Raw genomic sequence first — 56,011 nt, 5'->3', positions numbered from 1 at the left:
CCAAGGCGAAGGAGTCGTCGATCGCCAACTTCCCCGTCTTCGAGGCGGCGCTGAGCACCTACACGGGGCTGCGCTTCCTCGACCCGCGCTGACCTGGGTCGAGCCCGTGCCTAGTGCGCGGCCTCGTGCCAGCTGCGGCCGGTCCCGACGGAGACGTCGAGCGGGACCGTGAGGTCGGCGGCGCCGGCCATCTGCTCGCGCACCAGCGCGTCCAGCGCCTCGGTCTCACCCTCGGCGACCTCGAACACGAGCTCGTCGTGGACCTGGAGCAGCATCCGCGAGGACAGGCCGGAGTCCTCCAGCGCGCTCTGGGTGCGCAGCATCGCGACCTTGATCATGTCGGCGGCCGAGCCCTGGATCGGGGCGTTGAGCGCCATCCGCTCGGCGGCCTCCCGGCGCATCCGGTTGTCGCTGGTGAGGTCGGGCAGGTAGCGCCGGCGACCCATGATCGTCTCGGTGTAGCCGGTCCCACGGGCCTCGCCGACGATGCCGGTGAGGTAGTCGCGGATGCCACCGAAGGTCTCGAAGTACTCTGCCATCAGCCCGCTCGCCTCCCCCGGCTCGATGCCGAGCTGCTGGGACAGGCCGAAGGCGGACAGCCCGTAGGCCAGGCCGTAGTTCATCGCCTTGATCTTGGCCCGCATCTCCGGGGTGACGTCCTCGGGCGCGACGTCGAAGACCCGCGAGGCGGTCTCGGCGTGGAAGTCGCGTCCGGAGCGGAAGGCCTCGATGAGCAGCTCGTCCTCGGACAGGTGCGCCATGATCCGCATCTCGATCTGGCTGTAGTCGGCCGTCATCAGCGAGGCGTAGCCCGGGCCGACCACGAAGGCCTCCCGGATCCGGCGCCCCTCCTCGGTGCGGACCGGGATGTTCTGCAGGTTCGGCTCCGTCGACGACAGCCGGCCGGTCGCCGCGATCGTCTGGTGGAAGGTGGTGTGGATCCGGCCGTCGGGCTGCACGGTCTTGAGCAGCCCCTCGATGGTCTGGCGCAGCCGGATCACCTCGCGGTGGCGCAGCAGGTGGGCGAGGAACGGGTGGTCGGTAGTCGCGTAGAGCTTCTGCAGCGCGTCGGCGTCGGTCGTGTAGCCGGTCTTGGTGCGCTTGGTCTTCGGCATCCCCAGCTCCTCGAAGAGCACCACCTGGAGCTGCTTCGGCGAGCCGAGGTTGATCTCCCGGCCGATGACGGCGTAGGCCTCCTCCGCCTCCTTGCGCACCTCCTCGCCGAAGTGCGCCTCCAGGCCCTCGAGGTGCTCGACGTCGACCGCGATGCCGGTCTGCTCCATGCGCGCGAGCACCGACACCAGCGGCATCTCCACCTCGGTCAGCAGGCGGTGGCCCCCGGCACGCTCGACCTCGTCGGCCAGCTCCACGGACAGGTCCAGCGCCGCGCGGGCCTGGACCATCGCGTTGCGGGCCTGCCCGGACTCCGCCTCGTCCTCGGCGAAGAGCATCCCCTGGTCGTCGTCCTCGGCCGGGGCGAGCTCGCGGTGGAGGTAGCGCAGGCTCAGGTCGGCCAGGTCGTAGGAGCGCTGGTCGGGCGCCACGAGGTAGGCGGCCAGCGCCGAGTCCTCCCGCACCCCGGCCAGCGGCCAGCCCTGCGCCGCCAGCGCGAGCACCGGGCCCTTCGCGTCGTGCAGCACCTTGGGCTTCCCCGGGTCACCCAGCCAGGCGGCGAGCGCCGTGTCGTCGGCCGGGCTCAACGTCTCCACGTCGACGTACGCCGCCCGGCCGTCCGCGTGCGCCAGGCCGAGCCCGCTCACCCGGCCGGTGCCGCTGCCCCAGGTGCCGCGCACGCTCACCCCGAGCGGGTCGGTGCCGATCGCGTCGAGCCAGCCGGCGACCGCGTCGGCCGCGAGGACCGTGCCGTCGAGCTCGACACCCGGCTCGACCGCGACCTCCTCGCCCGAGGCGACGACGTCCATGATCCGGGTGCGCAGCTCGCCGCGGAACTCCAGCTCGTCGAGCAGCTCCAGCGCGGAGGTGCGGTCCCACTCGCGCAGCACCAGGTCATCGATCTTCTTCTCCAGCGGCAGGTCGCGCACCAGCGCGTTGAGCCGCCGGTTGCGGATCACGTCGCCGAGGTGCTCGCGCAGCGACTCGCCCTTCTTGCCGGTGATCTTGTCGGCGTGGGTGATCACGTTGTCCAGGCCGTCGTAGGTGTTGATCCACTTGGCGGCGAAGCCGGCCCCGACCCCGGGCACGCCCGGCAGGTTGTCGGAGACCTCGCCGACGATGGCGGCGAGCTCGGGATAGCGGTGCGGCGGCACGCCGTACTTGTCCTCCACGGCGGCGGGGGTCATCCGGGCCAGGTCGGAGACCCCGCGCATCGGGTAGAGCACCGTCGAGCGCTCGGTCACCAGCTGCAGCGAGTCGCGGTCGCCGGTGAGGATGAGCACCTCCAGGCCGCTGGTCTCGTCGGCGAGCGCGTCGGTGACCAGGGTCGCGATGATGTCGTCGGCCTCGAAGCCCGGCGCCTTGAGGAACTCGATGCCGAAGCTGGTCAGCATCCGCTCGATGAGCGGCAGCTGGCTGCTGAACTCCCCCGGCGTCTTGTTGCGCTTGGCCTTGTAGTCGGCGTACTCCTCGGTGCGGAAGGTCTGCCGGGAGACGTCGAAGGCGACCGCGACGTGGGTCGGCTGCTCGTCGCGCAGCACGTTGACGAGCATCGAGGTGAAGCCGTAGACGGCGTTGGTGTGCTGCCCGGTGGCGGTCGAGAAGTTCTCCACCGGCAGCGCGAAGAAGGCGCGGTAGGCCAACGAGTGGCCGTCGAGGAGCAGCAGGCGCGGTCGCGTGGTCTCGGGCACCCGGCGACTCTACCGAGGTCGTCCGACAGCCCGGCCGACCGCGGGGTGGGCCGCGGGCGTCGCTACCCTCGGCCCATGACGTCGAACGAGGAGATCGCGGAGTTCCTGCGCGCGAACATGGGCGCCCTGAACGAGCGGATGGGCATCGAGCTGGTCGAGGTCGACCCCGACCGCGTGGTCGCCACGATGCCGGTCGAGGGCAACACCCAGCCCTACGGCCTCCTGCACGGCGGCGCCTCCGTCGTCCTCGCCGAGACCCTCGGCTCGGTCGCCGCGGCCCTGCACGCCGGCCCGGACCGGTTCGCCGTCGGCACCGACATCAACGCCACCCACCACCGCTCGGCGCGCTCGGGCCTGGTCACCGGGGTCGCCACGCCGCTGCACCGCGGCCGGACGATGGCGAGCTTCGAGATCGTCGTCAGCGACGAGGACGGCCGCCGCGTGTGCACCTCGCGGATCACCTGCGCGCTGCTGGAGCGCGACCCGGGCCAGCGGGGCTGAGACCCTCAGGCCTGCTCGGGCAGGCCGAGCCGCTCGGCCCGCGCCCGGCGCAGGGAGCGCCGCGCGGCGATCACCTTGCTCCGGCCGCCGTCGGCACCGACCGGCACCCGCTGCGGAGAGACCCGGCTGCGCAGCACCGCGGTCGGGGCGACCCGGTACATCACCACCGGGGCGAGGCCGAGGCGGGCCATGAAGCGGTTGGCGTCGCGCGAGGCGTGCGGCACCGCCGTCACCACGTGCAGGATCCCGTTCTCCTCCGCGAACGCGGTGGCGGCCTCCATCAGGGCGTGGCCCACGCCGTGGCGGCGGAACTGGACGAGCACGCGGGGGTGGATCGACTGCACGCACGGCTCCAGGTTGAGCGGCGAGAGCGTCGTGATCCGGAGGTGGACGGCGCCGGCCACCTGACCGTCGTACTCGACGACGACGACGCGCTGCTCCGGCGAGGCCGCCGCACCCTTGACGATCAGCTCCAGGTCGGCGAGCTGCTCCGAGCGGTCGGCGCGGCGCAGGGCGTCGCTCCACAGCTCGGCCAGGATCGGCGCGTCGTCGCGCGTCGCGACCCGGGTCGTCAGCGAGTATCGACTCATCGGTCCCTGCCTTCCTCACCCAAGACGGGAACCGCGCGGTTCGTGCGGTCCGGGCGACCACACTACGCCCCGCCGCGGGGGCCCGACAGGGGTATCCCCGAGTTCCCGTGCAACATCGAGACGTCGCCCGGGTCACGATCGTGGAACATCCACACACCGTGATCGGCGGGTCCTCGTGCAGGGCTCGGTAAAGGCCTACAGTGCCGCCATGCGCAAGTCTCGACTCTCTGCCTTCGCCCTGACCGCCGCGGTCGCCGTCGCCCTCACCTCGTGCGGGTCCGACGACAGCGGGAAGACCGCGACCGGTGCCGCCGTCGTCAAGGAGGGCACCCTGACGGTCTGCTCGGACGTCCCCTACCCGCCCTTCGAGGACTTCGACAAGGGCAGCGAGCTGGGCTTCAAGGGCTTCGACGTCGACATCGTCAACGAGGTCGCCAAGCGCCTCGACCTGAAGCTCGCCTACCAGGACTCCTCCTTCGACGCCCTGCAGAGCGGCCAGGCCCTCAACGCCGGCCAGTGCGACCTGGCCGCATCGGCGATGACGATCACCGACGACCGCAAGAAGAACATCGACTTCTCCGAGGGCTACTACGACTCCAAGCAGTCGCTCCTGGTCCCCGCCGACAGCAAGATCGCGGCGATCGGCGACCTCGACGGCGTCAAGGTGGGCGTCCAGCAGGGCACGACCGGCAAGGCCTACACCGAGGAGAACGCCAAGGGCGCCAAGGTCGTCACCCTGCCGAGCGACGCGGAGATGTTCCAGGCGATCAAGGCCGGCCAGGTCGAGGCGCTGCTGCAGGACCTCCCGGTCAACCTCGACCACACCAAGGACGGCAAGTTCAAGGTCGTGGAGACCTACGACACCGACGAGCAGTACGGCCTGGCCATCAAGAAGGGCAACAGCCAGCTCGTCGAGGACGTCAACGGCGCGCTCGCCGAGATGCGCAAGGACGGCACCTACGAGACCCTCTACAACAAGTACTTCGAGGTCGAGTGAAGCGCACGACACGACGGCGCCTCGTCGTCTGGGGGGTCAACCTCGCCGTCGTCGCGGTGGTCCTCGGCTTCCTGCTGGCGGCCGACTGGAAGACCATCCACGCGAACTTCTGGGCACCCGGCGGCGTCTCCGGCCCGGACAGCAACTGGGGCGACCTGATCACGATCGGCGCCGTCAACACGGTCAAGTACACCGCGATCGCCTTCGCCGGCGGTCTCGCGTTCGCCCTGGTGCTCTCGCTGATGCGGCTCTCCCCCATCGCGACGCTGCGCTGGATCGCGACGGCGTACGTCGAGTTCTTCCGGGGCCTGCCGGCCCTGATCGTGATCATCTTCATGGGCTTCGGCCTGCCGATCGCGATCCAGTGGACCCCGCCCGGCGGGGTCGTGGGGGCCGGCCTGATCGCGCTGATCATGGTCGCCGCCGCCTACATGTCCGAGACCCTGCGTGCCGGCATCCAGGCCGTGCCGAAGGGTCAGACCGAGGCGGCCCGCTCACTCGGCATGGGCGGCACGAGCACGACCTTCCGGGTGGTGCTCCCCCAGGCCTTCCGGATCGTCATCCCGCCGCTGACCAACGAGTTCGTGCTGCTGATCAAGGACACCGCGCTGCTCTCGGTCATCGGCTCGACCTTCGACGGCCGTGAGCTGACGACGATCGCCCGCGACTTCCAGACCACCGGCGGGTCGGCCCAGACCGTGACCAGCCTCGTCCAGGCGGCGCTGCTCTACCTGGTCATCACCATCCCGCTCACCCAGCTCGTGGCCTGGCAGGAGCGCCGGCAGAGGAAGGCGACCCGATGAACGCCGTCGTCCCCGCGATCGCCGTCCGCGGTCTGCACAAGTCCTTCGGCCACAACGAGGTCCTCAAGGGCATCGACTTCTTCGTCGACCCCGGCCAGGTCGTCTGCGTGATCGGCCCGTCCGGCTCGGGCAAGTCGACGCTGCTGCGCTGCGTCAACCGGCTCGAGGAGCCGACCTCGGGCGAGGTCCTGGTCGAGGGCATCGACATCACCGACCCCGAGACCGACCTCGACGAGGTGCGCTCGCGCATCGGCATGGTGTTCCAGCAGTTCAACCTGTTCCCGCACCTGTCGGTGCTGAAGAACCTCACCCTGGCCCAGCGGACCGTGCGTGGCCGGGGCAAGGAGGAGGCGATCGAGGTCGCCCGGCGCAACCTGGAGCGGGTCGGGCTCGCCGAGAAGGAGGCGGCCTACCCGGCCCACCTCTCCGGTGGCCAGCAGCAGCGGGTCGCGATCGCGCGGGCGCTGTCGATGGACCCCGACATGATGCTCTTCGACGAGCCGACCAGCGCCCTGGACCCCGAGCTGGTCGGTGACGTCCTCGGCGTCATGAAGGACCTCGCTGCCGAGGGCATGACCATGATGGTGGTGACCCACGAGATGGGCTTCGCCCGCGAGGTCGGCGACAAGCTGGTCTTCATGGACGGCGGCGTCGTCGTCGAGGAGGGCCTGCCCGGCGAGGTGCTGTCGAACCCGCAGCACGAGCGGACCCAGGCGTTCTTGTCGAAGGTTCTCTGATCTTTCGCTTCCACCGCGACAGGAAAGACCGCGCAGCAGGAGATCCCTGGAAAGATCTTCGGCCTGGGTACTTACCCTGACCCCGGGTCGGGTGGTTGGCTGAGCGCCACCACCCGACTCGAAAGGTAACGTCGCATGCGCAGCAATTCTCGGGCAGCACTCGCAGCACTCGGGGCGGCGGCCCTCGCCGCCACCGTCTCCACGATCACCCCCGCCGGCGCCAGCCCCACCCCGGTCTCCTCCCCCACGGCGTCCGCGGCCAGCACGCCGGTGCCCACCGACGTGCGCCTGGTGCAGACCCGCACCAGCCTGCTCGGCACGCACACGACGTACGCGCAGACCTACGGCGGCGTCCCCGTGCTCGGCGGTTGGTACGTCGTGCACACCGGCAGGCTCGCGAGGGTCGACGACGGCCGCCTCTCGGTGAGCGGCCTCCCGGACCTCAAGGCCGGGCGCACCAAGGCCTCCGCCCTCAGCGCCGCGAAGTCGCACGGCAAGGCCCGCGGCGCGCGCCTGGCGATCCTCCCGGCGAGCGCCGGCGCCCCCGCCACGCTGGTGTGGGAGGTGCGCACCGAGGACGACAAGCAGGTCCTCGTCAGCGCCGACCAGGGCAAGGTCGTCAAGGTGGTCGACGAGCGCCAGCACGCCGACGGCACCGGCAAGGTCTTCGACCCCAACCCCGTCGTCAGCCAGCAGAACCAGGCGCTCAAGGACAGCAACGACGCGGCGAGCGCGGTGCCCGCGGCGGCGTACAAGACCGTGACGCTGGCCAACCTCGACACCTCCGGCTACCTGCGCGGCACCTGGGCGAAGGTCGTCAACAAGACCTCGGGCAAGCAGCCCGCTGCCTACTCCGCCACCCGCGCCTTCGGCTACACCCGCGACGACGACCGCTTCGAGCAGGTCAACTCCTACTACGCCGCCGACCGGCTGCAGACCTACATCCGCGGCCTGGGCTTCACCGACGTCAACGCCGAGGCGCAGGACCTCAGCGTCGACACCACCACCCAGGACAACTCCTGGTACACCCCGTCCACCGACGTCATCACCATCGGCACGGGCGGCGTCGACGACGGCGAGGACCAGGAGGTCGTGTGGCACGAGTACGGCCACGCCGTGCAGGACGACCAGGTGCCCGGCTTCGGCTCCTCCAGCGACGCGGGCGCGATCGGCGAGGGCTTCGGCGACTACCTGGCCGCCACCATGTCGCAGGCCGGCTCCCCCGACTCCGCCACGACGCCGTGGGCGTGCGTGATGGACTGGGACTCCACGGCGTACACCTCGACGACGCCGCACTGCATCCGGCGCCTCGACACCGCCAAGACCGTCGCCAACCGCACCGGCGAGGTGCACGACGACGGTGAGATCTGGAGCCACGCGCTGTGGGACGTCAACAAGTCCCTCGGGCGTGACAAGGCCACCAAGATCATCCTCGAGGCGCAGTTCTCCTACGCCGCGAACACCTCCTGGGCCGCCGCCGCCAACACGACCGTCGCCACTGCGAACGCGCTCTACGGCGCCACCGACGCGGCCACGGTGAAGGCCGCCTTCCAGGCGCGTGGGATCCTCTAGCCGCCGTACGACGACGAAGGGGCCCGGGCATCGCGCCCGGGCCCCTTCGCGTTGCCGGTGACTAGACGTCGCCGCCGAGGTAGGCCGCCTTGACGGCCGGGTCGACGGCGAGGTCCTCGCCCTTGCCGGAGCGGACGATCTCGCCCGTCTCCAGGATGTGCGCGTCGTGGGAGCGCTTGAGCGCCTGTGCGGCGTTCTGCTCCACGAGGAGCACGGTGGTGCCCTGCTGGTTGATCTCGGTGATGATCGTGAAGATCTGCTGGATCAGCTTGGGCGCCAGACCCATCGACGGCTCGTCGAGCAGCAGCAGTCGCGGTCGCGACATGAGTGCCCGGCCGATCGCGAGCATCTGCTGCTCCCCGCCCGACATGGTGCCGGCGAACTGGCCGATCCGCTCCTCCAGCCGCGGGAAGAGCGAGAGCACGCGCTCCAGGTCCTCGCGGTAGGCGGCGGTCTTGCGGTCCTTGCGGGTGAACGCCCCCATCTCGAGGTTCTCCCGCACCGTCATGCCGACGAAGCATCGCCGGCCCTCGGGCGACTGTCCGATCCCGAGCTTGACCCGGTCGTAGGGCTCGACGTTGGTGATGTCCTGACCCTCGAACCGGACCGATCCCGCCCGGACCTTGCGCAGGCCCGAGATCGTCTTCAGCGTGGTCGTCTTCCCCGCACCGTTGGCACCGATCAGCGTGGTGACCGTGCCCTCGGGGACGTTGAAGCTGATGTCACGGATGGCCTCGATGTGCCCGTAGTTCACACACAGGCCCTCGACCTCAAGAAGCATCTTCTTCGTCCACTCCCAGGTAGGCGGCGATGACCGCCGGGTTGTCTCGGATCTCCGCAGGACTGCCCTCCGCGATCTTGCGGCCGAACTCCAGCACCACGATCCGGTCGGTGACGCCCATGACGAGCTTCATGTCGTGCTCGATCAGGAGCACGGTGTAGCCCTGGTCGCGCACCTTGCGGATGAGCTCCATGAGCTCGACCTTCTCGGCCGGGTTGAAGCCGGCCGCGGGCTCGTCGAGGCAGATCAGCTTGGGCCCCGTCGCCATCGCCCGCGCGATCTCCAGACGACGCTGGTCGCCGTAGGACATGTTCGCGGCCAGCTCGTCGGCCTTGCGGTGGATGCCCATGAACCGGAGCAGCTCCATCGCCCGCTCATGGCCCTGGCTCTCTTCTCGCCGGTGCTTGGGCAGCCGGAAGAGCGCGCTGAACATGCCGGTGCTGTGCTGGGCGTCGGCGCCGACCAGGACGTTCTCCAGCGCCGTCATCGTCGGGAACAGCCGGATGTTCTGGAACGTCCGGGCGATCCCCTGCTGGGTGATCTTGTGCTTCTTGAGTCCCACGATCGAGCGGCCCTGGAACAGGATGTCGCCGCTGGTGGGGCGGTAGACGCCGGTGACCGCGTTGAAGCACGTCGTCTTGCCGGCACCGTTCGGCCCGATCAGGCCGAGGATCTCGCCCTGCTCGATGTGGAACGAGACCTCGTCCAACGCGGTCAGTCCACCGAACCTCAGCGTGAGGTTCTCGACACTGAGGATGCGCTCAGACACGGGCTTCCTCCTCTCCGTCGCTGCCTTCTTCCAGCTCGTCCAGCTCGTGCTCCAGCTGTCTGGCCCGGACCGTACGACGCGGCGGCAGGACGCCCTCCGGGCGCAGTGTCGCGAGCAGCACCAACGCGAGCCCGAAGGCGAGCACGCGGAAGTCCTCGAACCCACGGAACCGCTCGGGCAGGTAGGCCACGAGCCCGGCCCCCAGGAGCACGCCCCATCGGTTGCCCTGACCACCGACGACCACGGCCGCGAGGTAGAGGATCGAGAACAGCAGCAGGAACGACTGCGGGTTGATGAAGCTCTGCCGGCTGGCGAAGAGCGCCCCGGCGAGACCGCCCACGAAGGCGCCCGTCGAGAAGGCCAGCAGCTTGAACTTGAACGTGGGGACGCCCATCAGCTCGGCGGCGTCCTCGTCCTCGCGAGTGGCCTCCCAGGCGCGTCCGACCCGGCTGTTCTTGATCAGCACGTCGGCGATGAGCACCACGATGACGGCGGTGAGCCCCATCCAGTAGTACGGCACCGCGTCGGCGTAGCCGAAGATCAGGAAGTGGGTCGTGTCCTTGGTGTCGACCAACACGGTCCCGTCGCCCCAGAACAGGTGCGGGACCTGGAACAGCCCGTCCTTGTCCGGATCGCCGAGGTTCGGCGGCCGGCCGATGTTGTTGATGCCCTTGCTGCCACCCAGCCACTCGGTGTTGACCGCGACCAGGCGGATGATCTCACCGAAGCCGAGCGTCACGATCGCGAGGTAGTCGCCCCGCACGCGCAGTGTCGGCGCGCCCAGGATGACCCCGGAGATCATGGCCACGACCACCGCGACCGGGATCGCGAGGAGCAGCGGCCAGCTGGCGTGGAACGAGGTGAGGATCGCCACCGTGTAGGCGCCGATCGCGTAGAAGCCGACGTACCCGAGGTCGAGCAGTCCGGCGTAGCCCACCACGATGTTCAGGCCGAGTGCCACCAGGCAGTAGATGCTGACGGTGAAGAGCACACTCGCGAAGTCGGAGTCGGGAGTCGAGATGATCGGCAGCTCGAGCAGGGGCAGGATGTAGGCGAATGCCGCCACCAGCACCCAGACGAGGACCTTGACCGGCGTCGGGAGGCCGGCGACCTTTGACTTGAAGCTCATGCCCGCGCCTTTCCGAGCGACTCACCGAGCAGACCGGTAGGTCGGACCAGCAGGATCAGGACGAGGAGCACGAACGCGATCACGTCGCGCCACTCGCTGCCGAGGATGGCCTGACCCCAGTTCTCCGCGACACCGAGCACCAGGCCGCCCAGGAGGGCGCCGCGCAGGTTGCCGATGCCGCCCAGGACCGCCGCCGTGAACGCCTTGACGCCCAGCAGGAAGCCGACCTGGTAGTTGGTCGCGTCCAGCTTGAGCATGTAGAGGAAGCCCGCGACACCCGCCATGAGTCCACCGATGAGGAAGGTCATCTGGATCGTGCGGGTGGGGTTGACGCCCATCAGCGAGGCGGTCTCGGGGTCCTGCGCCGTCGCCCGGATGCCCTTGCCCAGGCGAGAGCGGCGGACGAACTGGTCGAGCAGCACCATCATCGCGACCGCCGCGACGATCACGATGATGTCGATCAGCGAGATGGAGACGCCGAAGACGTCGTAGCGGGGCTTCTCCAGCACGCCCGCCATGCTGTTGTTGATCTTCGCCTTGCGGACGTAGTCCGACAGGTTGTCGTCCAGGTGCACCCACGAGGCGACCCGGTCGCGCAGGCCCATCAGCTCAGCCAGCACGAAGGACGCACCGATCGCGGAGATGAGGGCGATGAGTCGAGGCGCCTTGCGCTTGATGAGAGGGCGGTAGGCCACCCGCTCGAGGATCAGCGCGATCGCGGCCGACATCGCCATGGACGCGATCAGCGCGGCGATGAGGATCAGGACCAGCTGGATCCCGTTCGCGTCGGCGGCGTTGAACGCCATGACCACCCACAGCGTGGCGAAGGTGCCGTACATGAACACCTCGCTGTGGGCGAAGTTGATGAGCTGCAGAACGCCGTAGACCATCGTGTAGCCCAGCGCGATCAGCGCGTAGATGGCTCCGAACGCGAGCCCGGTGATGGTGAGCTCGGGCAGGTTGTTGAAGAAGAATTCGAAGTTCAGGTTCACCCAGGCCTCCTGGCCAGCGGATCCGGACACGAGCGCGGCCGGGGACGGAGAGTCCCCGGCCGCACCCCTGTCATGCCGATCAGATCAGTCGTGGATCACTTGATCTCGCCGACGGGAACGATCGCGCCGTCCTTGACGGTGTAGGCGTAGACGTGCACGTCGGCCGGCTCGCCCTTGTCGTCGAACTTGAGCTGCTTGGTGATGCCCTTCTCGTCGTAGTCGTTGACGAACTCGAGCATGTCCTTGCGGTCGTCGATCCCGTCCTTGATGCCGGCCAGGAAGACGTTCGCGGCGTCGTACGACTCAGCGGCGTACGTGCCCGGAGCCTCACCGAACTCCGCCTCGTAGGCCTTCGCGAAGTCGGCCACGGCCGGGTCGGTGTCGGGGATGCAGGGGCAGGTGATGATGGTGCCCTCAGCGGCCTTCTTGGCGTCGAGGAAGGCCGGGTCCTTCACACCGTCCGCCACCACGAAGGTGCCCTTGAAGCCACCGTCGCGCAGCTGGCCGATGAGCAGCGTCGCCTCGGCGTAGTAGCCGCCGAAGAAGACCGCGTCCGGGTTCTTGTCGGTCACCTTGGTGACGGTCGCCGAGAAGTCGGTCTGCTTCTGCTGGATGGTGTCGGTGCCGGACACGGCGCCGCCGAGGTCCTTCTTGACGATGCCGGCCAGGCCCGCGCCGTACTCGGAAGCGTCGTCGATCACGTAGACCGTCTTGGCCTTGATCGTGTCCTTGATGTACTTCGCGGCCGCCGGCCCCTGGGTGGCGTCGTTGCCGAGCGCCCGGTGGAACGTCGCCCAGCCGTTGTCGGCGAGCGTCGGGTTCGTGGCCGACGGGGTGATCGTCGGGACGCCCTCCTCGGCAAAGATCGGGCCGGCCGCGGCCGACTCACCGGAGAACGCCGGGCCGACGACGCCGATGATCGACTCGTCGCTCACGACGTCGGTCGCCAGCGCCGGAGCAGCGTCCGGGCTGCCCTGCGAGTCCTTCTTCTCCAGGCCGACCTTGCACTTGGCGTCCTTGTTGTACTGGTCGACCGCGAGCTGCGCACCCTGGATGATCGGCTTGCCCAGACCCGCGGCGTCGCCGGTCTCCGGCCCGAAGAAGGCCAGCTTGAGGTCACAGGCAGCGTCGCTGCCGCCGCCGTCGCCGTCCTCGGTCGTGCCGCACGCCGTCAGGGACAGACCCAGGGCCAGCACCGCGGCGCTGATCCCCACTACCTTGTTTCGCCTCAAGACAATCCCACTTCCTGTGTCGTTACGGCAGGCAGACCTCGCCGCCCACCGAGATGTCCTGCCGCGGGAACCTACACCGGGTCAGGGCCTCGTGGAAGCAACTCGGTGGTTCAGGTCACAAATCCTGACGAATCTGTTACCTAGGCGCCACAGAGCCCGGAGAATCTCCACCGCGAGCACACCGCACAGTGGCAGCGTCCGCCCGCGGTGGCGTCGACCCCCGGGAGACCAAGACGATCGTCACCAAGCCCGGGTCGTGCCGTTCCAGGTCGGGCAGATCTTGATCTTCTTGGTCGTCTTCGTGTCGACGGCGGTGCCCGTCTTCGGCGTCAGGTCTGCCGCGACACCGAGACATCCCCACGTCAGGTTGGAGCGCTTGGTCGGCGACCAGTTGGTCTCCTGGGACCCGGTGAACTTCACGACGTCATTGGTCTTGCTCATCTTGAAGTAGTGGCCACCGTTCTCGTCTTTCGCCGACCAACCCGCGAGCTCGCGGTTGCCGCAGTCCGGCCAGAACGAGTAGCTCGCCTGCCAAGGGACACCGACGCTGATGCTCTGGCTCCACTTGCAGCTGTAGCCGCGCGCCTTGAGCTTGGCCGAGAGCCGCAGGTAGTTCTTCGGCGTGCTCGTGCAGCTCGAACCGTTCGGCTTGAAGGTCGTGACGGTGAGGGTGTTGTTGCTGAGCCGGGCCTGGTCGATCCAGTACAGGTAGAGCGTGTCGTTCTCGATGGACCGCTTCCAGGTCCGCACGTTGGCGCGGAAGCTGATGACGCCCAGGAACTTCGTCCGTACGCAGATGTTCGGTGAGTAGAAACGGGTCGTGACGGTCGAGACATATCCCTGGCGGTAGATGTTGGACTTCGTCGTCTGTGTGTCGGCGTGAGCCGGTGGTGCAGTGAGCGACAGCGCGACCAGTGAGGTCGCTCCCACGACCAGCGCTGCGAGCACGACGGCGAGACGGTTCTTCCTGGACATGTGGCCTCCTCGAGATAAGGCCGCCATCATGCCGCAGCCCCAGGGCTCGAGCCGGGCTCATTTGCCAGATCTGGTCACGCCCCCGGGACGCCGTGGGTGACGACCCCCTCGGCGACCTCGCGCATCGACATCCGCAGGTCCATCGCGGTCTTCTGGATCCACCGGAAGGCGTCCGGCTCGCTCAGCGAGAGCTGCTCCTGGAGCACGCCCTTGGCCCGGTCGACCGCCTTGCGGGTCTCCAGGCGGTCGGTCAGGTCGGCCACCTCGGTCTCGAGCTGGCGGATCTCGGCGAACCGGCTCACCGCCATCTCGATGGCGGGCACGAGGTCGCTCTGCGAGAACGGCTTGACGAGGTACGACATCGCGCCGGCCTCGCGGGCCCGCTCCACCAGCTCGCGCTGGGAGAAGGCCGTCAGCATCACCACAGGAGCGATCCGCTGCCCCGCGATCGCCTCCGCCGCCGCGATCCCGTCGAGCACGGGCATCTTGACGTCGAGGATCACCAGGTCGGGTCGCAGCTGCTCGGCGAGCTCGATGGCCTTCTGCCCGTCGGCGGCCTGGCCCACGACGTCGTACCCCTCCTCGGCGAGCATCTCGGCGAGGTCCATCCGGATGAGGGTCTCGTCCTCGGCGATCACCACGGTGCGCGGCGCCGGCGGGGTGGTCGGGGCGGTCTCGGTCACGGGTCAAGGTTATCGGTCCGGGGCCGTGCGCCGGGCGGGTGCGCGGGCCCGGGCGGATCTGGGCTAACGTTCTGGCGCTGTCGCCCCGGTATCCCAACGGCAGAGGAAGCGGTCTCAAACACCGTCCAGTGTGGGTTCGAATCCCACCCGGGGCACCCACCCACGACCCCCGCGGCTCGCCGGTTTGAGCCGCTCCGGCAGGGGGCATGACCCGCCCGGTAGCCCGAGGGGGGGGTCATGTACGGAGACACCGGCGTCATCCGCCGGCTCGCCACGAAGATGGACGAGCGGGCCACCGACCTGCGCTCGACCGCAGACAAGCTGGTCGGCTCGGCGGACACGGCCCACTGGTGGTCGGTCAGCGGCGAGCGGATGCGCGCCCAGGTCCGGGAACGGGCCACCCGCCTGCGCGGGGTCGCCAAGGACTACGAGGACGCCGCCGACAAGCTGCGCGACCACGCCGACAAGGTCGACGAGATCAAGGCGCTGATCGACCGGATCGAGCGGATGGTCGGCAACCTCGTCGAGGGCGCGCTCGACCGGCTGAAGGAGGCCGGCCACGCGATCGTCGAGGGCGTCAAGGACGGTGTCCGCGCGATCGGCGGGCTCGTCGGCCTCGGCGGTGGCGACGAGCCCGACCCGCGCGACGTCCAGCTGGCGCAGTACAAGCCACCGCCGCCGGGCGACAAGAGCTGGCTCGACGCGCCCGACCAGCTCGGGATCGAGGTCTGATGCCCACCGTCAACCTGGGACCCACCCCCGGGACGGAGCCCGCTGTCGTCGTCCCCGGACGGGTGCGGATGGAGCTGGCCCGGCTCGTGGCGCTCGCACAGGCCGGCTCGGTGCGGCTGCCGTTCGACGTGACCGCGGTCGAGGCGGCCCTCGCGACCGACGCGACCGGCACCGCGGCCGACGAGGCACGCCGCGCCTGGTACGCCCGGCTCTCCTCGGAGACGCCCTCACCGGAGGACGCGCTCGCCGGTCTGCTCGCCCAGCAGGTCGGGCGGGTGCACGCCGCGGCAGCGGACGAGCCCGGACCCGACGCGGAGGCGGCCCGCGCCGCGCAGCAGGAGGCACTCGCCGTCCTCGGCCGGCCGGAGGCGCTGCTGGAGGTCGAGCTCGGGCTCCGGCTCGGCCCCGGGGCGCCGGAGCAGGTCCGCGCCTGGGTCGCGGTGCGCGGCCAGGCAGCGGTCTCGCTCGGCACGGTGAGCGGCGCGGACTTCGAGCTCTCCTGGGGCGCGGTCGCGGCCCTGCCGGAGATGCTCGCCCACCTGGTGCGCCTGCCCGAGGCTCCGTACGACGAGGACGCGGGCCCCGTCGCCGACCTACCCCCGCGCTTCACGCTGCCGGTCGAGCTGATGGCCGCCGTCGACGCCAGCGCGCAGCGCCACCGCGAGGAGCTGCTGCCGGCGCTCGTCGAGCGCTTCCCGCTCGCGACGACGGGCGCCGACGGCGAGGCCTACGACGCCGCCGCGACGCAGGGCCTGCTCAACGCCGTCCACGACCGGCTCACCGCCCGGTTGCGCGTCCTGGTGCCCGGCGTGCAGGACGACGGCGCGCGGCTGAGCGGCGCCGGGGTCGTGGTCTGGATGCGGGTGGGCGAGCAGTGGTTCGCGCTCGACCCGGACCTCGTCGCGGGCATCCCGGTGGCGCGGGCCACCGCGGTCGAGCCCCGCGACCTCGCGCGCTGGGTGGGCCCGGTCATCGCCCGGGTCCGCGGCAAGGAAGGTGACGGCGATGGGTGACGAGGACGGCGGCATCGTCTCGGTCACCGGCGGCGCCGGCGGGATCGAGGCGCGCTACGAGGACATCGAGACCCTCGCCCGCCTCTTCGACGACACCGGCGACGACATGCGGACCTATGCCTGGGACGACAAGGGCATCGCCGCGAACGGTGACCTGGTGGAGTCCTCGATCCTCTCCCCCGGCACCTTCGCGAGTGCCGAGGCGGCCGTCCTGGGGGCGACCATCGGCCCCGGGGGCGTGGCGTTCGAGGCCGTCGACCTCGAGGTCGACGCGCTCGCGATGCGCGCCAACGTGACCATCCTGCGGGGCGTCGACGACCTCCAGCGCCAGGCCTTCGAGGCCCTCGACTACCTGGGCGGCCGGTTGCTGGGCACGGTGCTGCCGAGCCTGCTGCTGATCGGCGGGGTCGGTGCCCTGCTCACGGCGGCGCACAACCCGCTGCTCGCGCTGCTCGCCTACCAGCACCGCGACCAGCTGGGGAAGATGACCCAGGAGCAGCTGATCGCGTTCCTGCAGGAGCACCCCGAGGTCGTCCAGCACCTGATCAACGGCGGTGGCGGGCTGGCGGACGGGCTGATCAGCAACCTGCCGCCCGGCGTACGGGAGGCACTGCTCGCCCAGCTCGGCCTCGACCCGGCCCACCTGAGCACCAACGACATCGCCGGCGACATCGCCGGGCTGTTCGAGGACACCGACGCCACCGTCACCGAGGGCGGCAAGGACCCGCGCGACCTGGCGGCACCCGGGTCCATCGAGGACCTGATCCTCAACCTCAGCCAGACCAACGACGGCGCCAACGGCGAGATCGACATCATCAAGATCGGCGAGGGCGACGACGCGCGCTACATCGTCAACCTGCCCGGCACCGACACCTTCCCGCCGGGCGGCCCGGACGCGCGCGACGGCCTGGCCAACCTGCAGCTGATCGGCGGGCAGGAGACGGCCTACGCCCGCGGCATCCGCGAGGCGATGGAGCGCGCGGGCATCCCGCCCGGCGCACCCGTCGCGCTCGTCGGCCACTCGCAGGGCGGGATGACGGCCGTCCACCTGGCCAACGACAGCTCCTTCACCGACCGCTTCAACGTCAAGGACGTCATCACGGCCGGTGCGCCCACCGCCCAGGTGCCGCACCTGCCCGACGGCATCCAGACGCTGTCGCTGGAGAACACCGGCGACCTGGTGCCCCTCACCGACGGCGAGGACAACCCGGACCAGCCCAACCGCACGACCGTCCGCTTCGACCACCCCACCGACAGCATCGGCGGCAACCACTCGCTCGACTCCTACGCCGCCGGGGGCCGGCTCGTCGACCAGTCCGGCGACCCCTCCCTGGTCGAGTCCAAGGACCAGCTGCGCGAGGATGGGTTCGTGGGCAACGACGGGCCGGTGACGACGACCACCTACACGATCACCAGGGATCGATGATGCGGCCCGTCCCACGACGGTCCTCGCTCGTGGTGTCCGTGGTCGGGCTGCTCGCCCTCACGGCGTGCAGCCCGTCGGAGACGTCGAGCCTCGGCTCGGAGCTCGGCGACCGCGAGGACGAGCTGCCCTCGTGCGCGGCCGACGCGTGCACCGAGGAGGTGGCGGTCCTCGTGGCGGCGCTCGCGGAGCTGCCCGGGGTGGTGCGGCTCGTGGAGCCCCGGTATCGCGAGGAGCAGTCCACGAACGGCGCCGGTCTCACCGGCACGGTCATCGTCGACAGCGGTGAGAGGTGCGAGACGCTGCGGGAGCCAGCCGCCGAGCTCGGCTGGACGTCCTCGGTGAGCCCCCTGTCGTCGATCCGGCTCCAGTGCGAGGCGGAGGAGCCGGGATCCGCGCAGGGCTCCCACCACCTGTTCACCGAGGTGCGCCCCACCTCGCGCGAGCAGCTGGAGCAGTGGGGCGACCGCGGGACGCTGCGGCCGCCGGGCTGACCCCGCTACCGGCGCCGGTACGCCGGGGCGACCTCGTTGATCGCATCGCCCATCCGGTGGATGCGCAGCGCGTTGGTCGAGCCCGGGATGCCCGGCGGGCTGCCGGCGACGATGACGACGAGGTCGCCCTCCTGCACCCGGCCGATCTTGAGCAGCTCCTCGTCGACCTGGCGGACCATCTCGTCGGTGTGCTCGACGGTGCCGGTCTGGAACGCCTCGACGCCCCAGCTGACGGCCAGCTGGGAGCGGGAGCGGGCCTCGGGGGTGAAGGCGAGGACCGGGATCGAGCTGCGCAGCCGGGACAGCCGCCGCGCGGAGTCCCCGGACTGGGTGAACGCCACGACGTACTTGGCGCCGACGCGCTGGGCGACCTCCTCGGCTGCCTTGGCGATCACCCCGGAGCGGGTGTGCGGGTCCCACTCGATGCGGCCGAAGCGGCTGAAGGTCTCGTCGACGAGGGCGTGCTCCTCGGTCGCGGTGACGATCCGGGCCATCGTCTCGACGGTGTGGATGGGGTGCTCCCCCACGCTCGTCTCGCCGGAGAGCATCACGGCGTCCGCGCCGTCGAGCACGGCGTTGGCGACGTCGCTGGCCTCGGCCCGCGTGGGCGCGGGGTTGGTGACCATCGACTCGAGCATCTGGGTGGCGACGATGACCGGCTTGGCGTTGCTGCGCGCCGCGACGATGATCTTCTTCTGCAAGAAGGGCACCTCCTCCAGCGGGCACTCCACGCCGAGGTCGCCGCGGGCGACCATGAAGGCGTCGAACGCGGCGACGACCTCGTCGAGGTTCTCGATCGCCTGCGGCTTCTCGATCTTCGCGATGACCGGGACGACGACGCCCTCCTCGCGCATGATCGCGCGCACGTCCTCGGCGTCCTTGGCGTTGCGCACGAAGCTCAGCGCGATGAAGTCGACACCCAGGCGCAGTGCGAAGCGCAGGTCGGCCTCGTCCTTGTCCGACAGCGCCGGCACGGAGACCGCCACGCCGGGCAGGTTGATGCCCTTGTTGTTGCTGACCTTGCCGCCGACGAGCACCTCGGTGACGACGTCGGTGCCGTCGACGACCTCGACCACCCGCAGGCGGACCTTGCCGTCGTCGATGAGCAGCGGGTCGCCAGGGGCGACGTCGCCGGGCAGCCCCTTGTACGTCGTCCCGCAGATCGTCGCGTCACCGACCACGTCGCGGGTGGTGATCGTCCAGCGCTGGCCGCGCTTGAGCGGCACCGGGCCGTCGGCGAAGCGCTCCAGCCGGATCTTGGGCCCCTGGAGGTCGGCGAGGATGCCGACCCCGTGGCCGCTGGCGTCGGAGGCCTCGCGGACCAGGCGGTAGACCTCGGCGTGGTCGGCATGGCTGCCGTGGCTCATGTTCAGCCGCGCGACGTCCATGCCGGCGTAGACCAGCTCGCGGATCCTCCGCTCCGAGCTGGTCGCCGGGCCGAGGGTGCACACGATCTTGGCTCTTCGCACGTTCCAAACCCTATCGGTGACCGGCGGGTAGAAAAAGTCGAGACGACGCAAACTCCGGATGAAGTCTGCGCCGTCCCGGCTGAAAGGTGTCTCAGACCACCAGCGGTCGCGCCGTCGGCGGGATCGGGGCCGGCAGCTGGGTGCTGCCGGTGAGGAAGGTGTCCACCCCGGCGGCGGCCGCGCGGCCCTCCGCGATCGCCCACACGATGAGCGACTGGCCACGGCCCGCGTCGCCGGCGACGAAGACGCCGGGGACGTTGGTCGCGTAGTCCTTGTCGCGCTTGACGTTGCCGCGCTCGTCGAGCTCGACGCCGAGCTGCTCGACCAGGCCGGGCTGCTCGGGGCCGACGAAGCCCATCGCGAAGAGCACCAGGTCCGCCGGGATCTCCCGCTCGGTGCCCGCGTGCTCCACGAGCTTACCGCCCTCGAAGGAGACCTCGACCAGGCGCAGCGCCCGGACGTTGCCGTCCTCGTCGCCGAGGAACTCCTGGGTGGAGACGGCGTAGACGCGCTCCCCGCCCTCCTCGTGCGCGGAGGAGACCCGGAACAGCATCGGGTACGTCGGCCACGGCTGGTTGCCCGGCCGGTCCTCCGTCGGCTGGGGCATGATCTCCAGCTGCGTGATGGAGGCGGCGCCCTGGCGGATCGAGGTGCCGAGGCAGTCGGCACCGGTGTCACCGCCACCGATGATGACGACGTGCTTGCCGTCGGCGCGGATCTGGCCCTCGACCTCCTCCCCCAGCGCGACGCGGTTGGCCTGCGGCAGGAACTCCATGGCCTGGTGGATGCCCTTGAGCTCGCGCCCGGGCACCGGCAGGTCGCGCGGGACGGTCGAGCCGACGGCGATGACGACGGCGTCGTAGCGGTCCTTCAGCGCCTGGCCGGTGAGCTTGCCCTCGCCGACGGTGACGCCGGAGCGGAACACCGTGCCCTCGCGCATCATCTGCTCGAGGCGCTTGTCGAGGTGCTTCTTCTCCATCTTGAACTCGGGGATGCCGTAGCGCAGCAGGCCACCGGGCTTGTCGGCCCGCTCGTAGACGGCCACGGTGTGGCCGGCCCGGGTGAGCTGCTGGGCGGCGGCGAGCCCCGCGGGGCCCGAGCCGATGACCGCGATCGTCTTGCCCGAGAGCCACTCCGGCGGCTGCGGCCGCACGTAGCCGGACTCGAAGGCCTTGTCGATGATCGAGACCTCGATGTTCTTGATCGTCACGGCCGGCTGGTTGATGCCGAGCACGCAGGCGGTCTCGCACGGGGCCGGGCAGAGGCGACCGGTGAACTCCGGGAAGTTGTTGGTCGCGTGCAGGCGCTCGATCGCGCCCTCCCAGTCGTCGCGCCAGACCAGGTCGTTCCACTCCGGGATGATGTTGCCCAGCGGGCAGCCCTGGTGGCAGAACGGGATGCCGCAGTCCATGCAGCGGCTGGCCTGGGTGTTGATGATCGGCAGCAGCGCGCGGCCGATCCCGCCCGGGTAGACCTCGTCCCAGTCGTTGACCCGCTCCTCGACCGGACGACGGGTCGCGACCTCGCGGGTGTTCTTGAGGAAACCCTTCGGGTCAGCCATACAGCACCTCCATGACTCGGTTGGCGGCGGCGTCGGCGTCGAGGCCCTCGGCCTCCGCCTCGGCCTGGACCGCCAGGACCTTCGCGTAGTCGCGCGGCATGACCTCGGTGAACCGCGGCAGTGCGGCCTCCCAGTCGTCCAGCAGCGCACCGGCAACCTCGGAGCCGGTCTCCTCGAAGTGCTTGCGCACGATGGCCTGCAGCTCGGCGGCGTACTCCTCGCTCACCGGACGCAGGTCGACGAGCTCGCCGTTGACCCGGAAGTCCTTGAGGTCGAGCACCCAGGCGATGCCGCCGGACATGCCGGCCGCGAAGTTGCGCCCGGTCTTGCCCAGCACGACCACCCGGCCGCCGGTCATGTACTCGCAGCCGTGGTCGCCCACGCCCTCGGTCACGATCGTGGCACCGGAGTTGCGCACGCAGCACCGCTCCCCCACGCCGCCGCGGATGAAGATCTCACCCGAGGTCGCGCCGTAGGCGATGGTGTTGCCGGCGATGATGTGCTCGTCGGCCCGGAACGTCGCCGCCCGGTCCGGCCGGATCGCGATCCGGCCGCCGGAGAGGCCCTTGCCGACGTAGTCGTTGGCGTCGCCCTCCAGGCGCAGCGTGATCCCCCGCGGCACGAAGGCGCCGAAGGACTGACCCGCCGAACCGAGGAACGTCAGGTCGATGGTGCCCTCGGGGAGCCCCTCGCCGCCGTACCTCTTGGTGACCTCGTGACCCAGGATCGTGCCGACGGTCCGGTTGACGTTGCGGATCGCGAGCTGGGCCCGCACCGGCTCGCCGTTCTCGAGCGCCGGGGCCGCCAGGGGCAGGATCTCGGTGACGTCGAGCGACTTGTCCAGGGCGTGGTCCTGGGTGCCGGTGTTGCGCAGGTCCTGCTCGGGGAAGTGCGTCGTGGCGATGTCGACCTTGTGCAGGATCGGCGCCAGGTCGAGACCCTGCGCCTTCCAGTGGCTGACGGCCTCGACGATGTCGAGCGCCTCGACCTGGCCGATGGCCTCCTCGATCGAGCGGAAGCCCAGCTCGGCGAGGAGCTCGCGGACCTCCTCGGCGATGAACTCGAAGAAGTTCACGACGTACTCGGCCTTGCCGCTGAACCGCGAGCGCAGCGTCGGGTTCTGCGTCGCCACGCCCACCGGGCAGGTGTCGAGGTGGCAGACCCGCATCAGGATGCAGCCCGAGACCACCAGCGGGGCGGTCGCGAAGCCGAACTCCTCCGCGCCGAGCAGCGCGGCGATGACCACGTCCCGGCCGGTCTTGAGCTGGCCGTCGGTCTGCACGACGATCCGGTCGCGCAGGCCGTTGAGCAGCAGGGTCTGCTGGGTCTCGGCGAGGCCGAGCTCCCAGGGACCGCCCGCGTGCTTGAGCGAGGTCAGCGGCGAGGCGCCGGTGCCCCCGTCGTGACCCGAGACCAGCACGACGTCCGCGTGCGCCTTGGACACACCGGCGGCCACCGTGCCGACACCCACCTCGGAGACCAGCTTCACGTGGACGCGGGCCGACGGGTTGGCGTTCTTCAGGTCGTGGATCAGCTGGGCGAGATCCTCGATGGAATAGATGTCGTGGTGCGGCGGCGGGCTGATCAGGCCCACGCCCGGCGTGGAGTGCCGGGTCTTCGCGACCCACGGGTACACCTTGTTGCCGGGCAGCTGGCCGCCCTCGCCGGGCTTCGCGCCCTGCGCCATCTTGATCTGGATGTCGTCGGCGTTGGTGAGGTACTCGCTGGTGACGCCGAAGCGACCGGACGCGACCTGCTTGATCGCGCTGCGCCGCTCGGGGTCGTGCAGCCGCTCGGAGTCCTCGCCGCCCTCGCCGGTGTTGGACTTCGCGCCCAGCCGGTTCATGGCGATGGCGAGGGTCTCGTGCGCCTCGCGGGAGATCGAGCCGTACGACATGGCGCCCGTCGAGAACCGCTTCACGATCTCGCTGACCGGCTCGACCTCGTCGATGGAGATCGGGGTGCGCCCGAAGGCACCGGCGTCCTTGAACTTGAACAGCCCACGCAGCGTCATCAGCCGCTCGGACTGCTCGTCCACGGCGGAGGTGTACTGCTTGAAGATGTCGTAGCGACCGGTCCGCGTGGCGTGCTGCAGGCGGAACACCGTCTCCGGGTTGAAGAGGTGCGGCTCGCCCTCGCGGCGCCACTGGTACTCGCCACCGATCTCGAGCTCGCGGTGCGCGGGCACGATGCCGGCCGGCGGGTACGCCTTGGCGTGGCGCGCGGCCACCTCCTCGGCGATGACGTCGAGCTCGACGCCACCCAGCTTGGACGTGGTGCCGGTGAAGTACTTGTCGACGACCGTCTGCGAGAGACCGATGCACTCGAAGATCTGCGCGCCCGTGTACGACGCCACGGTGCTCACGCCGATCTTGGACATCACCTTCACGACACCCTTGCCGAGCGCCTTGATGAGGTTCTTGACGGCCTGCTCGGGCTCGGCCTTGACGTAGTAGCCCTCGCGAGCGAGGTCCTCGACGGTCTCCATGGCGAGGTACGGGTTGACCGCGGCCGCGCCGTAGCCGACCAGCAGTGCCACGTGGTGCACCTCGCGGACGTCACCGGCCTCGACGAGGAGGCCCACCTGGGTGCGGGTCTTCTCGCGGACCAGGTGGTGGTGCACCGCGCCCGTCAGCAGCAGCGACGGGATCGGGGCCAGGTCGGCGGTGGAGTGCCGGTCGGAGAGCACGATGATCCGCGCGCCGCCGGCGATCGCCTCGGAGACCTCGGCACAGATCGCGTCGATCCGGGCCGCCATCGCCGCGCCACCACCGGTGACGTCGTACAGGCCGCGGGAGACGTGGGTGATGAAGCCCGGGTGGTCGCCCTCGCGGTTGATGTGCCGGATCTTGGCCAGGTCGTCGTTGGAGATGACCGGGAACGGCAGCACGATCTGCCGGCACGAGGCCGGGGTCGGGTGCAGCAGGTTGGACTCCGGGCCGATGGAGCCGTAGAGCGAGGTGACGAGCTCCTCGCGGATGGCGTCCAGCGGCGGGTTGGTGACCTGCGCGAAGAGCTGGCTGAAGTAGTCGAACAGCAGCCGCGGCTTCTCGCTGAGCGCGGCGATGGGCGTGTCGGTGCCCATCGACCCGAGCGGCTCCCCGGCGGTGTTGGCCATCGGGGTGAGCAGGATCCGCAGCTCCTCCTCGGTGTAGCCGAAGATCTGCTGGCGACGGGTCACCGAGGCGTGGGTGTGCACGATGTGCTCCCGCTCGGAGATGTCGTCGAGGTGGATCATCCCGGCGTGCAGCCACTCGCCGTAGGGGTTCTCGGCGGCGAGCTGGTCCTTGACCTCCTCGTCCTCGATGATCCGGTGCTCCTCGGTGTCGACGAGGAACATCCGGCCCGGCTGGAGACGGCCCTTGCGGACGATCGTGGCCGGGTCGAGGTCGAGCACGCCGACCTCGGAGGCAAGGACGACGAGGCCGTCGTCGGTGACCCAGAACCGCGAGGGGCGCAGGCCGTTGCGGTCGAGGACCGCGCCGATCTGGGTGCCGTCGGTGAAGACGACGCAGGCCGGACCGTCCCACGGCTCCATCATCGTGGAGTGGAAGCTGTAGAAGTCGCGCCGCTGCGCGTCCATCTCGGTGTGGTTCTCCCACGCCTCCGGGATCATCATCAGCACCGCGTGCGGCAGGCTGCGACCACCCATGTGGAGGAGCTCGAGGACCTCGTCGAAGGAGGCGGAGTCCGAGGCACCCGGGGTGCAGATCGGGAACAGCCGCTCCAGGTCGCCCGGGATCACCTCGGAGTCGAGCAGCGCCTCGCGCGCCCGCATCCAATTCCGGTTGCCCATGACCGTGTTGATCTCGCCGTTGTGCGCGATGAAGCGGAACGGGTGCGAGAGCGGCCAGCTCGGGAAGGTGTTCGTCGAGAACCGCGAGTGCACGACACCGATCGCCGAGGCCATCCGCTCGTCGCGCAGGTCCGGGAAGAAGTTGTCGAGCTGGTCGGTCGTCAGCATGCCCTTGTAGGCGAGCGTGCGCGAGGACAGCGAGGGGAAGTAGACCTCGGTCTCCCGCTCGGCGCGCTTGCGCAGGCAGAAGGCGAGCCGCTCCAGGTCCATGCCGTTCAGCGGGCCGCCGGCGGCCTGCACGAACAGCTGGGTGAAGGTCGGCATGACGCTGAGCGCCATCGTGCCGAGGATGTCCGGGTTGACCGGCACCTCGCGCCAGCCGAGGACCGTGAGGCCCTCCTCGACGGCGAGCTCCTCGATCCGGGCGCGGGTCTTGGCGACCTGGCCGTCGTCGCCGGGCAGGAAGGCCGTGCCCACGGCGTACGAGCCGGCGGCGGGGAGGGTGACCCCCGCGTCGGCGGCCACGGCGCGCAGGAACGCGTCCGGGACCTGCAGCAGGATGCCGGCACCGTCGCCGGAGTTGGCCTCGGCGCCGGCGGCGCCGCGGTGGTCCAGGTTGCGGAGGGCCGTCAGGGCCTTCACCACGATGTCGTGGCTGGCCTCACCGGTCAGCGTCGCGACGAAGGCGACGCCACAGGCGTCCTTCTCGTGACGCGGGTCGTAAAGACCCTCCGGCGGCGGGAACGCGTGCGAATAGGGCACCAGGGTTCTCCCGTCGACTACGTCCGTGTCACCCCGTCGCCTTGGGCGAGCGAGGACGTCCACGGAAGGTGGGGCGCAAGGGACAGCACTGGCCCACGCGGCGGAGCGCTCAGATTACCACTCTGTGACGTCATGTCTCGCCGAGGTGACGCGGTCCTGGACACCGCGGGACGGCTCAGCCGAAGCGTCCGTTGACGTAGTCCGCCGTCCGGGCGTCCTGCGGGTTGTCGAAGATCACGTCCGTGGGGCCCTGCTCGACGATCACGCCGGGCGTGCCGTGGGCGGCGAGGAAGAAGGCGCAGCGGTCCGAGACCCGGGCTGCCTGCTGCATGTTGTGGGTGACGATCACGATCGTCACCTGCGACCCGATCTCGCGGATCGTCTCCTCCACCACCCGGGTGGAGGTGGGGTCCAGCGCCGAGCACGGCTCGTCCATCAGCAGCACCCGCGGCCGTACGGCGAGCGAGCGGGCGATGCACAGCCGCTGCTGCTGCCCGCCGGACAGCGCCGAGCCGGGCTGGCGCAGCCGGTCGCGGACCTCGGCCCACAGCCCGGCCCGGGTCAGCGACTCCTCGACGAGGTCCTCGCGCTCGGACTTGCGGATCTTGGCGCCGACCAGGTGCAGCCCCGCGAGGACGTTGTCCTGGATGGACATCGCCGGGAACGGGTTCGGCTTCTGGAACACCATCCCGATCGCCCGGCGGGCGTCGGTGAGCCGGCGCTCGGGATCGTAGATGTCCGCCCCGTCCAGGCGCACCTCCCCCGCCAGCGCCGCGCCGGGCACCAGCTCGTGCATCCGGTTGAGGATGCGCAGGAAGGTGGACTTGCCGCAGCCCGAAGGACCGATCAGCGCAGTGACCTGCCCGGCCGGCACGTCGATCGAGACCCGGTCGAGCACCTTGCGCTCGCCGAACCAGGCGGACACCGCCTCGGCCTCCAGCCGGCCCGGCAGCGGACCCGCGGGCACGGGTGGACCGGGCGGCGCGGGCGGCTCCGGCACGACGGCGGGGATGACGAGGGTGTGGTCGGACACGGCGCTTCTCCTTGGTGGGTGGCCGGCTGCCGGGGTTCCCCCGGCAGCCGGCCGGATCCTGCGGGTGCTACTTGACGACCAGCGTCGAGTACGCGCTGGCACTGCGGCTGACGTAGCCGTTGCCGGAGTAGAGGACCCGGATCTTGTGGGTCCCCTTCGCCAGCCGTGGCAGGGTCACGGTGAGCTTGCCGGCGTTGGCAGCCCTGAGGGTGACCCGCTTGAGGACCTTGGCGCCGTCGTAGACGGTGAAGGTCCCGGTGAGGTAGGCCACCGGCACGCTCGTGGCGGCGACCCGCGCCGTCACCTTCGGGTACGTCGTGCGCTTGATCGTCGACGCGGCGAGCTTGCCGTAGGTGACCGACGGGGCCGCCACGATCTTGATCGCCCGCGTGGTCTGACTGGCCAGGGTCTGCGCCGTGCCGCCGTAGACGACCGTCAGGGTGTGCGGCCCCGGCGCCAGCCGGGTGCCGGCCACGGGCAGCGTGATCACGCCGTCCGCGTCGAGCGCCTTGGCCGCCAGCACGGTCGTGCCCTTCTTGACCACCACCGTGCCGCCGTTGCTCCCGGCGCCGGTGACGGTCACCGTCACGGAGTAGGCCCGCCCCCAGTACGAGCTGCCGGGCGCGACGGCCTTGGTCTGCGTCGCGGCCTTCGGCGGGGTGACCACCGGACCGCTGACGACGGACCACTGGTCGCCGGTGACCTTGACGAACGCCGAGGCGTAGCGGTCGGTCACGCCCTTGGTGGGCGAGCTGGTGCGCAGGCGCAGCTCGAAGACGCCGCCGTAGGTCCCCTGCCCGGAGGCGGGGAAGGTGGCGACGGCGTCGGCGAGCGTGGACCCCCCGGCGGTGCGGACGTACGGCTTTCCGGCCAGGGAGGCGGGGGCGCTGACGGCGCCCTCGCCACTGAACCTGTCGGTGCCGGTCGCCTGCACGCCCGGCCACGCGCCAGCCGCGCTGCCCGAGCGGGCAGCGTGGACGAACAGCGTGGCGAAGGTGTCGTCGGCGCGCACCGTGCCGCCGGCCGCCGCGAACGGCGGCAGGGTGCTCACCGAGCCGGTCGTGACCTCGACGCCGGCGGCGTCGTAGAGGTGCAGGCCGGCTGCGGTGCGGGCCGGGTCGTCGACGGAGGCGTTGTCGCCGACGTACCAGTCCAGGCTGTCGGGATCGCCGGTGAAGGACGGCGCCGCGACGGCGATGCCGCCGAGCGCCGAGGCGACGAGCGCGAGTCCGAGGACGGCGCTCCACCTCTTCTGGTTGGTCTTCATCTCTTGTCTCCTAGGTCTGTGCCGACCGCTGGGGTCAGGAACCGCTCACGGCCTTGCCGGCGTCCACGCACGACGCGTCCCCGCCACCGACCAGCTCCCACGAGTCACCGTCGACGCGGACGTCGGCGGTGTCGTAGTGGTCGGCGAGGGTCCCGCCGGCGGGGGTGCCGAGCACGAGCCGCAGCTGGACGTAGCCGTCGAGGTCCGCGGGGAAGGCGGTGACGAAGTCCTGCAGCGTCCACGCCTCCTTCGTCACCCGCGTCGCCGGCCGGGCCGGGTCGGCGAAGGCGACCGCGGCCGTGATCGGCGAGCCGCTGAACTCCTCGGGCCCGACGCCCTCGCGCGGCTGGTAGGCGAACAGCGTCGCCACCGCCCCGCTCGGGTCGGTGCCCTCGGGCAGCCCCGTCGATCCCAGCACCACGTCGGCGAACGGCCGCTCGTCGAGCTTGCCGCCGGTCACCCGCTCCCCTGCCAAGCACAGGGTGATCCGGCCCGAGGACCGCGCGTCGTCGTACGGCGCCACGGGGTCCTCGCCGAGGCGCCACACGAGCACGCCGGCGATGCCGACGGCCAGCACGAGCAGCACGGCGGCCACGCGGACCCGCGGACGGGTGAGGACGGAGGTCGTCATGTCGGTCCCTGGTTCCCCGGCGCGGTCAGTCGACGGCGATCTCGGCGTTGTCGGTGCCGTACACGTGGTAGTCCGGCGTCACGCCGGCCGCCTCGAGCAGGGCCTGGCCGGCGGGCGTGCGCACGAAGGGTGCGGGGCCGTCGGGGTTGTAGAAGAGCGCCTTGACCCAGTTGAGGGTGCTGCCCGGCTGCCACGGCGTGGTGGAGGTCAGGTCCGACTCCCGGATCAGCGCGTTGTAGGCGAAGTTGCCGCCGTAGGGCGCTGTGGGGGTGTTGTTGTCGGCCGTGCTGTCGCCGTCGAGGAGCTTGATCGCGTTGGCGTTCGCCGCGGTGCGGTGACCGTCCTCGGTGTTGTAGTTGTTCGTCTTCTGCCCGTCCGACGTGATCGTGTAGTAGCCCTTGTTGAGGGTGCGGTACCGGCCGCGCGGGAAGGGCACGATGGCGTTCTTGCGCTGCGCCTCGGGCAGGTTGGCGATCGCGGTCGGGTCGTTCTGCTGGACGTTGAACGAGTTGGCGTTGCCGCGACCGTTGAAGGTGCCGTTGCCCGGGTTCTGCCGCTTGACGTTGGCGAGGAAGGTATTCCACATGCCGGCGTCCGAGGGCAGCGTCAGCGGGATGATGGTCTCGTCGGGCGCCGGGCCGCTGTAGCCGGGGACCTGGCTCCATTTGGTGTAGTTGCCGGAGTAGATCTTGAGGATGTCGTCCGCGGTCAGCGTCGCTGGGGCGTTGGTGGTCGCGGCGGTCGCGATGAGCTGGCGGTCGGTGGCGATCTGGACCCGGTAGAGCTTGGTGTTCTGCTTGGACTGGATCGTGGTCTGGTTGTCCGGGGTCAGCGCGTCGGGGCTGCGGCCCACGTCGATCCAGCCCTGGTCGTCGTTGATGATCGCGTCGCGGCCGCCACCGCCGCCGCCGGAGGGCCGTACGACGAGGTCCTGGCCGGCACGCAGGCCGAGGGTCGGGTTGAGCAGCTTCACGTCGCCCTGCTTGACGTAGGGCACGCCGTCGACGAGCACGGTCGGCAGCTGGCGCGGGTCGGTGTAGGCGCTGCGGCCCTGGGCGTCGCCCGAGGAGTCGAAGTTGATGAAGCGCCACCGGTTGCCGGCGGTGTTGTAGCCGGGCAGCTCGTGATAGCCGTCGGCGAGGAAGTTGAAGGAGTTCTGGATGATGTCGGAGCCGGTGGCGACGACGTCGTTGGGCTGCGGGGCGGGGTCGGCCTGCGCGGGCGTCAGGCTGAGGGTGAGGCTGGCCGCGGTGGCCAGCCCCACGAAGGCGACGGAAGCAGACTTCCGGGAAATCAACATCGAATGACCTATCTTTAGTAATCCAGTAGAGATACTCCCGAGCGTGAGGAGGACGGTAGACGCGCGGTGCGCCTCCCGTGGTCCTCGGTCTCGCATCGCGAGACCTGCCCGGCTAGAGGAGGGCGGGCAGCAGGCGGGCTCCGATCGACGAGGCCAGCCAGAGCGCACCCAGGACGGCGGGGGCACCCGCGATCCAGGCGGCCCGGCGCGACCAGCGGCTCCAGGACCAGGCGAAGCCCGCGAGCACGAGCAGCAGCAGCTGCAGGGCCAGGGCGAGCTCGGCGAGCGTGCCGCTGTCCACGTGGGGCTCCAGCAGCTCCGGACGGGGGTCGGTGCCGGAGCGGGGGCCGGCGGCCACCGCCCCGGAGGAGAGCACCGCGTCGACGTACACCGTCTCCGAGGACTGGAGCCGGGAGACCTGTGAGCCCTTGCCGGCGGCCGTGACGAGGGTCAGCCGGCCGGCCCCCGCCGCGGGCGGTGCCGGCATCGGGTCCCCGTCGCGGCGGATGCCGGAGACGACGTAGGTGAACTCCCCCTGCGCCGTGGTCACCACGACCCGGGCACCGCGCTCGGCCTCGGGCAGCCGCGCGAACGGCCGGCCGTAGGACACCGAGCGGCCGGCGACGACGCTGACACCCTGCTGCCCCGGCAGCACCGTGCCCGGCCGGTGGCCGGGCCCGTCCTGGAGCTGGCGGGAGCGGGTCCCCTCGACGACGACCAGGTCGTCGACGTCCAGCGAGGGGATGGAGAGCAGCGCGACGGGCGCGCCGGGATCCACCGGCGCGCCCGTCGGTGCCGTGCCTTCGGCGAGCTGGGTGCGTAGCTCGCCGTACAGCACGTTCTGTGCGTGGTTCTGCTCGAAGTCGCTCAGAACCAGCAGGTACAGCAGGACCCAGCCCAGCAGCAACGAGACGCCGAGCAGCGCGCGGCCGCCGACGACCCGGACCTGGCGGTCCTCGTGGCCGGGCGGGGGCGAGGCGTCGATCTCACCGTGGTGGACCTCGGTCCGGGCGGGCCCGGTCGGGGCGAGGGTCATCGCGACCTCCGCGGCCGGCGCGCCCAGGCGGCGGCGAGGCCGGCCTGGAGCAGCTCCATCCAGCGCAGCACGGCGCCGACCAGGGCGCACGCCGCCGCCATGAGCAGCAGCGTGGGCAACCCGACCCGGCCCAGCGAGGAGCGCTCCCCCGCCGTCAGCGCGAGCTCGGCCTCGGTAACCGGTGCCGCCGGGACCGCAGCGGCCGGTCCCTCCTGCGCCGCCGGTACGACGGCCGCCGGTGCCGCCGGCACCTCGCCCGCGCCCGGCGCGGCCTGGCCGGTGTTCTTCGGCGGCGTCTTCACCGGGGGCGCCGCCTTCGAGAAGTCGCAGGCCTTGGCGAGCGTGGTGGCCGTCTTCGGGTCGGCGTCGACCGCCGGGACCACGCCCTTCTGGGTGCGCACCGCGACCACCGCGCTGGCGAGGTAGGTCTCCTCGGCGGCGAAGCCGTTCTCGGTGGTGATCGGCAGGTAGCCGGCCGGCAGCTCCCCGTTGGCCTGGCCCGGTCGCTGCCCGGGACCACCCGCGTAGCACAGGAAGCGGGCCAGCTTCGTCGCCGTCGCCGTGTCGAGCGCACTGGTCGGGAAGACCGCGGAGACCGGCAGCGCGCCCGGGTAGGCCTTGCTGCCCGCGGGCGTCGACAGCGCCGCGTAGTCCAGGGCCCAGGTGCCGTCCTCGACGTCCGGCTCCAGCAGCGGGGCCGCGGCGGCGAGCCCGGTGCTGTCGCCTGCGACGAAGGTGCGCCCGCTCGCGTCACCGAAGGTCGCCGCCGGCTTCACGGTCGTGGCGGTCTGCAGGTCGGCCGTGCGCAGGTTGTAGCGCCGGGCGGCCGACAGCGAGACCAGGCCGAGCACGAAGCGGTGGCCGACGGCCTGGCGCCCCTCGGTGCGCAGCGGCAGCGTGGTGGCGTCGTTGCCGTCGTAGCGGCACACGGTGGCGACGGCGGAGCTCGCGAACTGCATGTTCAGGCTGACCGGGCCGAGGCCGGAGAGCGGGTTCGCCACCAGCTGCAGGTACGGCGTGGGGCTGTTTTGGTAGCAGCGGTTCTGGTCGATGTACCACTGCGGGGCGAGGAACTCGTCGAGCAGCGGCCAGCTCTCGACCGGCAGGTCCAGCCCGCGGTAGGCGGTGTTGACCTTCATCCCCCAGGGGTCGGGCTTGCCGTCGAGCCAGGCTCGCGCCTCCGGGTCCGCGTCGATCCACTGCGAGAGCGCCCAGACCAGGTCGGAGTTGGAGGAGAACACCTGCAGCGCCGCGGCGGACTCCAGCGTCGTGCTCTCCGCGATGCCCGGGTTGAGGGCCTTGAACTCCGGGTCGACGGTGAGGTTGTAGGGGTTCTCCCCGAGCCCGGCGTGCCCGCTGCGGACGAAGGACGTCGCCGGGTACGACGCGCTGAGCAGCTTGGCGACCAGGCGGGCGTTGAGCCGAAGGTTCTCGCGCCGGCGATGGTCGGCGTCGTCGATGGCGAAGGCGATCGCGAAGCCGCCGAGGGCCACGGGTGCCTGCACGACCGGGCGCTCGAAGCCACCCGGCTGGGGCGCGGAGCTGAACGCGCCGGTGATCTCCCCGCGCTCGAGCAGACCGCGGGCCAGGGACTCGGCCTGCTGGACGTGGGTGAAGGCGAACAGCGTGTCGGTGGTGCAGAACTTCGGGCGCCACGACGCGGTGAGCTCGTTGAGCACCACCGAGCCCATCAGCTCCAGCGGCTTCTCCTCCGTCTCCGCGCCGCAGACCTCGGCCGTCGGTGCGAAGGTCAGCGGCACCGTGATCCGGTTGCGCCAGTTGGACGCGCTCCACCACAGGTTGCCGCGCACAGCCTGGTCGGAGCTGCGGGTGGTGGCCGGCTCCCCCGGCTCGTAGCTGCCGGTACGACGGCAGGTGGCGTCCGCGCTCGTCTTCTGGGCCTCGGTCAGCGGCACGCCGGCCTTGTTGGTCTGCGGCTGGCCGGCCGGCAGCTCGAAGCCGAAGGCGTCGCAGCTGAGGCCGACGACGGGGACGGCGACGAGGGCGCAGCGGACCTTCGCCGAGCAGCCCAGCGAGCCGTTCTCCGCACGGGTCCACACCGCGAAGTCCGCGCTGCCCTTGCCGTCCTTGCCGGTGATGCCGTAGGTCGTGTTGCTCGGCACGCCGCCACGCTCGGCGGAGTCCGTCTCGGGCGCCGCGGGCGTGCAGCCGGTCTCCGGGTCGGGGCCGCCGTAGTAGGTCTTGCCGCTGATGGCCTTGAAGGGCACCCAGCGTGCGGTCGTGGGCGGGGCCAGCTTGGCGCACGCCTCCGGCAGGTCGGCGGGCTCGCCGACGACCGGGGCACGGTCCTTCGCGGTGGCGTGGGCGTCGAAGCGCCAGGCCGGCGTGGTCGAGGCGGCGGCGAGGTAGCGCTCGGGCGAGGTCTGCGTCCAGCAGGTCTCCGGGGTGAGCCGGGCTTGTCCGGCGGGGACCTTGTCGGCGTCCACGCCGCGGCACTGCAGCAGGACGAAGGGGTACTCCTGGTTGCGGCCCTCGGAGGAGTTCGGGTCCGCCACCACCGCCCCGGTCGGGGTCGCGCCCTCCCAGCTGACCTTGATCTCCTGGCGCCCGCGCAGGTTGTCGGCCTGGGCGACGCGCAGGGTGATCTTCTGGGTGCTGGCCACGGTCTCCTTGCCGTCGGCGCCGATGAAGGTCCGCTGCGCGGTGACCGACCTCGTCAGACCACCGGCCGCGACCGCCGGCGCGGTGCCCGAGGGCGCCACCACGGCCAGGGTCCCCAGCAGCAGGGCGAGGACGAAGAACGCCCGCTCGGCGCGACGGCGCGCGGCGCTCATCGCGACCGCCTGCGGGTGCCGGCGAGCTGGCCCACGACCGGCGGAACGACGAGCACGCCGAGGAAGAGCCCGAGCACCAGCGCGCCCAGGATCTTCGGCGGGCCGGAGCGGGCGTCGGGGTCGAGGGTGGTCGCCACGACGGAGATGTCGTCGCTCGTCGTACCGGTGGTGGAGCCGTCGGCACCGGCCACGGGGACACCTCCCGCGGCGGCGGGCGCGTCCGGCACTCCGTCGCCGTCGGTGTCGACGGTCGGCACCCCGGCACCGCCGGTCCCGGCTCCCGGGCCGGTCCCGGCGCCCGCGCTGGCGCCCCCGCCCGGGGTCTTGGTGCCGGTGCCACCCGGGTTGTCGTTGAACGTGCCGACGTCGTCGCCGCACGGCCCCTGGCCGGGACGGTCGCACTCGGCCGGGAAGGGCGCGATCTTCGCGAGGTAGTTCTCCGACGGCTTGCCGGGCACGAAGGTCGGGTTGTGGCAGTTCTTGACGTTCTTGATGATCGAGGCGTCGAAGACGACCTTCGGGTCGGCCAGCTTGAGCTTGTTGACCTGGGTGAGGCTGGCCTGGACCAGGTTGACCGGCAGCGGCGAGTAGCCGATCGGGCCGATCGCCGACTGGCCCACGCACACCGAGTGCTGGAGGAAGTCGGTCAGCGCCTGCCGCTTGGGTGTGGTCATCTTCGAGTCGTTCGCGGCGGTCGGGATGATCGCGTAGACGTACGACGAGAGCGGGTAGGTCCGCTTGTCCGGGTTGACGTAGACCTGGTCCAGCTTCTGGGTCAGGTAGTTCGGGTCCTTCGGGTCGTTGTTGATCTGCGCCCGGGTGAGCGCGACCGCGACGTTGTACTGCGTCGGCAGGGTGAAGTAGCCCGCCTTGTTGAGCAGCTTGGCGACCGGGTAGCCGGCAGCGAGCGGGTAGGAGTACTCCTCCATCGCGATGGCGCCGACCGAGCCCTTGGACTTAAGGAAGTTCATCACGCCGTCGGAGCCGGTCTGGGCGCGCTGCTGGCCCCGGGCGTCCCCGCAGTTGAGCGGGAAGTAGTCGGTCGCGGCCAGCCGGCCGCCGTTGCAGTCCTGCCACAGGCCGGGGTACTGGCTGACCATCCAGGTCGTGAACTGGTTGGTGACACCGGCGCCGTCGGCCCGCACCACCGGGATGATCGGGATCGACGGCAGCGCGCGGCCGTTGTTGTCCTTGGTGATCGCGGCGTCGTTCCAGTTGGTGATCTTGTTGGTGAAGATCTTCGCCAGGGTCTCCCCCGACAGCCGGATGTTCTTGACCCGCTTGCCGCCGACGGTGACGTTGTAGGGGAAGGCCGTGCCGCCCGCGACGATCGGCAGGTAGGCGAAGGAGCGGCCCAACGAGGAGTCGACCGCGCCGGTCGACGGGTCCTTGCCGCGGTAGGGCGAGTCGGTCACCCCGAAGTCGCTGGACCTGTTGGCGTAGTCCTTGCGCCCCTGGGCCGCACCGTTGGCGGTGTAGACGACCTTGATGTCCTTCGCGTCGACCTCGGCCACCCACTCGGCGACGGCGTTGCCGGCCCAGGAGGAGCCGGAGCCCTTGATCAGCTCGTACGTCGGCGCGGCCGCCACCGCGGCCCCGGGACCGGCGGCGACGGCGAGGTAGCCGGCGAGGGTGAGCGCGACGGCGCGGACGCCTCGGCGCAGCAGCGGGGTCATCGGTTCTTCCTTCCCCTGGCCGCCACCCGGGCGAGCAGGAACAGCGAGAGCACGACCACGAGCAGGACCGCGGCGCCGGCGTAGGCCCGCTGCTCCATCTGCGGGCTGCCCGTGGTGACGGCGGAGTAGACGAACAGCGGCAGCGAGTTCATCGGGTCGTGCAGGGGGTCGGCGTTGAAGAAGGTGGAGGCGCCCGACGTCAGCAGCAGCGGCGAGGTCTCGCCCACCGCCCGGGCCACGCCGAGGATCAGCGCGGTGGCGAGGCCGGGGCGGGCGGTCGGCAGGACGACCTTCCAGACCGTCTGCCAGCGCCCGGCCCCGAGCGCGTACGACGCCTCGCGGAGCCCGTTCGGCACCACCCGGAGCACGACCTCGCTCGCGCGGGCCATGATCGGCAGCGCCATCACCGCGAGGGCCAGGGAGGCAGCCAGGCCGCTGGTCTCCATGCCGAGGTTGACGATCCAGATCGAGTAGATGAAGAGCCCCGCCACGATCGAGGGCAGCGCGGTCATCGCCTCGACGACCGTGCGCACCAGCACCGCGCCCCTGCCGCCGACCTCGGAGATGTAGACCGCGGTCGCCAGGCCGAGCGGCATCGCGATCGCCACCGCGATGCAGACCTCGATGACGGTGCCGAGGATCGCGTGCGCGATGCCGCCCATCGAGAACGGGTCTTCGGCGCGCACGCCAGCCATGTCGTCGGTGAAGAAGTTCAGGTGGGTCAGCGCCGGCAGGCCCTTCCACACGGTGCTGACCACGGTGCTCAGCAGGGCCAGGCCGATCAGCGCCGGCGCGGCCATCACGACGGCGGTGACCACCCGGTCGACGACGATCCGCCGCGGCTGGGTGAGCGCGGTGAGGGCGGCGTAGAAGGCGACGAAGACGGCGTACCAGCACACGGTGAAGCCGACGGCACCCGAGAACGGCAGGATCCGGGTGTAGAGCAGCCAGGTCGTGGCCACGGACCCGACGACCGCGCCGAGCAGGGAGAGCACGTCCTCGCGGGTCCGGTGGCCGGCCTGGCGCAGGGTCTCCACCGGCGGCGCGATCGGCTCGGCCGGGTCGGGCTCGGCCAGGTGGCGCGGCGGTGCGGTCACGGTGCTCACAGCTCGGTCACCCCGCCGCCGCGCGAGCGGGCCACGACCACGGCGGCCAGGCTGTTGACGACGAGCGTCATCACGAAGAGCAGGAAGCCGGCGGTGAGCAGCGCGGAGAGCTGCGCCGGCGAGGCCTCCTTGAAGCCGGAGGCGATCAGCGCGGAGATGGTCGCGGTGCCCGACTCCAGCACGTACGGCTTGATCTCGAAGGCCTGCGAGATCACCATCACCACCGAGATGGTCTCGCCGAGCGCGCGGCCCAGGGCCAGCATCGTGCCGCCGATGATGCCGCCGCGGCCGAAGGGCAGCACCACCGTGCGCACCATCGACCAGCGGGTGGCGCCCAGTGCCAGGGCGGCCTCCTTCTCCCCCGCCGGCGCCTCGGCGAAGACCTCGCGCATCACCGAGGTCGCCATCGGGAAGATCATCATCGCCACCGCGAGCGCGGCGATCGCGGCCGAGCCGGCGTACGACGGGTAGCCCGGCGCCTGGGTCCAGATCGGGTAGTCCACGTCGGTGCGCACGTGGAAGAACGGGATCCAGCCGAAGTACTTGCTGATCCAGTGGGTCACCTCGGTGGCGTGCGGCTGGATGACGATCAGCACCCACAGGCCGAACACGATGCCGGGCACGGCTGCCATCAGGTCGACCATCCGCACCAGCAGCGGCCGGGCCCAGGCCGGCGCCCAGTCGGTGATGAACAGTGCGGTCAGCAGGGACAGCGGGAAGGCCAGCAGCAGCGCGATGACCGCGACCTGCAGGGTCCCCAGCACGACGGCTGCGATGCCGACGATGTCCTGGCTGGGCAGCCAGCGGTACTCGGTGAAGAAGGAGAGCCCGTAGTGCCGCAGCGTCGGCACCGACTGCGCGCCCAGGAAGATGCCGATGCCCGAGGTGATCGCCAGCACGGTGAAGGCCAGCACCCGGACGACGTGCAGGAACACCCGGTCCTGCAGGGAGTAGCGCACGGCGAGCGAGCGCGGGAGGTCGTCGTCGGCCCAGTCGTCGTCCGAGGACGGCGCAGGCGTGGAGACAGCAGCACGCGACATGACGGGGGCACCCCTACCCGCTCGCGACCCCCGATGGCCGAACCAGTGAAGACTTTAAGTCTAGTGGTTCGGCTGTATTTAGTTGGATAATTCAGTTCAGATGCTGGACGAGCCGTCCTCCGACGCGTCCTGCGACGTCTCCGCGGGGCTCTCCGCGGTCTCCGGAGCGGGCTCCGCGGAGGCGTCCTGCGCCGGGGTCTCGTCCGCAGCGGGCGTCCGCCCGTCGACGTACACGCTCTCCTCGCGGCCCGGCCGGTTCCTCAGCGACCAGACGAAGAACGCCGCCGCGGCGACGAAGAGCACGATCGAGGTCCACACGTTGAAGCGCAGCCCCAGGACGTCGTTGAGCTGGACGTCGTCGATCCGGATGTACTCGATCCAGCCCCGGCCTACGGTGTAGGCCATCACGTAGACGGCCATCACCCGGCCGTAGCCCAGGCGGAAGCGCCGCTCCAGCCAGATGATCAGCGCGAAGGCGGCGAGGTTCCACAGGCACTCGTAGAGGAACGTCGGGTGGAAGGTCTCCATGGCCGGCGCGACGCCGCCGTTGGCCGCGAGGGCGTCGGCGTAGTCCTTGCTGGCGAGGTAGGCGCTGCTGTAGTGGTCCTTGTCGATCTCCAGGCCCCACGGCAGGTCGGTCGGCCGGCCGTAGAGCTCCTGGTTGAACCAGTTGCCCCAGCGCCCGATCGCCTGCGCGACCAGCACCCCGGGGGCGAGCGCGTCGAGCAGCGGCAGCAGCCTGATCCCCTTGCGGCGGGCGCCGATCCAGGCACCGAGCGCACCGAGGGCGACTCCGCCCCAGATGCCGAGGCCGCCGTGCCAGACGTAGAGCGCCTCGATCGGCTCCCCGCCGGCGCCGAAGTACTTCTTCCAGTCGGTCGCGACGTGGTAGAGCCGGGCGCCGACCAGTCCGAACGGGACGGCCCACAGCGCGACGTCCTGGACCTCGCCGAGAGTGCCGCCGCGGGCCTGCCAGCGCCGCTCGCCGATCCAGATCGCCACGACGATGCCGAGGATGATGCACAGGGCGTAGCCGCGCAGCGGGAAGGCACCGATGTGCCACACGCCGTTGGCCGGGCTCGGGATGGTGGCGGTGATGAGCTGGGTGAGCACGGCAGGTCCTCGGTCTCGGTCAGTCGTCGGTGAGCAGGGTGCGGATGTCGGCCGCGAATTCCTTGGCCGAGGTCTCCTGGTTCCACAGCGCCACGGCCTCGGCGGAGTCGTCGAGGCCGAGCGTGAACGTCGAGTGCCCGCCCAGGTCGTAGCCCCCGGACGGCAGCTTCTTGCCGTCGTTGACGTAGACGTGGAGCGGCTCGCCGACCTCGATCACGGTGTCGAGGTCGCCGGTCAGCCCGATGAAGGACTTGTTGTAGCCGTCGAGGTAGGCCCGCATGGCCTTCTCGTCGTCGCGGGTCGGGTCGGTGGTCACCAGCACCACGTCGACCTTGGCGCTCTCGTCGTCGTCGAGCATGTTGATGCCGGCCGCGATGTTGTTGAGCACCAGCGGGCAGAAGTCCGGGCAGTGCGTGTAGCCGAAGAACACCAGCGTCAGCGGCTTGTCGGTGTCCTCGACCAGCGAGAACGGCAGGCCCGAGGTGTCGGTCAGCGCGATGTCCGCCGCCTGGTACGGCGTCTCCAGGCGGGTGCCGGTGAACCCCTTGTCACCGCCACCGGTGCTGCAGGCCGCGGCGAGCAGCCCGACGACGACCAGTGCGAGCGTCGCCCTCAGCCGGTCACGCACGCACGCCTCCCGCGACACCGGCGGCCAGGTCCTCGGCGAGCGCCCGCACCGCGGCCAGTCCCGCGGCACGGTCACCGGCGTGCTCCTGCAGGGAGCGGACGAAGGCCGAGCCCACGATCACCCCGTCGGCGTACGCCGCCAGGTCGGCCGCCTGGGCGCCGGTGTTCACTCCGACACCCACGCCGACCGGCAGGTCCGTGGTCGCCTTGGTGCGCGCGATCAGCGGAGCCACCCCGGCCGCGGTCGCCTGGCGGGTGCCGGTCACGCCCATGATGCCGGTGGCGTAGATGAAGCCGCGGCTGGCCGCGGTGGTCATCGCGATCCGCTCGTCGGTGGAGGACGGCGCGACGAGGAAGACCTTGTCGAGGCCCAGCCGGTCGGCGGACCCGATCCACTCGGGGGCGAAGTCGGGCGTCAGGTCGGGGGTGATCAGGCCGGCCCCGCCGGCGTTCGCCAGGTCCTGGGCGAACCGCTCCACGCCGTAGCGCTCGATCGGGTTCCAGTAGGTCATCACCAGCACCGGGACGCCGGTCGCGGCGACCGCCTCGACGACGCGGAGCACGTCGCCGGTGCGGACCCCGGCCTCCAGCGCCTGCTGGGCGGCGGCCTGGATGATCGGGCCGTCCATGACCGGGTCGCTGTAGGGCAGGCCGAGCTCGATGACGTCGCAGCCCGCGTCGACCATCACCTTCAGCGCCTCGATGCTCCCCGCGACGTCGGGGAAGCCGGCCGGCAGGTAGCCGACCAGGGCCGCCCGCCCCTCGGCACGGGCCTTGTCGTAGGCGACGCTGCTGCTGGTCACTGCTTCTCCCCCGCGGTGCCGAGGCCGAACCACTCCAGCGCGGTGCCCATGTCCTTGTCGCCACGGCCGGACAGGTTGACGAGGATCGTCTGGCCCGGGCGCTCCTCGGCGACCCGCAGCGCGCCCGCGACGGCGTGCGCGCTCTCGATCGCCGGGATGATGCCCTCGGTGCGGGCCAGCAGCGCCATCGCGTCCATGGCCTCGGAGTCGGTCACCGGCAGGTACGTCGCCCGGCCGCCCGCCGAGAGCGCGGCGTGCTGCGGCCCGACGCCCGGGTAGTCCAGGCCGGCGGAGATGGAGTGCGACTCCACCGTCTGGCCGTCCTCGTCCTGCAGCACGAAGGTGCGTGCCCCGTGCAGCACGCCGATGGAGCCGGCGAAGATGGTCGCGGCGTGGCGGCCGGTGTCGACGCCGTCGCCCCCCGCCTCGAAGCCGTAGATGGCGACCTCGGGGTCGTCCACGAAGCCGGCGAAGAGGCCGATCGCGTTGGAGCCACCGCCGACACAGGCCGCGACCGCGTCCGGCAGGGCGCCGTACTGGTCCAGGCACTGCTGGCGGGCCTCGTCGCCGATGCCGCGCACGAAGCTGAGCACCAGGCTCGGGAACGGGTGCGGGCCGGCGGCCGTGCCGAACAGGTAGGCCGTGTGGTCGACGCTGGCGACCCAGTCGCGCAGCGCCTCGTTGATCGCGTCCTTGAGCGTGCGCGAGCCGCTCTTGACCGGGATCACCTCGGCACCGAGCAGCTGCATGCGGGCCACGTTGAGCGCCTGGCGCTCGGTGTCGACCTCGCCCATGTAGACGGTGCAGTCGAGGCCGAGGTAGGCCGCCGCGGTCGCGCTCGCCACGCCGTGCTGGCCCGCGCCGGTCTCCGCGATCACCCGGGTCTTGCCCATCCGCTTGGTCAGCAGGGCCTGGCCGAGCACGTTGCGGATCTTGTGCGCGCCGGTGTGGTTGAGGTCCTCGCGCTTGAGCAGGATCCGCGCGCCGGCGTGCTCGGAGAGCCGGGTGGCGTCGTAGAGCAGGCTCGGGACGCCGGCGTAGTCGCGCAGCAGCGACTCGAGCTCGGCGACGAAGGCCGCGTCGGCCATGGCCGCCTGCCAGGCGACGTCGAGCTCGTCGAGGGCGGCCATCAGGGCCTCGGGCATGAACCGGCCGCCGAAGGCACCGGTGCCCCCGAACCAGCCGAGCGCGTCGGCGTCGTACGTCATCGTTCGATCCCTGTCATCGCGGCGACCGCCTCGCTGGGCGCGCCGTCCTTCACCAGCGCCTCGCCGACGAGCACCGCACGGGCGCCCTCGCCGACGAAGCGCCGCACGTCCTCGGGCCCGGAGATCCCGGACTCGGCGACCTTGACCCGGTCGTCGGGGATGAGCGGTGCGAGCCGGCCGAAGGTGGCCGCGTCGACCGCGAGCGTCTTGAGGTTGCGGGCGTTGACACCGATCAGCTCCGCGCCCAGGCCGACCGCGCGCTCGGTCTCGGCCTCGTCGTGCACCTCGACCAGGACGGTCAGGCCCAGCTCCCGGGCGGTGTCGTGCAGCCGGTCGAGCAGGTCGCCGGGCAGCGAGGCCACGATGAGCAGCGCCAGGTCGGCGCCGGCCGCGCGGGCCTCCAGCAGCTGGTACTCGGTGACGATGAAGTCCTTGCGCAGCACCGGTACGTCGACCGCCGCCCGGACCGCGCGCAGGTCGTCCAGGCTGCCGCCGAAGCGCCGTTGCTCGGTCAGCACGCTGATCGCGGCGGCTCCGCCGTCGGCGTAGGCCTGCGCGAGGGCGGCGGGATCGGCGATGTCGGCCAGCGCACCCTTGCTCGGGCTCTTCCGCTTCACCTCCGCGATCACGCTCGAGCCCGCACCGCGCAAGTGCGGCATCGGGTCCCGCGGCGCCGGCGCGTCGGCCAGGGCCGCCCGCAGCTCGGCCTCGGGCACGCGCGAGCGCCGGAGGTCGAGGTCCTCTCGAACACCGGCGACGATCTCGTCCAGCACAGTTCCCATCGCCGTCAGTGTTCCACGCAGCAGGGAACGCCTCGCAGGGTGGCCGGTCCGGTGGACGGCGGCGACGGTGGTTTGAGGAGTGCGCGCACGGTTAGGCTCCTGCGGACCGCCCGGATTCCTGACCGGGCCCGACGAGAAGGATCGACGTGAGCTACGGAACTCCGCCGCCCCCGCCCGGCCAGCCCCCTTACGGTCAGAACCCCTACGGCCAGGACCCCTACGGCCAGAACCCTTACGGCCAGGGCCCCGGCGCGCCCGCCGCCGCGGGTGACCCCGGGACCCTCGACCTGCCCTACTACGGCATCGGCTTCATCCCGGCCATCAAGCGGGCGTTCGCGAAGTACGCGCGCTTCGACGGCCGCGCCAGCCGCAGCGAGTACTGGTGGTTCGCGCTGGGCTACGGCGTGCTGGTGATGCTGTTCTACATCCCGCTCGCCATCGGCGCGGCCGCCGAGTCGACCGCCGTGGTCCTCATCTTCGGCCTGCTGCTGCTCGTGGTCGCGCTCGCCGGCATCGTGCCGAGCATCGCGGTCGGCGTGCGCCGGCTCCACGACGGTGGCTTCAGCGGCTGGATGTACCTGCTGGGCTTCATCCCCGGCTGTGGCGGCATCATCCAGATCGTGCTGATGTGCCTGCCCTCCAAGCCCGAGGGTGCGAAGTACGACCGCGTCGGCGGCGGCCAGGGTGGCTACGGCCAGAACCCGGGCTACCCGCAGAACCCCTACGGCCAGTAGGACCCGACACCGCGACGCCCCGGACCGCAGGGTCCGGGGCGTCGTTGCGTTCGGGAGCGTTCGCAGTGGCTCAGGGCGCGAGCCAGGAGCCGGCCGGCAGGTTGCGCAGCACGGCGAAGACCAGCATCGCGACGCCGAGCACGATGCCGGCGGTGTTGACCGTGCGGTCCGAGGGGCTCCACGGCACCCCGGTCCACCGGCCGTGGGCCCACCGGAGGAACGCATAGGCGATGAAGGGCAGGCCGAGCACGAAGAGCAGGTTGCTCGACGCGGCGGCGCCCAGGTCGCCGTTCGACAGGTCGTTGACCGCGCGCAGGCCGCCGCAGCCGGGGCAGGCGAAGCCGAGGGCGGCGGTGGGGCAGATGCCCCAGCTGCCCTGGGCGTGCGGGTCACGCAGGTGCAGCGCGAGGGTGGCGGCGGCCAGTCCCCCGGCGACGGCCAGCGGCGGCACCATCCGGCGCCGGCGGGTCTGCCCGTCGGCGGGTGCGGGTGGTGCCGCGAGGCTCATCAGTGACCGGACTCGTGCAGACCCATCTTGGCGAGGACGAGGAAGAGCGGGCCGGCCGCGACGGCGATGACCGCGCCGATCCAGAACAGCGGCCAGTTGATGGGCGAGAGCGAGGTGCCGATGGCGCCGATCACGAAGCCGACCAGCGAGACCAGGACTGCGGTCCAGGCGGCGGGGGTGTTGCCGTGACTGTCGGCCATGAGTGGGAACTCCTCGTTCAAGCGGGTCGGTCGGGACGATTCTAGGGGGTCACTCCTGCGTCGGGTCGCTGCCCTCGTCCAGTGACTTCCACAGGTCCAGGTTGCTGCGGTCGGCGGGGTCCGCGCCGGGGCTCTCGGGGGCACCACCGGCGCCCGTCGGGGCGTCGTACCGGGTGCCCATCTCGGGCCACGCCGGGACCATCCGGACCGCGACCGCGGCGGCGACGAGCGCGACCAGCGCGCTCGCCAGCGAGATCCACAGCCACGGCGTCCGCTCGGTGTCGATCGCGGCGCCGTTGAGGCCCAGGCGCACCGCGAGGTCGCTGGAGGCCTGGTCGTCCTGGACGAAGCCGCCGACGACCACCACGACGCCGATCCCGGCGGCGGCCAGCAGCGCGAGCCCGGCCACCACCCGTCGTACGACGCCGCGCGTCACCAGCAGCACGCCCCACGCCGCGAGGGCGACCAGCGCCAGGGCGCCGGCGAGGGGGAACTGCACCGAGCGGTCCTCGACCGTGCGCGCCAGCCCGCCGGCGGCGGTCAGCGTGGACTCCGGGACGGTGAGCATCTGCTTGTGCCCGGCCACCGCGGCGAAGCCGCTGCCGGCCAGCCCGAGCAGCACGGTCGGGCCGAAGGTGCGCCGGCCCGGCTCACTCACCGAGCAGCCCCTCGTCGAAGCAGGTGCGCGCACCGGTGTGGCAGGCGACGCCGACCTGGTCGACCTTGACCAGCAGGGTGTCGCCGTCGCAGTCGAGACGGACCTCGTGCACGTGCTGGGGGTTGCCGGAGGTCTCACCCTTGACCCAGTACTCACCCCGCGAGCGGCTCCAGTACGTCGCCCGGCCGGTCGTCAGCGTGCGGTGCAGCGCCTCGTCGTCCATCCACGCGAGCATCAGCACCTCGCCGGTGTCGTGCTGCTGGACGACCGCGGGCAGCAGCCCGTCGGCGGTGCGCTTGAGCCGGTCGGCGATGGTCGGGTCCAGGGAGCTCACGCGGGCCATTATCGCGCGCCGCTCCCGGCGCCCCGCTGGGCCACCCACGAGGCGTGCAGGCGGGCGTAGGCCGTGCCCTCCTGGGCGACCAGCTCCGCGTGCGGGCCGTGCTGGACGATCCGGCCGCGGTCGACGACCACGACGACGTCGGCCGCCTCGGCCGTGGAGAGGCGGTGGGCGATGGTGACCGAGGTGCGGCCGGTCATCAGCCGCTCCAGGGCCCGGGCGATCCGGGTCTCCAGCGCCGGGTCGACGGCACTCGTGGCCTCGTCGAGCACCAGCAGGTCGGGGTCGGCGAGCTGGGCGCGCAGCAGCGCGACGAGCTGGCGCTCCCCCGCCGACAGCGACTCCCCGCGCTGGCCGACCCGGGTCTCGACACCGTCGGGCAGCCCCGCCAGCCAGTCGCCGAGGCCGATCGCGTCGGCCGCCTGCTCGATCTCCGCGCTCGTCGCGCCCAGCCGGCCGTAGCGCGCGTTGGCGGCGAGGGTGTCGTCGAAGAGGAAGCCCTCCTGGGGCACCAGCACCACGCTGCTGCGCAACGCGGTCTCGCTGATCTCGCGCAGGTCGACCCCGTCGAGCAGGACCCGGCCGCGACCGGGGTCCATCAGCCGGGTGAGCAGCTTGGCGATGGTCGACTTGCCGGAGCCGGTCTCCCCCACCACGGCGACCCGCTGGCCGGCCGGGATGACCAGGTCGATGTCCGAGAGCACCTCGCTGCCGCCGGGGTAGGCGAAGCCGACCCCGTCGAAGCGGACGTCGATCGCACCCCGGGGCAGGCTCTGGCCGTCCGGGCCGGGGTCGACCAGGTCGGCCGGGGTGTCGAGGATGCCGATCACCCGGCGCCAGCCGGCGATGGCGTTCTGCGCGTCGGTGAGGATCTGCGTGCCCATCTGCACCGGGCCCACGAACAGCGTCACCAAGAAGGCGAAGGCGAGCACCTCGCCGGCCGTGATCCCCTCTCCCCACGCGAAGCCCTGGCCCAGCCAGATCCCGACGACCAGGACACCGGCGTTGGCGAAGCCCGCGGAGATCCCGCCGAGGCTGAACGAGAACGCCGTGAACCCCTGGGCGCGGGTGCTGGCGGCCTTGTGGGTGTCGATCGCGGTGTCGATCCGCTCCTGGGTGCGGGCCTCGACGGCGTACGACTTGACCACCGCGGCGCCCACCACCGGCTCGGAGACGGCGGAGAGCAGCACGCCGACCTGGCGTCGTACGACGCCGTAGGCCGCGGCGAGCTTGCGCTGGAAGTAGCGCAGGCTGAGGAAGAGCGGCGCGAAGCAGACCCACACCACGATCGCGAGCTGCCAGCTGTAGAAGACCATCACCACGGTGGCGACGAGCATCTGGCCGATGCTGACGACGAACAGCAGGCCGCCGAAGACCAGGAACTGGCTGACCTGGTCGACGTCGCTGGTGACCCGGGAGACGAGCGCGCCGCGGCGCTCGGTGTTCTGGGTGAGCAGCGGCAGGTCGTGGACGTGGCGGAAGGCCTTGACCCGCAGGGTCGCCAGGCCGCGCTCGGCGGTGGAGAACAGCCGGGCCGTCATCGCGTACGACGCCCAGCTGGTCACCACGATGGCCAGGCCCGCGGCGAGCGCCAGCCAGGTCGTGTACGCCGGGTCGGGCCCGTCCGGGCCGTGCAGCCCCTTGTCGACGGTCTGCTGCACCGCGATCGGCACGACGACCTGGCCGACCGAGGCGAGCACGGCCAGCACCAGCGTCCAGCCGATCCCCTCGACCAGCTCGGGCGAGTGGCGCACGCCGCGGCGGATGGTCTCCCAGGCGCCGATGTCCTCGCCGGTGCTCAGTGCGGTGCTCATGCGGGCACCTCGTCGGTCTCGTAGGCGTTGACCAGCCGGGCGTAGTCGGCGTTGCGCGCCACCAGGTCGGCGTGCGGGCCGCGGTCGGCGATCGCACCGTCGACGAGGAAGAGGACCTCGTCGGCCAGGCCGATGGTGGCCTTGCGGTAGGCCACCACGACCAGCGTGGTCTCGGCACCGCCCAGCGCGCCGAGGATGCGGGCCTCGACCTCGGGGTCCACCGCGGAGGTGGCGTCGTCGAGGACGAGGAGCCGCGGGCGTCGTACCAGCGCGCGGGCGAGGGCCAGCCGCTGCCGCTGCCCGCCGGACAGCGTCGTGCCACGCTCCCCCAGCCGGGCGTCGAGGCCGTCGGGCAGGGCCGCGACGAAGCCGTCGGCCTGCGCGGTCCGCAGCGCGGCCCAGACCTCCTCGTCGGTCACGTCGAGGCCGAGGGTCACGTTGCCGCGCACGGTGTCGTCGAAGAGGAAGGCCGTCTGCGGCACCACGGCCAGCGACTCCGCGAGCGCGCCACGCTCGAGCGCGCGCAGGTCGGTGCCGTCGACCCGGATCGCCCCGGCGTCGACGTCCACGAGCCGGGCGAGCAGCGTGGTGAGCGTGGACTTGCCGGAGGCCGTGGCGCCCACGAGCGCGACCGTGCGGCCGGGCGCGACGTCGAAGGAGAGCCCGTGCAGCAGCGGCCGCTCGGGGGTGTAGCCGAAAGCCGCGCCGTCGACCTCCAGCCGGGCGCCGCCGGTGTGCCGCGGGAGCCGCTGGTCGCCGTGCTCCATCGCGCCGGAGGCGCGCAGCACCGCCGCCACCCGGCGGTAGCCGACGACGCTGCGCGGGAAGTCGCCGAGCAGCCAGCCGATCGAGCGGATCGGGAAGGCGACGACGGTGAGCAGGTAGGTCACCGTGACCACGTCGCCGGCGACGGTCGCGCCGGAGATCACCCGGTGCACGCCGAGGACGAGCACCACCAGCACGGCCAGGTTGGGCAGCGCCGCGAGCGTCGGGTCGAAGGCCGCGCGGATCCGGCCGACCCGGATGTTGGCCTCGCGCAGCTCGGCCGCCTTGGCCCGGAACCGCTCGGTCTCCTCCGGCTCGCGGCCGAGGGTCTTGACGACCAGCGCACCGTCGAAGGACTCGTGGGCGATCTCCGAGAGCTCCGCACGCAGCTGCTGCGCCCGGGTCGCCCAGCCCTGGGCGAGGCGCTGGTAGACGACGTTGGTGCCGATCACGACGGGGAACACCAGCAGCCCGACGGTCGCCAGCGCCAGGTCCGTCAGCAGCATCTGCACGACCGCGATCACCATCATCGCCACCGTGCCGACGGCCATCGGCAGCGGCGCGATCGGGCCCCAGGCCGCCTCGACGTCGGAGTTGGCGTTGGACAGCAGCTCACCCGTCGGGTGCTTCTGGTGCCACTCCATCGGCAGGCGCAGGTACTGACGGGTCACCGCGCGACGGCTGTGCGCCTGCATCCGGTACTGCATGACGCCCGCACCCAGGCGGCGGGCCACGATGCCGACCGCGCGCAGGATCGCCACGCCCGTGAACAGCCCGAGGACCGCCCAGAGCAGGCCGCCACCGATCTCGCCGTCGCGGAACGCCGGCAGGACCACGTGGTCCGTCGACCAGCCCAGCACCCAGGCGTCGGCCACGGTGAGAGCGCCGAAGAGCACGCTGCCGATCGTCGAGAGGGCGAAGATCAGGGGCTCGCGCTTGATGGCGACCCAGAGGACGCCGAACCCGGCGGACGTCGTACCGGTGCTGCCAGACGCTGCCACTCGCTCTTCCCTGCTCTCACCTTGCACGACTCGGGCCCAACCCGGTCCGCCGGGAGCCTATTCCGCACCGGCGACATCGACGCCCGCCACCCCGCCCACCCCTCGGCGTATCGTCGCGGCGTGGACGTGGACGCCCTGCTGCAGCACTGCCTCGCCAAGCCCGGCGCCTGGCCGGACAACCCGTGGGACCACGAGCACCCCGTGGTCAAGGTGGGCGAGGGCGAGCGCGCCAAGATCTTCGCCTTCCTCGGCGCCGAGCACGTCGGCGTCAAGGCCGGCGCCACCCGCGAGGTCGCCGACGAGTGGCTGCACCGCTACCCCGACGACGCGAGCGTGATGCCGTACATCGGGCGGTCCGGCTGGAACAACCTGGCGCTGGGTGGCGCGATCCCCGACGACGAGCTCATCGAGGCGGTCGACGCGTCGTACCGGGCGGTGGTGGGGAGGCTGCCGAAGGTGCACCGGCCGGCGGGCTGGGAGGGCTGAGCACGGCCGGCATGCGGCGAGGAGCGCTCAGCTCTCCGCGACCGGCGCGACGAGCCGCACGCTCATGTGGAACGTCGACGTCGCGCCCTCGATGACGACGAGGAACCCGTCGGGCCCGTCGCGGAAGACCTCGCGGCGCTGGGGCGACCAGGGGTCGGGCGGGTCGTACTCGAAGGCCGCACGGCGCGCGGAGAGCAACGCGGTCGCGCGGTCGGTGTGCAGGGTGCGACCGATCTGGACGATGGTCGAGGGCTTGGCCTGCCCCTTGTTGGAGTACTCGACGGCGACCCGCCAGGGGCCGGCGCTGCCGAGCGGGTCCTCCCCCTCCACCGGCGCGGGTGCGCCGGAGGGGTCGTACGGCTGGTAGGTCATGGTCGCCTCCTACCCCGTCAGCGCACGGGCACGCCCGCGCCGGCCAGCGACTCCTTGACGTCGGCGATGCGCAGGGTGCCGAAGTGGAAGACGGTGGCGGCGAGGACCGCGTCGGCCCCGGCCTGCACGGCGGGCGGGAAGTGCTCGACGGCGCCCGCACCGCCCGAGGCGATGACCGGGATGGCGACCTCGGCGCGGACCGCGCGGATCAGCTCCAGGTCGAAGCCGTCGGTGGTGCCGTCGGCGTCCATGGCGTTGAGCAGGATCTCCCCCGCGCCGAGCTCGGCGGCACGCACGGCCCACTCGACGGCGTCGATGCCGGCGGACCGGCGCCCGCCGTGGGTGGTGACCTCGAAGCCGGAGCCGGTGGCCGGTCCGTCGGGACCGACCCGGCGGGCGTCGACGGAGAGGACCAGCACCTGGTTGCCGAAGCGCTGGGCGATCTCGGCGACCAGGTCGGGACGGCGGATCGCGGCGGTGTTGACGGCGACCTTGTCGGCGCCGGCGCGCAGCAGGCGGTCGACGTCGTCGACCGAGGAGATGCCGCCGCCCACGGTGAGCGGGATGAAGACCTGCTCGGCGGTGGCGGAGACGATGTCCATCGTCGTGGCCCGGCCCTCGTGGGAGGCGGAGATGTCGAGGAAGGTCAGCTCGTCGGCACCCTCGGCGTCGTAGAGCTTGGCGAGCTCGACCGGGTCACCGGCGTCGCGCAGGTCCTGGAAGTTGACTCCCTTGACGACGCGTCCGGCGTCGACGTCCAGGCAGGGGATCACCCGGACGGCGAGCGTCATACGAGCCCGCCCTTGGTGAGGGCGAGCGCGTCCTCGAGGGTGAACTGCCCGGTGTAGAGCGCCGTGCCGGCGATCGCGCCCTCGACGCCCAGCGGCACCAGGTCCATCAGCGCGCGGATGTCGTCGAGGGTGGTGACGCCGCCGGAGGCGACGACCGGACGCGCGGTCGCGGCACAGACGTCCTGCAGGAGCTGGAGGTTCGGGCCCTGCAGCATGCCGTCCTTGTTGACGTCGGTGACGACGTAGCGGGCACAGCCCTCGGCGTCGAGGCGGGCCAGCGTCTCGTAGAGGTCGCCGCCGTCCTTGGTCCAGCCGCGGGCGGCCAGGGTGCCGCCGCGGACGTCGAGGCCGACCGCCACCCGGTCGCCGTACGTCGCGATGGCCCTCGCGCACCACTCGGGCTGCTCGAGCGCCGCGGTCCCGATGTTCACCCGCCGGCAGCCGGTCGCCATCGCGGCCTCCAGCGACTCGTCGTCGCGGATCCCGCCGCTCATCTCGACCTGGATGTCGAGCCGGCCGACGATCTCGGCCTGGAGGGCGCGGTTCTCGCCGTGGCCGAAGGCGGCGTCGAGGTCGACGAGGTGCAGCCACTCGGCGCCGGCCTCCTGCCAGCGCAGGGCCGCCTCGATCGGGTCGCCGAAACGCTTCTCGGAGCCGTCGACACCCTGCACCAGCTGGACGGCCTGGCCGCCCTTGATGTCCACGGCGGGCAGCAGCTCCAGGTAGGCAGTCACAGTGATGTCACCCAGTTCCTCAACAGTTGGGCGCCCGCGTCCCCCGACTTCTCCGGGTGGAACTGCGTGGCGCAGAGCGGTCCGTTCTCCACGGCGGCGACGAAGCGGTCGCCCGCCCCCTCGACACGTCCCGTCTCGGCCCAGGTCACCAGCGGCTGGTGGCTGTCCGGGGTGCGGTCGTTGGTGACCAGGGTCCAGTCGCGCACGCCGTAGGAGTGCACGAAGTAGAAGCGCTCGTCCTCGATCCCCGCGAACAACCGGGTCCCGGGCGGCACCTCGACGGTGTTCCAGCCCATGTGCGGCACGATCGGGGCCTGCAACCGCTCGACGACACCCGGCCACTCGTCGCAACCCTCGGTCTCGACACCGTGCTCGATCCCCTTGGCGAACAGGACCTGCATGCCCACGCAGATGCCGAGCACCGGGCGGCCGCCCGAGAGCCGGCGGGCGATGATCCGCTCACCCCGGATCGCGCGCAGCCCGCGCATGCACGCCTCGTAGGCGCCGACGCCGGGCACGAGCAGGCCGTCGGCCTCCATCGCCGCGTCCAGGTCACCGGTGAGGGTGACGTCGGCGCCGGCGCGCTCGACCGCGCGGACGGCGGAGCGCAGGTTGCCGGAACCGTAGTCGAGGACGACGACGGAGGGAGCCGTCACAAAGCACCCTTGGTGGAGGGGATCCCGGTCTCGCGCGGGTCGAGCGCGACGGCGTCGCGGAAGGCACGCGCGAAGGCCTTGAACTGGGTCTCCACGATGTGGTGCGGCTCGCGGCCGGCGAGCACCCGTACGTGCAGCGCGAAGTGCCCGTGGAAGGCGATCGACTCGAAGACGTGCTGGGTCAGCGAGCCGAGGTACGACACCCCGGAGCCGCCGAGCTGGACGTACTGCTGCCCCTCCGGCTCGCCGGTGTGCACGCAGTAGGGCCGCCCGGAGACGTCGACGACGGCGTGCACGAGCGCCTCGTCGAGCGGGACGGTGGCGTCGCCGAAGCGGCGGATGCCCTTCTTGTCCCCCAGGGCCTCGCGCAGCGCCTGGCCGAGCGCGATCGCGGTGTCCTCGGTGGTGTGGTGGGCGTCGATGTGCACGTCGCCCTCGGTCTGCACCGTGAGGTCGACCAGCGCGTGGCGGGCGAAGGCGGTGAGCATGTGGTCGTAGAAGCCGACGCCGGTGGAGATGTCGTGGCGGCCGGTGCCGTCGATGTCCACCTCGACGAGGACCTTGGACTCGCTCGTCTGGCGCTCGATGCGGGCGGTGCGGCTCATGCGCGCTCTCCGTTCACTTCAGTGCTGACTTCTCGCAGTGCGGCCCGGAAGGCCGCCATCTCGTCCGGGGTGCCGACCGAGACCCGCAGCCAGCCCTCCGGCCCGGTCTCCCGGATCAGGACTCCCCGGTCGAGGAGACCCTGCCAGACAGCATGCCGGTCGGCGAATCGCCCGAACAACACGAAATTGGCGTCCGAGTCGGCGACGTCGTACCCCTCGGCACGCAGCCAGTCCACGAGCCGGTCGCGCTCCGCGCGCAGGTCGTCGACCCGGCCGAGCAGCTCCTGGGCGTGCTTGAGCGCCGCCAGCGCGACGGCCTGGGTGACGGCCGAGAGGTGGTAGGGCAGCCGGACGACCCGGATCGCGTCGCAGATCTCCGGCGCCGCCGCGAGGTAGCCCAGCCGCAGCCCGGCACCCGCGAACGCCTTGCTCATGGTGCGCGTCACCACCAGGTTGCGGTACGTCGGCAGCAGCTCCAGCGCGCTCGGCACACCCGCGCGGCGGAACTCGCCGTAGGCCTCGTCGACCACGACCAGCCCGTCCCCCGCCGCCTCGCAGAGCACGCCGATCGCGTCGTGCGGCAGCGCGGTGCCGGTCGGGTTGTTGGGGCTCGGCAGCAGGATCACGCCCGGCTGCTCGGTCTTGACCAGGTCGCGCGCGGCGTCGAGGTCGATCGAGAAGTCCTCGGCGCGGTGCCCGGCGACCCAGCGGGTGTGGGTGTCGCGGGCGTACTCCGGGTACATCGAGTACGTCGGCGCGAAGCTCAGCGCCGTGCGCCCGGGCCCACCGAAGGCCTGGAGCAGCTGCAGCATCACCTCGTTCGAGCCGTTGGCGGCCCACACCTGCTCGGGCGTGACACCGGCCTCGGTGTCGCGGGAGAGGTACCACGCCAGCGCCTGGCGCAGCGCCACGAACTCCCGGTCCGGGTAGCGGTTCAGGCTCGCGGCCGCCTCCCCCGCCGCGGCCGCGATGTCGGCGACGCAGGCCGCGGACGGGCCGTAGGGGTTCTCGTTGACGTTGAGCTGGACGGGGACGTCCAGCTGCGGTGCGCCGTACGGCTCGATCCCCTGGAGCTCCTCGCGCAGCGGCGGCCAGGTCATCGAGCCACCCGCACGGTGACCGCGGCACCGTGGCCGGGCAGGTCCTCGGCCTCGGCGAGGGTCACCACGTGGCCCGCGACCTCGCGCAGCGCGGCCTCGGAGTAGTCCACGACGTGCACCGACTTGGTGAACGCGCGCACCGACAGGCCCGAGGAGTGGCACGCGCAGCCGGCGGTCGGCAGCACGTGGTTGGAGCCGGCGCAGTAGTCACCGAGGCTGACCGGGGCGTGCGGGCCGACGAAGATCGCGCCGGCGTTGCGCACCCGGGCGGCCCACGCGGAGGCGTCCTCGGTGTGGATCTCCAGGTGCTCGGCGGCATAGGCGTTGACGACGTCGAGGCCCTGCTCCAGGTCGCGCACCAGCACGATGCCGGACTGCTGACCGCCGAGGGAGGTGGTGATCCGCTCGCTGTGCTTGGTCGCGGCGACCTGGGTCTCCAGCTCGCCCTCCACCTCGGCGGCCAGCCGCTCGGAGGTGGTGACCAGGACCGAGGCGGCGAGCGGGTCGTGCTCGGCCTGGCTGATCAGGTCCGCCGCGACGTACGACGCGTCGCCGGTGTCGTCGGCGAGGATCGCGATCTCGGTCGGGCCGGCCTCGGAGTCGATGCCGATCTGCCCCTTGAGGATCCGCTTCGCGGTGACCACCCAGATGTTGCCGGGCCCGGTGACCAGGTCGACCCGCTTGCAGGGGCCGGTGCCGTAGGCGAACATCGCGATCGCCTGGGCGCCGCCGACGGCGTAGACCTCCTCGACGCCGAGCAGCGCGCAGGCCGCCAGGATCGTGGGGTGGACGGAGCCGCCGAACTCCTTCTGCGGCGGGCTCGCCAGGGCGATCGACTCCACGCCGGCGACCTGGGCGGGCACGACGTTCATCAGCACGCTGGACACCAGCGGCGCCAGGCCCCCGGGGACGTAGAGGCCCACCCGGCCGACCGGCACATTGCGGTGGGTGACCCGGGCGCCGGGGCCGAGGTCGGTGACGGCGTCGGTCTCCAGCTCGTTGGCGCAGGTCGCGCGCAGCCGGCGGACGGACTCCTCCAGGCCGGCCCGGATGTCGGGGTCCAGCTCGTCGAGCGCGGTCCGCAGCGCGGCCGGGGAGACCCGGACGTCCTCGACCCGCACGCCGTCGAACTTCTCGCCGAGCTCGACGATCGCGTCCAGCCCGCGGGTGCGGACCTCCTCGCAGATCGCATGCACCGCCGGGACCGCCGCCTCGATGTCGAAGTCGGCGCGGGGCACGGCTGCGCGGTAGTCGGTCTCGGGACCGGCCTCGCGCAGGTCGATGCGGCGGATGAGAGACATGTCCCCGATTCTACGGGCGTGCGGCGGGTCAGCCGGTGCCGGTGACGCCTGCCGGGACGACCGCCGAGGCGAGCCGGTGCGCGGTGTCGAGGGCGGCGTCGTCGCCGCAGAGCTCGCGGCGGGTGTTCCCGGCGACCAGGTAGGCGTCGATCCGGAAGGCCGCCTCGGCCGGGTCCACGGCACCCGCGGTCGCCAGCTCGCGCTCCAGCAGGTCGAGCCACTCCCGCTTGAGCGCGCGGACCGCGTCGGCGACCCGGCCGGTGCGGTGGCCGTACTCCGCCGAGGTGGTCGCCACGAAGCAGCCGCCCGGGAACACCTCCGCGCGCAGGTAGGCGACCCAGTGCGCCAGCAGGGCGTGCAGCCGGGGCGCGCCCCCGGTGGCCGGCCAGGCCGGGGCGACGACATGCTCGACGTACAGCGTGCGGGCCTCGGCGACGGCCGCGAGCAGGATCTCCTCGCGGTTGCCGAAGACGGTCAGCAGCCCGCTCTTGCTGGCACCGGTCGCCTCGGCGAGCGACCCGACGGTGATCGCGTCGAGGCCGCCGACCGTCGCCATCCCGGCGGCGGTGCGCGCGGCGTGCCGGCGGGTCCGGTCCCCGCGCTCGCGTCGTCCGTCGGTCATGGCCGCGAATATACCCGACCGACCGGACGCAAAGTTTGCTAGCGTGCCGAACGTACGACCGATCGGTCGCATTTCACGAGAGGAACCCCATGGACCTGCACGACCACGTCACCATCGCCGCCTCCCCCGCCACCGTGTGGGCACTCGTCGGCGACCTCACCCGGATGGCCGAGTGGAGCCCGCAGGTCGACTCCACCCGCCTCTCCGACGCCGGTACGACGGCCGAGGGCACCCGCTTCACCAACCGCAACGTGCACGGCGAGCTCGCCTGGATCACCCACGGCGAGGTGGTCCGTCACGAGCCCGAGCGGCACCTGGCCTTCCGGATCGAGGAGAACTGGGCGGTCTGGTCCTTCGCCCTCGAGCCGGCCGCGGACGGCGGCACCGTCCTGCACCAGCGCCGTACGACGCCCGAGGGCATCTCGCCGCTCTCGCTGGAGCTGACCGAGGGCTACCTCGGCGGGCTGGACGCGTTCACCGACACCCTGCGCACGGGCATGCGCACCACGCTGGCCGGGATCAAGGCGAGCGCGGAGGGCGCGCCGCGCTGATGCGCCGGGCCGCGACCGGCCGGGGACTAGGTTGAGTCCCGTGACGGACCAGCTCCCGATGTTCCCGCTCAACGCGGTGCTCTACCCGGGGGTCAGCCTGCCGTTGCGGGTCTTCGAGGACCGCTACCGCGCCCTGGTCCACCACCTGCTGCGCATCGAGGACCCCGCGCAACGGCTGTTCGGCTCGGTGGCGATCCGCGAGGGCTACGAGGTCGGCGACCACGGCGCGCAGTCGCTCTTCCGGGTGGGCGTGCGGATGCAGCTCACCGAGGTCGAGGCGCACGCCGACGGCACCTTCGACATCGTCGCCGTGGGCCGCGACCGGATCCAGCTCGACCGGTTGCGGCCCACCGACACCTTCCCGCTCGGCGAGGTGCAGGCGCTGCCGGAGCCACCCGTGGACGTACCGGTGGAGCTCGTGGAGCGTGCGCGGAGCACCTTCGCGGCCTACCGCGCGGTGGTCAGCGAGATCGCCGGCGACCCGCTGGAGGGCGAGCTGCCGAAGGACCCGGCGTTCCTGTCCTGGACCCTGGCCGCGTGC

The 56,011-nt window shown here is 71.6% G+C and carries 54 protein-coding genes and 1 tRNA gene (2 of these 55 running past the window's edge); 15 read left to right on the top strand and 40 right to left on the bottom strand.

Annotation, left to right across the window (positions count from 1 at the left end; all coding sequences use genetic code 11):
* Positions 1-92: the 3' end of a hypothetical protein gene (locus MRBLML1_RS18350; protein WP_364518643.1), read on the top strand. 844 nt of this gene lie to the left of the window's left edge; 92 of the gene's 936 nt are visible here — the last part of the coding sequence; its start codon lies off the left edge, out of view; its stop codon occupies positions 90-92.
* Between the two features lie 18 nt (positions 93-110).
* Here the strand turns inward: MRBLML1_RS18350 and polA are convergent, their stop codons facing one another.
* Entirely contained in the window at positions 111-2,804 is a 2,694-nt protein-coding gene (gene polA / locus MRBLML1_RS18345; RefSeq protein ID WP_364518641.1) for a DNA polymerase I, read from the bottom strand.
* 75 nt (positions 2,805-2,879) lie between these two features.
* Here polA and MRBLML1_RS18340 point away from each other — a divergent pair, with 75 nt between their 5' ends.
* The gene (locus MRBLML1_RS18340) at positions 2,880-3,305 is read left to right on the top strand and encodes a PaaI family thioesterase (RefSeq protein ID WP_364518639.1); all 426 of its coding nucleotides are present in this window, start codon (positions 2,880-2,882) and stop codon (positions 3,303-3,305) included.
* 5 nt (positions 3,306-3,310) lie between these two features.
* On the opposite strand, the gene MRBLML1_RS18335 is transcribed toward MRBLML1_RS18340, so the two are convergent.
* Entirely contained in the window at positions 3,311-3,895 is a 585-nt protein-coding gene (locus tag MRBLML1_RS18335) for a GNAT family N-acetyltransferase (RefSeq protein WP_364518637.1), read from the bottom strand.
* Positions 3,896-4,103: 208 nt separating this feature from the next.
* On the opposite strand from MRBLML1_RS18335, the gene MRBLML1_RS18330 reads away from it, so the two are divergent.
* From MRBLML1_RS18330 to MRBLML1_RS18315, 4 genes are all read left to right on the top strand, one after another.
* On the top strand, positions 4,104-4,892 hold the full coding sequence (locus MRBLML1_RS18330) for an ABC transporter substrate-binding protein (protein ID WP_364518635.1): 789 nt from the start codon (positions 4,104-4,106) through the stop codon (positions 4,890-4,892).
* Positions 4,889-5,695 carry an amino acid ABC transporter permease gene (locus MRBLML1_RS18325; protein ID WP_364518633.1) on the top strand — a complete coding sequence of 269 codons (807 nt, stop codon included), beginning with the start codon at positions 4,889-4,891 and terminating at the stop codon, positions 5,693-5,695. The genes MRBLML1_RS18330 and MRBLML1_RS18325 overlap by 4 nt, the downstream gene beginning before the upstream one ends.
* Complete coding sequence (locus tag MRBLML1_RS18320; protein WP_364518631.1) at positions 5,692-6,432, top strand: amino acid ABC transporter ATP-binding protein; 741 nt, start codon at positions 5,692-5,694, stop codon at positions 6,430-6,432. Before MRBLML1_RS18325 ends, MRBLML1_RS18320 begins: the two co-directional genes overlap by 4 nt.
* A gap of 135 nt (positions 6,433-6,567) precedes the next feature.
* A complete protein-coding gene (locus MRBLML1_RS18315; protein WP_364518629.1) occupies positions 6,568-8,004 on the top strand; it encodes a M4 family metallopeptidase in 1,437 nt (478 codons plus the stop codon).
* A 61-nt stretch (positions 8,005-8,065) separates the two neighbouring features.
* Here MRBLML1_RS18315 and MRBLML1_RS18310 read toward each other — a convergent pair whose 3' ends face one another.
* From MRBLML1_RS18310 to MRBLML1_RS18280, 7 genes are all read right to left on the bottom strand, one after another.
* On the bottom strand, positions 8,066-8,785 hold the full coding sequence (locus tag MRBLML1_RS18310) for an ABC transporter ATP-binding protein (RefSeq protein WP_364518627.1): 720 nt from the start codon (positions 8,783-8,785) through the stop codon (positions 8,066-8,068).
* Positions 8,775-9,554: an ABC transporter ATP-binding protein gene (locus MRBLML1_RS18305; RefSeq protein ID WP_364518625.1), complete on the bottom strand. Its 780-nt coding sequence runs from the start codon at positions 9,552-9,554 to the stop codon at positions 8,775-8,777. Before MRBLML1_RS18305 ends, MRBLML1_RS18310 begins: the two co-directional genes overlap by 11 nt.
* Positions 9,547-10,683 (bottom strand): branched-chain amino acid ABC transporter permease, encoded by a 1,137-nt coding sequence (locus MRBLML1_RS18300; RefSeq protein WP_364518623.1) that lies wholly within the window; start codon positions 10,681-10,683, stop codon positions 9,547-9,549. Before MRBLML1_RS18300 ends, MRBLML1_RS18305 begins: the two co-directional genes overlap by 8 nt.
* Positions 10,680-11,675, bottom strand: a complete 996-nt coding sequence (locus tag MRBLML1_RS18295; RefSeq protein WP_364518620.1) for a branched-chain amino acid ABC transporter permease — start codon at positions 11,673-11,675, stop codon at positions 10,680-10,682. Before MRBLML1_RS18295 ends, MRBLML1_RS18300 begins: the two co-directional genes overlap by 4 nt.
* A 95-nt stretch (positions 11,676-11,770) precedes the next feature.
* Positions 11,771-12,889: a branched-chain amino acid ABC transporter substrate-binding protein gene (locus MRBLML1_RS18290; protein WP_364518618.1), complete on the bottom strand. Its 1,119-nt coding sequence runs from the start codon at positions 12,887-12,889 to the stop codon at positions 11,771-11,773.
* A gap of 258 nt (positions 12,890-13,147) precedes the next feature.
* Positions 13,148-13,882 (bottom strand): hypothetical protein, encoded by a 735-nt coding sequence (locus tag MRBLML1_RS18285; protein ID WP_364518616.1) that lies wholly within the window; start codon positions 13,880-13,882, stop codon positions 13,148-13,150.
* A 74-nt stretch (positions 13,883-13,956) separates the two neighbouring features.
* Entirely contained in the window at positions 13,957-14,565 is a 609-nt protein-coding gene (locus tag MRBLML1_RS18280) for an ANTAR domain-containing response regulator (RefSeq protein WP_364518614.1), read from the bottom strand.
* 82 nt (positions 14,566-14,647) lie between these two features.
* Here MRBLML1_RS18280 and MRBLML1_RS18275 point away from each other — a divergent pair.
* The 5 genes from MRBLML1_RS18275 to MRBLML1_RS18255 all read left to right on the top strand — a co-directional run bounded on the left by MRBLML1_RS18275 (position 14,648) and on the right by MRBLML1_RS18255 (position 18,227).
* Positions 14,648-14,720, top strand: a tRNA-Leu gene (locus MRBLML1_RS18275).
* Between the two features lie 82 nt (positions 14,721-14,802).
* Positions 14,803-15,297 (top strand): hypothetical protein, encoded by a 495-nt coding sequence (locus MRBLML1_RS18270; protein WP_364518612.1) that lies wholly within the window; start codon positions 14,803-14,805, stop codon positions 15,295-15,297.
* Positions 15,297-16,310, top strand: a complete 1,014-nt coding sequence (locus tag MRBLML1_RS18265) for a hypothetical protein (RefSeq protein WP_364518610.1) — start codon at positions 15,297-15,299, stop codon at positions 16,308-16,310. The genes MRBLML1_RS18270 and MRBLML1_RS18265 overlap by 1 nt, the downstream gene beginning before the upstream one ends.
* Positions 16,303-17,736 carry a hypothetical protein gene (locus MRBLML1_RS18260; RefSeq protein WP_364518608.1) on the top strand — a complete coding sequence of 478 codons (1,434 nt, stop codon included), beginning with the start codon at positions 16,303-16,305 and terminating at the stop codon, positions 17,734-17,736. The genes MRBLML1_RS18265 and MRBLML1_RS18260 overlap by 8 nt, the downstream gene beginning before the upstream one ends.
* Positions 17,737-17,765: 29 nt before the next feature.
* On the top strand, positions 17,766-18,227 hold the full coding sequence (locus MRBLML1_RS18255; protein ID WP_364518606.1) for a hypothetical protein: 462 nt from the start codon (positions 17,766-17,768) through the stop codon (positions 18,225-18,227).
* A gap of 5 nt (positions 18,228-18,232) precedes the next feature.
* Here the strand turns inward: MRBLML1_RS18255 and pyk are convergent, their stop codons facing one another.
* The 17 genes from pyk to trpC form a co-directional block, all read right to left on the bottom strand.
* Positions 18,233-19,696, bottom strand: a complete 1,464-nt coding sequence (gene pyk / locus MRBLML1_RS18250; protein ID WP_364518604.1) for a pyruvate kinase — start codon at positions 19,694-19,696, stop codon at positions 18,233-18,235.
* 91 nt (positions 19,697-19,787) lie between these two features.
* Positions 19,788-21,257, bottom strand: coding sequence for a glutamate synthase subunit beta (locus tag MRBLML1_RS18245; RefSeq protein WP_364518602.1), 1,470 nt, complete (start codon positions 21,255-21,257; stop codon positions 19,788-19,790).
* Positions 21,250-25,815: a glutamate synthase large subunit gene (gene gltB / locus MRBLML1_RS18240; RefSeq protein WP_364518600.1), complete on the bottom strand. Its 4,566-nt coding sequence runs from the start codon at positions 25,813-25,815 to the stop codon at positions 21,250-21,252. The genes MRBLML1_RS18245 and gltB overlap by 8 nt, the downstream gene beginning before the upstream one ends.
* 175 nt (positions 25,816-25,990) lie before the next feature.
* Positions 25,991-26,767 carry a phosphate ABC transporter ATP-binding protein gene (locus tag MRBLML1_RS18235; protein WP_364518962.1) on the bottom strand — a complete coding sequence of 259 codons (777 nt, stop codon included), beginning with the start codon at positions 26,765-26,767 and terminating at the stop codon, positions 25,991-25,993.
* Between the two features lie 148 nt (positions 26,768-26,915).
* Entirely contained in the window at positions 26,916-28,115 is a 1,200-nt protein-coding gene (locus MRBLML1_RS18230) for an Ig-like domain-containing protein (RefSeq protein WP_364518597.1), read from the bottom strand.
* Between the two features lie 34 nt (positions 28,116-28,149).
* Positions 28,150-28,746 (bottom strand): hypothetical protein, encoded by a 597-nt coding sequence (locus tag MRBLML1_RS18225; protein ID WP_364518595.1) that lies wholly within the window; start codon positions 28,744-28,746, stop codon positions 28,150-28,152.
* A gap of 25 nt (positions 28,747-28,771) precedes the next feature.
* A complete protein-coding gene (locus tag MRBLML1_RS18220; protein WP_364518593.1) occupies positions 28,772-30,046 on the bottom strand; it encodes a substrate-binding domain-containing protein in 1,275 nt (424 codons plus the stop codon).
* A gap of 112 nt (positions 30,047-30,158) precedes the next feature.
* A complete protein-coding gene (locus MRBLML1_RS18215; RefSeq protein ID WP_364518591.1) occupies positions 30,159-31,082 on the bottom strand; it encodes a sortase in 924 nt (307 codons plus the stop codon).
* Positions 31,079-33,877 carry a hypothetical protein gene (locus MRBLML1_RS18210; RefSeq protein ID WP_364518589.1) on the bottom strand — a complete coding sequence of 933 codons (2,799 nt, stop codon included), beginning with the start codon at positions 33,875-33,877 and terminating at the stop codon, positions 31,079-31,081. Before MRBLML1_RS18210 ends, MRBLML1_RS18215 begins: the two co-directional genes overlap by 4 nt.
* Positions 33,874-35,553, bottom strand: a complete 1,680-nt coding sequence (locus MRBLML1_RS18205; RefSeq protein ID WP_364518587.1) for a substrate-binding domain-containing protein — start codon at positions 35,551-35,553, stop codon at positions 33,874-33,876. The genes MRBLML1_RS18210 and MRBLML1_RS18205 overlap by 4 nt, the downstream gene beginning before the upstream one ends.
* On the bottom strand, positions 35,550-36,650 hold the full coding sequence (gene pstA, locus MRBLML1_RS18200) for a phosphate ABC transporter permease PstA (protein ID WP_364518585.1): 1,101 nt from the start codon (positions 36,648-36,650) through the stop codon (positions 35,550-35,552). The genes MRBLML1_RS18205 and pstA overlap by 4 nt, the downstream gene beginning before the upstream one ends.
* Before the next feature lie 5 nt (positions 36,651-36,655).
* On the bottom strand, positions 36,656-37,699 hold the full coding sequence (gene pstC / locus MRBLML1_RS18195; RefSeq protein ID WP_364518583.1) for a phosphate ABC transporter permease subunit PstC: 1,044 nt from the start codon (positions 37,697-37,699) through the stop codon (positions 36,656-36,658).
* Positions 37,700-37,795: 96 nt separating this feature from the next.
* Entirely contained in the window at positions 37,796-38,812 is a 1,017-nt protein-coding gene (gene lgt, locus MRBLML1_RS18190) for a prolipoprotein diacylglyceryl transferase (RefSeq protein ID WP_364518581.1), read from the bottom strand.
* 19 nt (positions 38,813-38,831) lie between these two features.
* Positions 38,832-39,440: an SCO family protein gene (locus tag MRBLML1_RS18185; RefSeq protein ID WP_364518579.1), complete on the bottom strand. Its 609-nt coding sequence runs from the start codon at positions 39,438-39,440 to the stop codon at positions 38,832-38,834.
* Positions 39,433-40,242, bottom strand: a complete 810-nt coding sequence (gene trpA / locus MRBLML1_RS18180; protein WP_364518577.1) for a tryptophan synthase subunit alpha — start codon at positions 40,240-40,242, stop codon at positions 39,433-39,435. The genes MRBLML1_RS18185 and trpA overlap by 8 nt, the downstream gene beginning before the upstream one ends.
* Positions 40,239-41,450, bottom strand: a complete 1,212-nt coding sequence (gene trpB / locus MRBLML1_RS18175) for a tryptophan synthase subunit beta (protein ID WP_364518575.1) — start codon at positions 41,448-41,450, stop codon at positions 40,239-40,241. The genes trpA and trpB overlap by 4 nt, the downstream gene beginning before the upstream one ends.
* Positions 41,447-42,232 (bottom strand): indole-3-glycerol phosphate synthase TrpC, encoded by a 786-nt coding sequence (trpC, locus tag MRBLML1_RS18170; protein ID WP_364518573.1) that lies wholly within the window; start codon positions 42,230-42,232, stop codon positions 41,447-41,449. The genes trpB and trpC overlap by 4 nt, the downstream gene beginning before the upstream one ends.
* 146 nt (positions 42,233-42,378) lie before the next feature.
* On the opposite strand from trpC, the gene MRBLML1_RS18165 reads away from it, so the two are divergent.
* Positions 42,379-42,966, top strand: coding sequence for a DUF805 domain-containing protein (locus MRBLML1_RS18165; protein WP_364518571.1), 588 nt, complete (start codon positions 42,379-42,381; stop codon positions 42,964-42,966).
* 70 nt (positions 42,967-43,036) lie between these two features.
* On the opposite strand, the gene MRBLML1_RS18160 is transcribed toward MRBLML1_RS18165, so the two are convergent.
* Genes MRBLML1_RS18160 through MRBLML1_RS18135 form a run of 6 tightly spaced genes read right to left on the bottom strand, consistent with a single transcriptional unit; the run spans position 43,037 to position 48,252 of the window.
* A complete protein-coding gene (locus MRBLML1_RS18160; RefSeq protein WP_364518569.1) occupies positions 43,037-43,474 on the bottom strand; it encodes a DUF2752 domain-containing protein in 438 nt (145 codons plus the stop codon).
* Positions 43,474-43,674 carry an HGxxPAAW family protein gene (locus MRBLML1_RS18155; RefSeq protein WP_364518567.1) on the bottom strand — a complete coding sequence of 67 codons (201 nt, stop codon included), beginning with the start codon at positions 43,672-43,674 and terminating at the stop codon, positions 43,474-43,476. The genes MRBLML1_RS18160 and MRBLML1_RS18155 overlap by 1 nt, the downstream gene beginning before the upstream one ends.
* Positions 43,675-43,723: 49 nt before the next feature.
* Positions 43,724-44,332: a Trp biosynthesis-associated membrane protein gene (locus MRBLML1_RS18150; protein WP_364518565.1), complete on the bottom strand. Its 609-nt coding sequence runs from the start codon at positions 44,330-44,332 to the stop codon at positions 43,724-43,726.
* Positions 44,325-44,666: a phosphoribosyl-AMP cyclohydrolase gene (hisI, locus tag MRBLML1_RS18145; protein WP_364518563.1), complete on the bottom strand. Its 342-nt coding sequence runs from the start codon at positions 44,664-44,666 to the stop codon at positions 44,325-44,327. Before hisI ends, MRBLML1_RS18150 begins: the two co-directional genes overlap by 8 nt.
* An 8-nt stretch (positions 44,667-44,674) precedes the next feature.
* Positions 44,675-46,486 (bottom strand): ABC transporter ATP-binding protein, encoded by a 1,812-nt coding sequence (locus tag MRBLML1_RS18140; protein WP_364518561.1) that lies wholly within the window; start codon positions 46,484-46,486, stop codon positions 44,675-44,677.
* Positions 46,483-48,252, bottom strand: a complete 1,770-nt coding sequence (locus tag MRBLML1_RS18135; protein WP_364518559.1) for an ABC transporter ATP-binding protein — start codon at positions 48,250-48,252, stop codon at positions 46,483-46,485. The genes MRBLML1_RS18140 and MRBLML1_RS18135 overlap by 4 nt, the downstream gene beginning before the upstream one ends.
* A 120-nt stretch (positions 48,253-48,372) precedes the next feature.
* Between MRBLML1_RS18135 and MRBLML1_RS18130 the strand changes: the two genes are divergently transcribed.
* Positions 48,373-48,738, top strand: a complete 366-nt coding sequence (locus tag MRBLML1_RS18130; protein ID WP_364518557.1) for an MmcQ/YjbR family DNA-binding protein — start codon at positions 48,373-48,375, stop codon at positions 48,736-48,738.
* A gap of 27 nt (positions 48,739-48,765) precedes the next feature.
* Here the strand turns inward: MRBLML1_RS18130 and MRBLML1_RS18125 are convergent, their stop codons facing one another.
* The 8 genes from MRBLML1_RS18125 to MRBLML1_RS18090 are packed head-to-tail and all read right to left on the bottom strand — an operon-like array spanning position 48,766 to position 54,919.
* Positions 48,766-49,110, bottom strand: coding sequence for a hypothetical protein (locus MRBLML1_RS18125; RefSeq protein WP_364518555.1), 345 nt, complete (start codon positions 49,108-49,110; stop codon positions 48,766-48,768).
* A 17-nt stretch (positions 49,111-49,127) separates the two neighbouring features.
* Positions 49,128-49,901 (bottom strand): imidazole glycerol phosphate synthase subunit HisF, encoded by a 774-nt coding sequence (hisF, locus tag MRBLML1_RS18120; RefSeq protein ID WP_364518553.1) that lies wholly within the window; start codon positions 49,899-49,901, stop codon positions 49,128-49,130.
* A complete protein-coding gene (gene priA / locus MRBLML1_RS18115) occupies positions 49,898-50,635 on the bottom strand; it encodes a bifunctional 1-(5-phosphoribosyl)-5-((5-phosphoribosylamino)methylideneamino)imidazole-4-carboxamide isomerase/phosphoribosylanthranilate isomerase PriA (protein ID WP_364518551.1) in 738 nt (245 codons plus the stop codon). Before priA ends, hisF begins: the two co-directional genes overlap by 4 nt.
* The gene (hisH, locus tag MRBLML1_RS18110; RefSeq protein WP_364518549.1) at positions 50,632-51,291 is read right to left on the bottom strand and encodes an imidazole glycerol phosphate synthase subunit HisH; all 660 of its coding nucleotides are present in this window, start codon (positions 51,289-51,291) and stop codon (positions 50,632-50,634) included. Before hisH ends, priA begins: the two co-directional genes overlap by 4 nt.
* Positions 51,288-51,896, bottom strand: a complete 609-nt coding sequence (hisB, locus tag MRBLML1_RS18105) for an imidazoleglycerol-phosphate dehydratase HisB (RefSeq protein ID WP_364518547.1) — start codon at positions 51,894-51,896, stop codon at positions 51,288-51,290. The genes hisH and hisB overlap by 4 nt, the downstream gene beginning before the upstream one ends.
* Entirely contained in the window at positions 51,893-52,996 is a 1,104-nt protein-coding gene (locus MRBLML1_RS18100; RefSeq protein WP_364518545.1) for a histidinol-phosphate transaminase, read from the bottom strand. The genes hisB and MRBLML1_RS18100 overlap by 4 nt, the downstream gene beginning before the upstream one ends.
* Positions 52,993-54,297 carry a histidinol dehydrogenase gene (gene hisD, locus MRBLML1_RS18095; RefSeq protein WP_364518543.1) on the bottom strand — a complete coding sequence of 435 codons (1,305 nt, stop codon included), beginning with the start codon at positions 54,295-54,297 and terminating at the stop codon, positions 52,993-52,995. Before hisD ends, MRBLML1_RS18100 begins: the two co-directional genes overlap by 4 nt.
* 28 nt (positions 54,298-54,325) lie before the next feature.
* Complete coding sequence (locus MRBLML1_RS18090) at positions 54,326-54,919, bottom strand: TetR/AcrR family transcriptional regulator (RefSeq protein WP_364518542.1); 594 nt, start codon at positions 54,917-54,919, stop codon at positions 54,326-54,328.
* A gap of 89 nt (positions 54,920-55,008) precedes the next feature.
* On the opposite strand from MRBLML1_RS18090, the gene MRBLML1_RS18085 reads away from it, so the two are divergent.
* Both MRBLML1_RS18085 and MRBLML1_RS18080 read left to right on the top strand, forming a co-directional pair.
* The gene (locus MRBLML1_RS18085; RefSeq protein ID WP_364518540.1) at positions 55,009-55,470 is read left to right on the top strand and encodes an SRPBCC family protein; all 462 of its coding nucleotides are present in this window, start codon (positions 55,009-55,011) and stop codon (positions 55,468-55,470) included.
* 40 nt (positions 55,471-55,510) lie between these two features.
* Positions 55,511-56,011: the 5' portion of an LON peptidase substrate-binding domain-containing protein gene (locus MRBLML1_RS18080; RefSeq protein WP_364518538.1), read on the top strand. The gene runs 165 nt beyond the window's last position; only the first 501 of its 666 coding nucleotides appear in the window; the start codon lies at positions 55,511-55,513; the stop codon falls past the right edge of the window.

The sequence above is a fragment of the Nocardioides sp. LML1-1-1.1 genome, from assembly GCF_040676175.1.
Taxonomy (GTDB): domain Bacteria; phylum Actinomycetota; class Actinomycetes; order Propionibacteriales; family Nocardioidaceae; genus Nocardioides.
This window is presented reverse-complemented; position numbering and strand designations above follow the sequence as displayed.

What these genes read in the sequence shown, in the direction of transcription:
- MRBLML1_RS18090 (WP_364518542.1), bottom strand. Translation starts at nt 54,919, where the DNA reads ATGACCGACGGACGACGCGAGCGCGGGGACCGGACCCGCCGGCACGCC.
- MRBLML1_RS18140 (WP_364518561.1), bottom strand. Translation starts at nt 46,486, where the DNA reads ATGAGCACCGCACTGAGCACCGGCGAGGACATCGGCGCCTGGGAGACC.
- hisD (WP_364518543.1), bottom strand. Translation starts at nt 54,297, where the DNA reads ATGTCTCTCATCCGCCGCATCGACCTGCGCGAGGCCGGTCCCGAGACC.
- MRBLML1_RS18335 (WP_364518637.1), bottom strand. Translation starts at nt 3,895, where the DNA reads ATGAGTCGATACTCGCTGACGACCCGGGTCGCGACGCGCGACGACGCG.
- MRBLML1_RS18210 (WP_364518589.1), bottom strand. Translation starts at nt 33,877, where the DNA reads ATGAGCGCCGCGCGCCGTCGCGCCGAGCGGGCGTTCTTCGTCCTCGCC.
- MRBLML1_RS18215 (WP_364518591.1), bottom strand. Translation starts at nt 31,082, where the DNA reads ATGACCCTCGCCCCGACCGGGCCCGCCCGGACCGAGGTCCACCACGGT.
- MRBLML1_RS18310 (WP_364518627.1), bottom strand. Translation starts at nt 8,785, where the DNA reads ATGCTTCTTGAGGTCGAGGGCCTGTGTGTGAACTACGGGCACATCGAG.
- MRBLML1_RS18205 (WP_364518587.1), bottom strand. Translation starts at nt 35,553, where the DNA reads ATGACCCCGCTGCTGCGCCGAGGCGTCCGCGCCGTCGCGCTCACCCTC.
- MRBLML1_RS18320 (WP_364518631.1), top strand. Translation starts at nt 5,692, where the DNA reads ATGAACGCCGTCGTCCCCGCGATCGCCGTCCGCGGTCTGCACAAGTCC.
- trpB (WP_364518575.1), bottom strand. Translation starts at nt 41,450, where the DNA reads ATGACGTACGACGCCGACGCGCTCGGCTGGTTCGGGGGCACCGGTGCC.
- MRBLML1_RS18300 (WP_364518623.1), bottom strand. Translation starts at nt 10,683, where the DNA reads ATGAGCTTCAAGTCAAAGGTCGCCGGCCTCCCGACGCCGGTCAAGGTC.
- MRBLML1_RS18230 (WP_364518597.1), bottom strand. Translation starts at nt 28,115, where the DNA reads ATGAAGACCAACCAGAAGAGGTGGAGCGCCGTCCTCGGACTCGCGCTC.
- MRBLML1_RS18260 (WP_364518608.1), top strand. Translation starts at nt 16,303, where the DNA reads ATGGGTGACGAGGACGGCGGCATCGTCTCGGTCACCGGCGGCGCCGGC.
- trpC (WP_364518573.1), bottom strand. Translation starts at nt 42,232, where the DNA reads ATGGGAACTGTGCTGGACGAGATCGTCGCCGGTGTTCGAGAGGACCTC.
- MRBLML1_RS18220 (WP_364518593.1), bottom strand. Translation starts at nt 30,046, where the DNA reads ATGTTGATTTCCCGGAAGTCTGCTTCCGTCGCCTTCGTGGGGCTGGCC.
- hisF (WP_364518553.1), bottom strand. Translation starts at nt 49,901, where the DNA reads ATGACGCTCGCCGTCCGGGTGATCCCCTGCCTGGACGTCGACGCCGGA.
- MRBLML1_RS18245 (WP_364518602.1), bottom strand. Translation starts at nt 21,257, where the DNA reads ATGGCTGACCCGAAGGGTTTCCTCAAGAACACCCGCGAGGTCGCGACC.
- MRBLML1_RS18315 (WP_364518629.1), top strand. Translation starts at nt 6,568, where the DNA reads ATGCGCAGCAATTCTCGGGCAGCACTCGCAGCACTCGGGGCGGCGGCC.
- MRBLML1_RS18330 (WP_364518635.1), top strand. Translation starts at nt 4,104, where the DNA reads ATGCGCAAGTCTCGACTCTCTGCCTTCGCCCTGACCGCCGCGGTCGCC.
- hisB (WP_364518547.1), bottom strand. Translation starts at nt 51,896, where the DNA reads ATGAGCCGCACCGCCCGCATCGAGCGCCAGACGAGCGAGTCCAAGGTC.
- MRBLML1_RS18125 (WP_364518555.1), bottom strand. Translation starts at nt 49,110, where the DNA reads ATGACCTACCAGCCGTACGACCCCTCCGGCGCACCCGCGCCGGTGGAG.
- MRBLML1_RS18085 (WP_364518540.1), top strand. Translation starts at nt 55,009, where the DNA reads ATGGACCTGCACGACCACGTCACCATCGCCGCCTCCCCCGCCACCGTG.
- MRBLML1_RS18340 (WP_364518639.1), top strand. Translation starts at nt 2,880, where the DNA reads ATGACGTCGAACGAGGAGATCGCGGAGTTCCTGCGCGCGAACATGGGC.
- MRBLML1_RS18225 (WP_364518595.1), bottom strand. Translation starts at nt 28,746, where the DNA reads ATGACGACCTCCGTCCTCACCCGTCCGCGGGTCCGCGTGGCCGCCGTG.
- MRBLML1_RS18155 (WP_364518567.1), bottom strand. Translation starts at nt 43,674, where the DNA reads ATGGCCGACAGTCACGGCAACACCCCCGCCGCCTGGACCGCAGTCCTG.
- MRBLML1_RS18160 (WP_364518569.1), bottom strand. Translation starts at nt 43,474, where the DNA reads ATGAGCCTCGCGGCACCACCCGCACCCGCCGACGGGCAGACCCGCCGG.
- pstC (WP_364518583.1), bottom strand. Translation starts at nt 37,699, where the DNA reads ATGTCGCGTGCTGCTGTCTCCACGCCTGCGCCGTCCTCGGACGACGAC.
- MRBLML1_RS18270 (WP_364518612.1), top strand. Translation starts at nt 14,803, where the DNA reads ATGTACGGAGACACCGGCGTCATCCGCCGGCTCGCCACGAAGATGGAC.
- MRBLML1_RS18100 (WP_364518545.1), bottom strand. Translation starts at nt 52,996, where the DNA reads ATGACCTGGCCGCCGCTGCGCGAGGAGCTCCAGGGGATCGAGCCGTAC.
- MRBLML1_RS18285 (WP_364518616.1), bottom strand. Translation starts at nt 13,882, where the DNA reads ATGTCCAGGAAGAACCGTCTCGCCGTCGTGCTCGCAGCGCTGGTCGTG.
- MRBLML1_RS18265 (WP_364518610.1), top strand. Translation starts at nt 15,297, where the DNA reads ATGCCCACCGTCAACCTGGGACCCACCCCCGGGACGGAGCCCGCTGTC.